Here is a 57,671-nt window from a genome sequence, read left to right as displayed (position 1 = left end):
CAAAATTCCATTTTCACCGACCATGGTGTCAAGGCCATCCGGCAATTGCTCAATAAATTCCATAGCATGCGCAGCTTTCGCTGCAGCAATAATGTCTTCACGCGGCGCACCAGACAAACGTCCGTAAGCAATATTGTTAGCGACGGTGTCATGAAACAAAGTAACGTTTTGCCCCACAAAAGAAATTTGATCGCGTAAATCCGCTAGGCGATACTCTTTAATGCTACGGCCATCAAGCAAAATATCGCCGCGCGAAAAATCATATAAGCGAGGAATCAATTTAACCAATGTTGATTTACCACTGCCCGATCGGCCCACCAATGCGATGGTTTTACCGGCGTCAGCTTTTAAGCTAATATTTTTTAAAACATCGACTTTATCAGTGCCATAGGAAAAATTAATATTCCGAAATTCAATTTGGCCACTAGCGCGCACCAACACCTGCTTACCTTCATCAACTTCTTCTTCGCCATCTAGCAAATCAAAAATAGATTGCGCGGCCGCAATTGCTTTTTGCAATTGCGCATTAATACTTGAGACGTGTTTCAAGGCCGGATAAATGCGCACCATCGACGTTAAAAAAGTTGAAAATATGCCCGCAGTCACCACGCCGACAGTACCTGATGCCGCAACATAAACAATCGCAGCTAATACTGCACCGCCAGACAATTGAATAAGAAAAGTTGATAGTTGACGCGTAAACACCAAACGCATGTTTTCACGGAAATTACTTTGATTAACCGACTCAAATACGCGTTGCTCACCATCTTGGCCGCCGAAAATTTTGACGACCTGATTGCCATCAACGGCCTCACCCACAATATGCGTCACGCCGCCGACCGATTTTTGAATTCGTTTGCTCGCTTTGCGCAATCGTGAACTAACTGAAACAATAATCAACGCAGCTAATGGCCCTGCAATCAAAAATACACTGGCTAACGGTGGATGCAGATAAAACATCATGCCAATCAAACCTAACACCACGGCCGTATCTTTAATTGAGGTCGTAATAACGGTGGTACACGATTCCGCAAGTTGCTCAACATTATAAGTAAATATAGCAATCAACTCGCCGGAAGTACTGGTATCGTATAGTTTAGTAGGCATGCGCAATACTTTCGTAAACATTTCATAACGCAAATGTTTAATAACCGCACGCCCAATCCAATTCATAAAATAATCAGAAATGAAGTTGCCTAAACCACGAGCCAAACCCACACCTAATAAAAGCCACGGCATGATGGCAATAAAAGAAGCATCTTTTTCAATGAAGCCTTTATCAACTAAATCTTTTACTAACCAAGCCGTACTAACTTCGCCTGCTACTGCCAAGGTCATGCCTAACAATACTAATAATGCTTGCACACGAAAAGGTCGGAGATAAGTTAATAAACGGCGATAGATACTAAATCCGCTAGCGCTGTGTTCGGTTATTACGCTCATGGAGCATCACTTGCTTGCATAGTGGCGATTGATAAGCGGCGTAAACCTAATTGTGCTGCAGCATCCATCGCTGTTACTACATATTGATGCGCGACTAAACCATCAGCGCGAATAATTAGAGGTTGTTCTTTGTTGTTAGCAGTATATTTCGCGAGTGCTTGTTTTACGGTGTCTAAGCGATTATTGACTAACTCTTGGCCGCCGATATAAAACTGACCACGGGCATTAATGACTATTTCTAATGGAGGGGTGATAACGGGTTTAGCTTCTTTAGACGATTTAGGCAAACTAATCGACAATGTGGTTTCTTTTTGAAACGTGGTTGTCACCATAAAAAAAATCAGCAAAATAAATACCACGTCAATTAAAGGCGTAATATCTATTTCTTGTTCTTCGTGTCGCGGCTTACTAAATTTCATACTGGTATCTCTTAAGCAGCAATTTCGCGCTCGCCATGCAGTGCTTCAACTAACATACGCGCTTGATCTTCCATCAGAATAATCAGCGTGTGTACTTTGCCGCGAAAATAACGATGCATCACCATACTAGGAATCGCAACTAACAAACCTGCGGCGGTCGTAATCAAGGCCACCGAGATACCGCTCGCCAATTTACTAGGATCGCCTACGCCCACTTGAGTAATTGCGGTAAACGTAGTGATCATGCCTAATACAGTACCCAGCAATCCAAGCAGCGGTGAAATTGCCGCAACCGTACCCAGTGCGGGCAGAAAACGTTCTAATTCATGCGCCACCTGGCGACCTTCGTCTTCTAAGCTTTCTTTGAGAATGTCACGAGCATGTTGTCGATTAGCCAAACCCGCCGCTAACACACGACCTAAAGGCGAACTATCTCGAATCGCCAATAAACGCGCTTCATCTAATTCATCTTGTTTAACCCATTGCCATATTTGTGCTAATAATTTTGGAGGTAAAACTTTGTCGCTGCGTAAAGTTACGAGCCGTTCAACACTAATCGCTAATGCCAAAATAGACGCTGCAATGATCGGAATCATCATTACGCCACCCGCTATCACAATCTCTATCACCGTCTAACCTTCCGTATGAGAAACCACAAGGCCGCCATGATACTGAAATTTGTCAGTTATTTCCTGACTTTGGCCTTTGTATCGAAGCCGACCGATGGGCCTACTTATTCCGCAATCGCCGGATGCTGCCAATAATGCGGATGATTGAGCCGCCAACGATACTGTAACTGCCAATGCGCAGCATCCAGTAATATGCCAACCGCGCCCACCGTTGCGGTGTTTAACCAAACGGCGCCGTTATCACTATAACGCTGCATCACCTCCTCGCGCGGAAATCGGTAACGATTGCGGTAACCCGTCGTCGCTACAGCCAGTTCGGCTTGCACTGCTTTTACAAATTCCGGCGTTGAAGAACTGCGACTACCATGATGGGGCACTACTATTATCGTGGCGCGCACATCAGTAGCCGCGCTCAATAAAGCCTCTTCGGCCGGCGCTTCAATATCGCCCGTTAGCAATATCGCCTGCGTGCCTACAGAGACTTTCAAAACGCAGGATTGATTATTACCGACATATTGCTCACCTTCTGGCCATAAAATTTCGAAGCTCACCTCATCCCATTGCCACTGCTGGCCAACCTGACAAAAAGTCATATTGGTCTTGGTGGCTAGCGGAGTTTTTAACCATTCTCCTAACCACACATCCGTTACGGGTAAATTACTCAGAATAGACTGCACGCCACCCGCGTGATCATCATCCGCATGCGACACCACTAAACGATCTAAATGAGTCACGCCTTGTGTTTGTAAAAACGGCAAAATAACAACCTGCGCAGCATCCGAGTTTTCACCAAAATGCGCACCCGTGTCATATAACAAGTTATGTTTAGCCGTTTGCAAAAACACCGCAGTGCCTTGACCCACATCTAATACATGCACCATTAGCTGTCCGGGTTGCAAACGCGGTGCTGGCCACAGCAATAAAGTCACATACAACAATAAACCTGGTAAACGCCAACCCCAACCTGCCGGCATCATTATTAAAATCGTCGCGAACACTAATCCCGGCCACACCATGGCGAAAGGCAAAGTCAGTGGCCAGACCGCCCACGGCAACTGACTTACCCATGACAAACCCCACCACAGAAGCTCTAACAAAATATTCGCCACATATAATAAAGCATGCGCCGCTTCCGCACTGATCGGCATTATCAACAAGGCCAATAAAATATTCGGCACTACCACCAAGCCCACTAATGGAATAGCAAAAAAATTCGCAATGCCGCCAATGAACGATGCCTTACCAAATACAAATAATGTTAATGGCAACAATACCAGCAACAAAAAAATTTGTAGGCGCGAAAATGTCCACAAGGATTGCGCAAATGATTGCGCGCGCAGTCGCCATAACGATGTTGATTGCGCTGCTACTAATGAAGTAGACGCAACACGTTGCCGCATGGCTAGCCACAATAAAACCGCTACGGCTATAAATGACAACCAAAAACCAATTTGCAAAGGCGTAAAAGGATCCCATAACAACACCACGAGCAACGCGACTGCATAACAATGCGTTGCGGCTAATTGTTTGCGCCACATAATATAAATACAGGGTAGTAATAACATCAGCAAAGAACGCTGCGTAGGAACGCTAAACGCTGCCAATTCAACATACAAAAATGCTGCTAACAAGCCACCGCACATGGCTACTTGTTGCGCAGTCCAAAAAGTTGCTGGTGGCCAAATCCGTCTAAACAACCATTGCAAGGCGTGATAAACCAATAGTAATAATAAGCCTACATGCAAACCAGAAATCGATATTAAATGCGTCGTGCCGGTATCGCGTAATAATTGCCATTGCTGATCATCTAAATCACCACTTTCGCCTAATGCTAGCGCAGTGATAACAGCGGCTTGCGGTATATCGTGCAACAACGTTTGTAATTGCTGATATACCGCAAAACGCAAACGTAATAACTGATAATGATTGTCGAACGATGCGGCATGTTGTTCTCGCACATAACCCGTCGCACGTAAATTATGCGCGAACAACCATTGCTCATAATCAAAACCACCCTGATTCATAAAACCATGGGGTTGTTTTAAACGTACCGTCAAGATTAAACGCTGACCAGGCAACCAGGTTGATTGCGCACGTAAGGGATCATAAACATTTAACCGCACGCGCATCGGCGGCAATAAGATGGGCGAAGATACTTCTGAACCCGGCGAGAAATACTGATCAGACCACTTAACAATATCAAACTCGAACCGTATACTGCGCGCCTGCACGCTGGGAATTGAAGTGATATAACCTTCAACGACCACGTTCTTGCCTTCTAAATCATCAGGCAAGGCTACTGCAAGACGTGCTTGCGCACTTAATAAGGCATACAACGCCCCTAGGCCAAAAGCCATAACGAGCCAAAATAAGCGGCGCTGCCACAATGAACACAATGCTAAGATCAACACCCATACACCAAAGTAACGCAAGTCTGGTAACGTTGCGCAGGCAAAGTGAATCAGCAAAGTGCCTAAAAAAAATGCTAGTACGTTTTTTAACATGACATCCTGTCACTTCATGTATTGTTTACATATGCTCTGTATGCTTAACAATATAGCCTTCACGAGATAGATGGTTTAACCCGATAAATTGATTATGCCGAAAAACTGGTTCAAACGATATTTACCCACACCCGAACAAGTTCGTAACCATGCCTCGTTGCAATGGTTAGGCACGCTTTTGCATGATCCTAATTTATGGCACATCAATCGGCGTTCGCTTCCTGGTGGTGTTGCCGTCGGTTTATTTTTTGCTTTTGTGCCTATTCCGTTTCAAATGTTGCCCGCTGCATTATTTGCTATTTTATTGCGGGTTAATTTACCCATTGCCATCGCAGGCGTGTGGTTAACCAATCCGCTTACCACCGCGCCACTTTTTTATTTGGCTTATAAAGTGGGAGCGTCACTTTTATCAATCCCGGCACAAGCTTTTAATTTTCAACTGAGTCCCGATTGGTTATTTTTAGAATTACGTCACCGCTGGCGACCATTTTTATTAGGTTGTTTTGTAATGGCGTGTGGCAGTGCCTTCCTCGGGTTTTTCACCGTTCGAGCCTTATGGCATCTGCATATTCTGCAACGATTAAAAGATCGTAAATTATTACAACGCATTCGGATTCGCTTACGCGCGAATCGCAAAAAAGCGAATCTCAAACAGCCTTAATTACTAACTAAACTACCTTCTTTTAACTCTAAGACGCGCTGCATACGATTGGCGAGTTCCATATCGTGCGTCACTACAATCAATGCAACATTGTATTCTTGATTTAAACGCAGCAATTCATCATACACTTGTTGTGCATGTCGACGATCTAAATTGCCCGTAGGTTCATCCGCTAAGACACAACTTGGTTTTGTTACTAACGCACGCGCAATTGCCGCGCGCTGACGTTCACCACCGGAAAGCTCTGCTGGTTTATGCTCTAAACGTTGACCCAAACCCACTTGTTGCAATATTTGCACGGCTTGTTGACGCGCTTGCTCAACATTATCACCGCGAATTAACAAAGGCATTGCCACGTTTTCTACAGCAGTAAACTCTGGCAACAAATGATGAAATTGATAAACAAAGCCCAAGCGTTGATTGCGCAAACGACTGCGCGTGACTTCATTTGTTTTTGCTAAATCCACGCCATCTAAATAAACAGCGCCAGCCGTCGGCGTATCTAAACCACCTAACAAATGTAATAAGGTACTTTTCCCAGAACCTGATGCACCCACAATCGCAACTTGTTCTCCGGCTTGAATACTCAGATCAAAATTTTTCAGTACTTCAACCGGCTGCGCTAATTCAAAATAGGTTTTTTGCAAACCTACACATTGCAAAATAACGTTACTCATAACGCAACGCCTCAGCAGGCTGAATGCGACTGGCGCGCCACGCAGGATATAAAGTAGCAATCACGGATAACACAAACGCCACACAACCAATTAAAGCAACATCGCCCCAATATAATTGCGAGGGTAATTTACTGATGTAATATACGTCCGGTGATAAAAACTGTACCTGCAATAGATGTTCTAAAAAAGCCACTATGCGTTCCACGTTCAACGCCAGAATAACACCGCCGATAACACCGGCAACAGCGCCTACTAAACCAATCAATACACCTTGCACCATAAACACTTTCATAATACCCATCGGGGTCATGCCTAATGTGCGCAATACGGCGATATCACTTTGTTTGTCTGTCACTACCATCACTAAAGTAGAAACCAGATTAAAAGCAGCTACTGTTAAAATCAGCGTTAAAATAATAAACATCACGCGCCGTTCGGTTTGAATCGCGCTAAAAAAATTCGCATGTTGTCGCGTCCAATCACTAACCCAATAATTATCACCAAAACGTTCGTTAAGATCCGCCACCACTTGGCGAGCTTTAAACATATCATTCAGCTTTAAACGCACGCCCGTCACGCCATCACCCATACGTAATAAACGTGATGCATCATCAATATGTATAAATGCCAGCGAGCGATCATATTCATACATACCAATTTCAAAAATACCGCTCACCGTAAAACGTTTTAAACGCGGCAACACGCCCACCGGCGTGGCGGTAGCTTGCGGGGTAATCACCGTCACGGTATCGCCCACTTTGACATCCATTAGCGCCGCTAACTCAGAACCCAGCGCGATATCAAACTCACCGGGCGCTAAATCACTTAAACGACCTGCCAACATTTTATCCGCGATATCGGCTACTTTTTCTTCGCGCGCAGGCACTACGCCGCGCAAAATAGCACCGCTGACACGTCGACCATTGCTTAACATCACTTCGCCTTCGATATAAGGCGCAGCCGCGACCACATCGGGATGTTCTTCTGCAGTGCCGGCTACCATCTGCCAGTTATCAAGTGAATCCGCGTAACGTGCGATAGTGGCATGTGATGCCATACTGAGAATGCGCGTGCGTAATTCCAATTCAAAACCATTCATGACTGAAATCACGGTAATCAAGGTCATTACACCCAGCGCGATACCCAGAATAGAAATAACTGAAATGAAAGAAATAAAGTGATTACGCCGCTTAGCGCGGGTGTAGCGTAGACCAATGAAACATTCAAGAGGGCGAAACATGGGGCGCATTAGAGCATAAAGCCCTGCCCCAATCTAGACGCGAATCTGCACGCGCTTCGCTATCCTATTACGTACCTATATATAGATAACTATTTTCACGCAAACTATGCTGCTATAGTTTGTCTAACTTACTTATTAGAATCAGGAATTGCCCTTATGTGGAAACCAAGCTGCTATGCCCTTGCACTCAGCATACTCAGTGTTTGCGCCTTCACTCCTTTAGCCTTCGCCGCTAAATTACCCACACGCGGTATCGAAAAAATGGCGGTGGAGCAACAATTTGGCGGGCCTTTATCGGTTGAAGGGCCGGTAGGACAACCCCCTATCACTCGCTGGATTTACAACGAATTTGAAGTGGTTTTTGAATACGACCACGTCGTGCATTCCTTTATTAGGGTTCTTGATAATCGTAACGTGTCATTACCGGTTAATAACACATCAAGTGGCTTGGCTTTACCGCCCGCCCAACCCGCTAATTCATCTACATCGGCGCCTGCTGTTGCCGCACCGGTTGATAACGCAGTGCCCGTGCCTTTTGATGAAAGCACTAATGCACTATCCAACGAAGGCAGCATGAACGACACGGCGACTGAAAACCCTGCGCCCGCTAACAGTGATGCAATGCAAGAAGACATGCCCAGCGGTTTTGAATCTTTCGAAAACACACCTTCGTTACGTCGTTAATATAATTGAGTTTGGTATTTAAACTAAAAGGCTAAGGTTCAATGTCTGCTATCCCTCCTACCGCTGTGCTGCCTGCCGAATGGCATCCACAGGATGGTGTATTATTAATTTGGCCACATCCTAATTCTGATTGGGCGCCATTATTAGATCGCGTTGAACCTGTATTCGAGCAAATGATTAGCGCTATTGCTGCTGAAGAAATTGCTTTAGTGGTTGCTTATGATCAAGAACATCTGAACTATCTAACGAAGCGACTAGCGCGTTTAAACTTACCACCGAATCGCTTATGGTTAAGCATTGCACCTAGCAACGACACGTGGGCACGAGACTCAGGGCCATTAACCATCTTCAATGCGCAGGCAACGCAATTAATCAATTATCAATTTAACGGTTGGGGCGGCAAATATCCGCATCAAGATGATTCATTATTAGTGCAGCGTTTAGCAGAACAAAGCATCTTTAAAGCGCCTTTATTAGCGCAAGATCGCATTCTTGAAGGCGGCGGCATTGATAGCAATGGTCAAGGCAGTTTATTAACGACCACCACGTGCCTACTCACTGCTACGCGCGGCGGTTTTAAGCGCGAAGATTGGGAACAAACATTTCAGCAAACTTTAGGCATTCAACAAACACATTGGATTGAAAATGCGTGGTTAGAAGGCGACGATACCGATGGTCATATTGATAATCTCGCGCGCTTTACTAACAGCCAACAAATTTTATACGCCAGCTGCGAAGATACTGCTGATAGTCATTTTGCATCTATGCAAGCACTAGAAACCGAATTAAAAGCGTTACGTAATATTCAAGATCAAGCGTATGAGTGCATCCCTTTACCATTACCATCACGCATTGGCAGTAGCGAAGATGATCGCCGTTTACCGGCAAGTTACGCCAATTTTTTAATTATTAATAATGCAGTGTTAGTGCCGAGTTTTGGTGATCCTAACGACGCAGTCGCGATGCAACGTTTACAAAGCGCGTTTCCAAATCGGAAAATGATTCCTATCGATAGCCGGCCTTTAGTAGAACAAAACGGCGGCATTCATTGTTTAACCATGCAATTGCCGCGTGGCACACTTGTTACGAAATCACTGTCATAAATAACCATACACGAGATATCTCATGAATACCGCAAACTTACGAGTAGCCGCTATTCAACACGCGTGCAGCGATGATGCCGCTGAAAATCTTGCGGTAAGTATAAAAGGCATTCGCGCAGCTGCCGCGCAAGGCGCGCAATTAATCGTGTTGCCTGAATTACATCGCAGCCGCTATTTTTGTCATTATCAAACGACTGATTATTTTAATTTGGCCGAAAGTATCGACGGCGAAACCGTGCAAACACTTGCACAACTTGCGCGCGAAACCAAAACCGTTATCGTCACTTCTATTTTTGAAAAACGCGCGATCGGTTTATATCACAACACGGCGGTTGTATTAGAACAAGACGGCAGCATCGCCGGCATTTATCGCAAAATGCATATTCCTGATGATCCAGGTTACAACGAAAAATTTTATTTCACGCCGGGCGATTTAGGTTTCACGCCGATTAAAACGTCACTCGGCCGTTTAGGCGTATTAGTTTGCTGGGATCAATGGTATCCAGAAGCGGCGCGTTTAATGGCGTTAGCCGGTGCCGAATTATTAATTTATCCCACCGCGATTGGTTGGGATCCTAGTGATATCAATCTGGAACATGATCGCCAATTAGAAGCATGGACGATTGTGCAACGGGGTCACGCAGTAGCGAATAATTTACCCGTCATCGCCTGCAATCGCGTTGGCTTAGAACCCGATCCTACTGGCCGCACCGAGGGCAATCAATTTTGGGGACATAGTTTTATTTGCGGGCCACAAGGTGAAATGCTGGCGCGTGCCGATGCACAAGCCAACGTCTTAATCGCCGATATCGACACCGCGCGCTGCGAAAATCTGCGCCGCATCTGGCCGTATTTCCGTGATCGCCGCATTGATGCTTATCAAGGTTTATTATCCCGTTATCTCGATTAAGTCCTTATTTATTCATCAAATCTGACATCAAATCTGCCAAAGCGCGATGTTATACTGCGCTCCCATAACTTTTAACTCGCTGAATTAAAGCATGTCCGCATTATTTCGTTTACCGGATCTACCACGCGCACCTGGTAAACAGATCGTGCTGGGGCAGCTTTATGGCGATGCTTATAGCCTTGCGATTGCAGATATCGCCAAACAAGCGCAACGATTATGCGTCGTGATTGCCGACGATGTGCAACATGCACATAAACTCGAATTAAGTTTGCGATTTTTCCTACAAGACAGCGACATTCCTTTATTACATTTTCCCGATTGGGAAACTTTACCTTACGATCATTTCTCACCTCATCAAGATATTGTTTCCGAACGTTTGCGCAGTCTTTATCAATTACCACAGATGCAACACGGCATTTTAGTGGTATCGGCTGCAAGTTTAATGCAACGTTTAGCACCGGCCTCTTTTATTCAAGGTCATGTATTTTCATTACAACAAAACCAACACATCAAACCAGAAATTTTACGCGCACAATTAATTGCAGCAGGCTATCAAGCCGTTTCGCAAGTATTAGAACACGGTGAATTTAGCGTGCGTGGTTCATTGATCGATTTATTTCCAATGGGCAGTCACACGCCGTTTCGCATCGATTTTTTAGATGATGATATCGACAGTATTCGCACCTTTGATCCCAATACGCAGCGTTCAGAAACCACTTGCGACAGCATTCAATTATTACCCGCACATGAATTTCCACTTAACGACAGTGGCATCAGCGAGTTTCGCCAAACTTACCGCAATCGCTTCGAAGGTAATCCACAAGCCAATCCCATTTATCGCGACATTAGCGATGGCCACGCCGCGGCGGGCAGCGAATATTATTTACCCCTTTTCTTTAAATCATTAGCCACGCTCTTCGATTATTTTCCGGCCAATACTTTATTAATTACCGAATCGCAAATTGAACATAATGCAGCGCAATTTTGGCAAGAAATTGCTGAACGTTATGATCAATATGGTCATGACATCGAACGACCATTATTAAAACCTGATGAATTATATATAGACCCCAGCAGCATCGAGGCGCATTTACAAAACTACCCTCGTATTCATATTCAAACTTTTGAACCCATTGATCGCGGTGCCACAAGTTTTGCTTTGCAAAGTCAGCATCCACCGGCGGTGTTATTCGATCGCCGTGCAGAACGCCCTAGTGAAAAACTTCAAACATTTTTGCAGCAATTTAAGGGTCGGTGTTTATTCGTTTGCGAATCAGCCGGTAGACGAGAATCACTTTTAGAGTGGTTGCACAGCCTGCAATTATTTCCAAAACGCGCAGACAACTGGCAAGACTTTTTACACAGCGACGCTCGCATTGCGATCACGTTAGGGCCGTTGGAAGAAGGCTTATTATTAAATGATTGCGCCATTATTACTGAACCGCAGTTATACGGCGAACGCGCTCAACAACGGCGACGACGTTTAGCGCGACAACGGCGTGACGCTGATGCGATTATTACCAATCTTACTGATTTAAGTATTGGTGCGCCCGTTGTTCACGAAGAACATGGTGTCGGTCGTTATTTAGGTTTACAAAGTTTTCCGATCGCAGGCATCACCACCGAATTTTTAACATTAGAGTATGCCGACGGAGATCGCATTTATGTACCCGTTGCCTCGCTGTACTTAATTAGTCGCTACACCGGTGCATCACCGGAAAATGCACCATTGCATCGCTTAGGCAGCGATCAATGGCAAAAAATAAAACGTAAAGCAGCAAAACGCATTCGTGATATCGCGGCAGAATTATTAGACTTGCACGCACGCCGCGCCGCGCGTCAAGGTTTTGCCTTCCAACCGCGCGAAGATGAAATGAGCGCATTTGCGGCGCAATTTCCGTTTGAAGAAACACCCGACCAACAAACCGCTATTGACGCGGTGATTGGCGATATGATTTCTGGAAAACCGATGGATCGCGTCATTTGTGGCGATGTTGGTTTTGGTAAAACGGAAGTAGCAATGCGCGCCACTTTCACCGCATTACAAGATCAAAAACAAGTGGCAATCTTGGTACCCACTACGCTGCTGGCGCAACAACACTTCCAAAATTTCCGCGATCGTTTCGCTGACTGGCCAGTACGCATTGAATGTTTATCGCGTTTTGGCACAGCTAAAGAAGAAGCTGAGGTTTTAAAATCCTTAGCAGCAGGAACAGTTGATGTCGTTATCGGTACGCATAAACTCATTCAAAATGGTATTGCTTTTAAAGACTTAGGACTTGTCATTATTGACGAAGAACATCGTTTTGGTGTGCAACACAAAGAACGTTTAAAAGCGTTGCGCGCTGAAGTCGACGTATTAACGTTAACCGCAACACCCATTCCACGTACTTTAAATATGGCAATGGCCGGTTTACGTGACTTATCGATTATTGCTACGCCACCCCAAAAACGTCTCGCGATTAAAACATTTGTCAGTGAATGGCAAGACAGCCTAATCAGCGAAGCGTGTCAACGCGAACTAAAACGCGGCGGTCAAATTTATTTTGTGCATAACGAAGTTAAAAGTATTGAACGTGAAGCGGTAAAGCTCAATGAGTTATTGCCCGAAGCCCGCATTGGTATCGCGCACGGCCAGATGTCAGAACGCGAACTTGAAAAAGTAATGCTAGATTTTTATCATCAGCGATGCAATTTATTGTTATGCACCACCATTATCGAAAGCGGTATCGATGTGCCTAGTGCCAATACCATCATTATTAATCGCGCCGATAAATTTGGCCTTGCGCAATTACACCAAATGCGCGGGCGCGTCGGGCGTTCTCATCATCGTGCGTATGCTTACTTACTCACGCCTCCTGCTAATGTGATGACTGCAGATGCCAAAAAACGTCTAGAAGCTATCGAATCATTAGAAGATTTAGGTGCAGGCTTTACGTTAGCCGCGCATGATTTAGAAATTCGTGGCGCAGGCGAACTATTAGGCCAAGAACAAAGCGGTCAAATTGAAGAAATCGGTTACACGTTATATATCGACATGTTAGAACGCGCCGTCGCATCTTTAAAAAGCGGCAAAGAACCTAACTTAGAGGGTCCCGCGCGCATTCATAGCGAAATTGATTTAGGCGTGACAGCGCTAATTCCCGACACCTATGTGCCTGACGTCCATTTACGTTTAGTTATTTACAAACGTATTGCCAGCGCGGATTCGAACGAAATGTTACGCGAGCTAAAAATTGAAATGATAGATCGATTTGGCTTGCTGCCGGAAGCTACGCAAAATCTATTTGCTATTACAGAATTGCGCTTGAAACTGAGCGTCATCGGCGTACGCGAAATTAAAGCAAACGCAGAAGCGGGTTATATCTTATTCGATGAAAAGCCGAATATTCACCCCGACAGACTCATTAAGCTAATTCAGCTACAATCCAAAATATTCAAATTTAATGGCAAGACTAAATTAAATTTCCAAAAGACCACCAACGACATTCATAGTCGTATTGAATTTATAGAAACCACCCTTTTGCCTTTACACAATCAGGAAGCCGCCTAATGTCTATTCGATTATTATTTATTGTTAGCGGATTATTATTCAATTTATGCGGGACAGCATTCGCACAAACTAACGAGCCAGCAACAACGCGTTGGTATGAAGTAGAAGTTGTCGTGTTTCGTCAAAATCTTATGGATGGCATTAAAGCTGAACACTGGACGCCAAACTGGACTACGCCCGATTTAAAGAATGCCGTCGATTTAGACAATATAACCGGCAATAAACGCGATTTAATTCGCAAAGTAAGCGCCGGCAGAAAATTGGGCGGTGTCGCCGCAAGACTAAATAAATCTGGTCGTTATGTAGTGCTTAATCACAGCGCCTGGCAACAAAAAGGCTTGTCTAAAGATCAAACGTTTCCGATTATGATTAATGGCGGCGGCGTACGTAATGGTAATTATTTTAATGCCGCAACAAGCAATAATGGTAACGGACAAGAACCTATTAAAACCGCCGAACTGCTCGGTACCGTCACCGTCGTATTAAGTCGTTATCTGCATGTGTATACGAATTTTTTATTAACCGAAGCGGTGAACATACAACAAATAAATTCACAAACTGGTAGTCAGATGTTAAGCATAGAACCCGCTGCACAAAGTACAACCCTATTTGGATTCAATAACCAACAACATCGGCGTATGCGCAGCAGTGAAATCCATCATATCGACCACCCTTTGATCGGTGTGACGATTATTATTACGCCTTTATAAATATTGCTAAAATTCGAATTCAACAAAGGCGCTGACAAAATCTGATTCTAGCGATGTGGTCGTATGATAATATTCATAAAAATCATCTACAGGATCAAGAGTATCGTCCTTTACACCAATTGCAAAGTAAGTCTCTGTACCATTGCCATATTTGCTGTAGTCTATTCTGGTGTATCTTGCACCAAACGATACGTGCGGAATTAAATTTAAGCGGACTTCAGCCAAACTACCGCTTGCATTATCAAATTCGTCATCATCGCCTGTCTCTATAGAATAATAAAAGTCAGTATATGGCTTCAAATGATAAGTAAAGCCAGCACCGAATTCCACAATTTTCCATTTATAACTTAATACAAAATCTAAAGGAATCGCCTTAAATTCATAATCGAAAGATTGCCCAGACTCCGTTATTGAGAATGTATTGTACTTATAACCCGCTGCCATTCGAAAAACCCATGGGCTGCGATTGGTAAACTTCATCCCTACCATTGCAAATTGACCATCACCAAAATTGATTTCATCAGAAAACTCAGGGAATATATTATTGCTTTCTTTACCTTGCGCTGTGCCGCCTTGAATAAAAAAGTGCTGTTCTTCGCCTGCAGCATAAACACCAGGCGATAAAAAACTACCGATGCTTAGTAAAGTAACAATGATATGTTTTTGAAAATTGGTCATATTGGTTCTCCCACCCTATTAATTCGATGATTCGCGAGCCTATTCTTTATTTCAAGTCTTAATGTTAAACCGTTTTTAGCACGGTCGGCAAAACCTGCACTATCGCCAAAGCATCAGTTTGTACTTTAGCAATATACTCATGTGCTTGATCCAAAATATTGCCCTGCATTTTTCCTGCCGCCCAATTGACGACTAAAGCCAAGCAAGCATACGGCAAACCCATTTCACGGGCTAGACCTGCTTCGGGCATACCAGTCATGCCGACCAAATCACAACCATCGCGTTCTAGTCTACGAATTTCAGCGGCAGTTTCTAATCGTGGGCCTTGCGTCACACCATACACGCCACCATCAACTACCGTCACACCGACACTTTTGCAGGCATCTAATAATAATTTTCGCGCAGAACCTGCATAAGGTTCGGTGAATTCAATGTGTTTATCCATCGTGAAATCGCGGTAATACAAACTGTGATCACGCCCATAACTGTAATCAATTAACTGGTCTGGCACTACAATCGCGCCGGGCATCATCGATGAGGTAATACCACCTACGGATGCCACGCCGATCACGACATCGACTTCCAGCATTTTTAACGCAGCGACATTCGCTTGATAATTAATTAAATGCGGTGGAATATTATGTTCTTGGCCGTGTCGATTTAAAAAGACTAATTCCACACCGTTTAACTCACCAATGATTAAAGGCGCAGAAGGAATGCCGTAATGCGTTTCAAATAAATCTTCACGGCGGTTTTTTAAGCCGCTGATTTTTTCGAGCGCACTGCCGCCAATAATTCCAATTCGTTTCATAAATGCTTAAACCTTTTAATTATTCAGCAGCGGCATATACCGCATTAAGATTGCGGTGATAACCTTTGTAATCCATACCGCAACCAAACACATAACGGTCGGGTAATTCCAAACCGATATAATCAACATCCAAACCCGCAACACGGCGCGCATGATTTTTCCATGTCAATGTTGCCACGCGCAAACTGGCAGGTTGCTCAGCTCGACAATCAGTCAAAATTGATTTCAAGGTGTAGCCTTCGTCTAAAATATCATCAACAATTAAAACATGTCGATGATGTAAAGAGGTATGCGGCCGCTGGATCCACTGCACTTCTTTGCCGCTAGTTTCACCGCGATACCGGGTGGCGTGCAAGTAATCAAACTCTACGGGTAAGGTAAAACGCTTCATCAGTTCTGCGCTAAAATAAACGCCACCGCTCATAACACAAATCAATAACAAGCTGGTATCCGCCGGCGTTTCTGCCGCAATGAGTTGCGCAGCTTTGCTAATAGAAGCTTGAATTTCAGCTTCGGTATAAATAACTTCAGCTTGTTTTAATATGTGACTGGCTTCACGTGGTGTAATCATAGTTAATCTCGCTTCCAAAAAATTACACAGCTAATTCAAAATTAGGATCATTTAATAATTGTTGCGCCCACTTGGTGGCTGCTTGCCAACGCGTAGACTTGTGAAGCGCGGTATTATTTAACGCTTTGGGTCTGCCATGTAAACGAATCAAACGCCACTGCGCGACAGGATTTTCATAATCCTTTAAGGCGCGCAATACTTGCATAGCTGCTTCAGGATGATTGCAGACCAACACCATGTCGCAACCGGCATCTAAAGCCAGATGCGCACGTTCACCATAGCTATTGCCTAAATCTGCGCCATCCATACTTAAGTCATCACTAAAAATGACACCGTCAAATCCTAATTCACGACGCAATATATCTTGCAACCAAAATTTAGAATAACCCGCGGGTAATGGATCAATCGATTCATACACTACATGCGCAGGCATAATACCTGCTAAACCATAATGGACTAAGCGCTCAAACGGAATCATATCGCTTAAACGTAAATCATTTAAATCACGCTTATCAACCGGCTTAGCAACATGCGAATCTTCTTTAACGCCACCATGGCCTGGGAAATGTTTACCGGTCGCGGCCATACCTGCTTCACGCATACCCATAATAAAACGATGTGCTATCGTCGCAACAATTTCTGGATGTTTATGAAATGAACGATCACCAATTACGCCAGACATCCCGTGATGCAAATCTAACACCGGTGCAAAACTAATATCCACACCCACTGCACGCAATTCTGCCGCCATTAACCAACCTAATTCTTGCGCTACATCTAAAGCTAGTTTTTTATCACGATCGTATAAAGCGCCCAACTCCGCCATGGCTGGAATTTCCGTAAAGCCATCACGAAAACGTTGCACACGCCCACCTTCATGATCCACCGCTACAATTAAACGCGGATTGCGCAAAGCATGCAATTCATCCAACAACGCTTGCAACTGGGCTAGCGATTCATAATTACGTGAAAATAAAATTACGCCACCCGTTTGCGGATGCAATAACATTTCACGTTCTGCTGGTGTAATAGTTGTACCAACCAAATCCAGCATTACAGGACCTAAAGACATATTTCCACCTTTCACTAAATGAATTAATTAATAATTAGCCTGCCAACAACACCACAGCATGCACAGCGATGCCTTCTTCACGACCGGCAAAACCCAAACCTTCAGTAGTCGTCGCTTTGACATTTATTTGCTCAATAGCAACCGACAAAACATCTGCAATATTTTTGCGCATAAGATCAATATGTGGCGCCATTTTTGGTTGTTGCGCAATAATGGTAATGTCTGCATTATTCAAATAAAAACCTACGTGCGTGACTTTTTTATAAACATTTTGTAACAATATTTTACTATCGGCGTTTTTATATTGTGGATCACTATCAGGAAAATGTCGGCCGATATCACCCAAAGCCAGGGCCCCTAACAATGCGTCACATAAGGCATGCAACACTACATCGCCATCAGAATGTGCTATTAACGTTTTTTTATGCGGAATGTATACACCACCTAAAACAATCTGCGCACCTTCACCAAAAGCGTGTACGTCATAACCATGACCAATGCGCAATTTCATAGCGATAACACCTGCTGTTGTAAAATAAATGCAGCCAAAGAACGGTCTTGCGGATGCGTAACTTTAATATTATCCACGGCACCGGCAACCAATAATGGCTTGCTGCCCTGCCATTCAATCGCCTGCGCTTCATCAGTGGGCATGCGTTGTGCGTTGATTGCATTGGTTAATGCATCTAATAAGAATTTTGCTGGAAAATATTGCGGCGTTAGCGCGCGCCATAAATGACTGCGATCGGTTGTACCCATACTATACCCATCAGCATCACTGGCTTTAACGGTATCACTCATAGGACTAGCCAATAAACCACCCACTGCTTTTTTAGCATGCACTTGTTCACGCAAATTAACGATGTCACTCACTCGCACGCAAGGTCGCGCAGCATCATGCACTAATACCCACGCAGTCGGCTCAAGCGCAACAACTGCGCGCACTGCATTATAAACCGACACGCAACGCTCATGACCGCCGACCGTAGTTTCAATACGTGAATGTGTTGGTTTTGAAATTGCAGACCAATAATCATCAGCCGCGGCTAACGCGATCATCATGCCTTGAACGTGCGGCACCGATGCCATGCGTGTCAAGGTTAAACTTAATAAAGTGTCATCGCCTATAGTGAGATATTGTTTAGGTTTTTCTGCACCCATACGACTGCCACTACCTGCCGCAGGAATTACTATCCAACAAGCAGGCATTAAAGACGGCATTAAGGCGTAGCCTCTTGCGAATTTTCTGGTAAATTTTCAACTGCGTCTTTGGCAGCCTCTTGCGCCCGCATAATATTTTGCGTCTCTGTATCTTTCGGTTCAGGCTGCGGTCTATCGTCAATGATTTGAATGAAGGTTTCGTTATCTTTAATCATGCCCAAATCTTCGCGCGCACGTTCTTCCGCTGCGCCTAAACCTTTTTTTAAATCATTTACTTCTGCTTGCAATGATTGATTACGCTCTTCAGCTTTGGTGATTCCAGATTTTTTTATATCGATCTCGTTATGCAAACGATGCACATCACGAATCCCGCCATCTGCTATCCATAAGCGATACTGCAAAGCGAGCAAGATCACAATTAATAAACCAACAATCCAACGCATAAACTCAAAGCGGGTATCTTTCGATACCCGCCCCGTGTCAGTTAAATTTTCTGCCGAAAAGCAGAGCGCCCGGCGTAGCGCGCATTACTGCCCAACGCTTCTTCGATGCGCAATAGTTGATTGTATTTAGCAATTCGATCGGAACGCGACATCGAGCCCGTTTTAATTTGTCCCGTACTTGCTGCCACTGCTAAATCTGCAATCGTCGTATCTTCTGTTTCACCGGAGCGATGCGATGCTACCGAGGTATAACCGGCTTTATGCGCTAAACGAATGGCGTCTAAGGTTTCGGTCAAAGTACCAATTTGATTTACTTTAATTAAAATGGAATTAGCGACACCTTGGTCAATGCCTTGTTGCAAAATTTTGCTATTAGTCACGAATAAATCATCGCCTACCAATTGCACGGTGGCGCCTATTTTTTGGGTAAGCAATTTCCAACCGGCCCAATCATTTTGATCCATGCCGTCTTCAATGCTAATGATCGGATATTGTTTTGCCCACGCTGCCAAGTAATCGACAAAACCTTCGGAGCTAAATGATTTACCTTCTGATTCCAAATGATATTGGCCATTTTTATAAAACTCAGAACTCGCCACATCTAAACCCAGCGCAACATCTTTACCGGCTTTATAACCGGCTTGTTCGATTGCTTTGAGAATGACTTCGACAGCTTCTTCATTCGACGATAAATCAGGCGCGAAACCACCTTCATCACCCACCGCAGTAGAATAACCTTTAGCTTTTAATACTGATTTTAAGGCGTGAAAAATTTCACCACCGCAACGTAAAGCTTCACTAAAACTACTCACGCCAATCGGCAAAACCATAAACTCTTGCATGTCGACGCTATTATCAGCATGTGCACCACCGTTGATAATATTCATCATCGGCACTGGCAATAAATTACTGTTCTTGTCGCCTAAGTATTGATACAAAGGCAAACCTTTTTCACGCGCTGCTGCATGTGCAACTGCCATTGATACCGCTAAAATGGCATTCGCACCTAAACGACTTTTATTTTCGGTGCCGTCCAACGCAATCATAATGCCATCGATGTCTGCTTGCGCAGTGACATCTTTACCAATCAACGCTTTTTGAATTTCGGTGTTAATATTATTTACTGCTTTGCTTACACCTTTGCCTAACCAACGCGATTTATCACCATCTCGTAATTCGACGGCTTCGCGTTCACCCGTTGATGCGCCTGATGGCACTGCTGCACGGCCTACGACACCGTTACTTAAAATAACATCGGCTTCAACAGTGGGATTACCGCGTGAATCAATAATCTGGCGGGCTTTAATGGATTTGATCTCAGACATGAGCGCATGTACTCCTAAACGATCGTAAAAATATTATTTAATTTAAATGGGGGTTGAATTGAATTAACTACAAAGAATTTTCAGAAAAGGCTTGTTGCTTAACGGCATCATCTAATTGCTTTAAGACCGTTAATAATTCACGCATTAAATGTAAGGGCCACGCATTCGGTCCATCACTAAATGCATTTGCAGGATCAGGATGCGTTTCCATAAACAAACCAGCAACACCGACGGCAATAGCAGCGCGCGCTAACACGGGTACAAACTCACGCTGACCACCCGATGCGCCGCCTTGCCCACCCGGTAATTGCACAGAATGTGTCGCATCGAACACCACCGGACACTGCGTATCACGCATCACTGCAAGTGAACGCATATCAGATACTAAGTTGTTATAACCAAATGAAGCGCCACGTTCACAGACCATGATTTTATCATTGCCGACTGCACGCGCTTTTTCTACTACGTGTTTCATATCCCACGGCGACAAAAACTGACCTTTTTTAATATTAACTGGAATGCCAGCAGCGGCTACCCGTTGAATGTAATTTGTTTGTCTACACAAAAACGCAGGCGTTTGCAAAACATCAACTACTGCCGCCACTTCATTGATCGGCGTGTCTTCATGCACATCCGTTAATACCGGCACACCGACGGTTTTTTTTACTTTTTCTAAAATTGCTAAACCTTTTTCTAAACCAACACCGCGTGGTGTGTTATGCGAAGAGCGATTCGCTTTATCAAAAGAGGATTTATAAATAAACGGGATGCCTAATTCACTGGTTAAAGCTTTTAATTCAGTGGCAGTACGCAACGCCAATTCTTCAGACTCAATCGCGCAAGGTCCCGCGATTAAAAAAAAGGGTTGACGTAAGCCAACCTTAAATCCGCATAAATCCATGATCGCTGTTTCGGATATTTTATTAGACATTAACCAGGTCCTCTGCGTTTTTGGCGTGTATTTTGATAGGCCAAAGCGGCGGCCACAAATCCGGTAAATAACGGATGACCATCACGCGGCGTAGAGGTAAATTCCGGATGAAACTGACAACCAATAAACCATGGGTGATTTGGCAGCTCTACTACTTCTACCAAATTTTCATCGGCCGAAGCACCCGAAAATTGCATCCCGGCTTTTTCTAATATTTCGCGATAGTTATTATTAAATTCATAACGATGACGATGACGCTCACTAATTTTATCGGCGCCATAAATAGCACGAATTTTTGAATTAGCTTTTAACACACAGGTTTGTGCACCTAAGCGCATACTGCCGCCTAAATCCGAATTAGTACTGCGCTGTTCTTTACGACCATCCCCCGTTTGCCATTCCGTAATTAAACCAATAACAGGATGCGGAGTTTCATAATTAAACTCCGTAGAATGTGCATTAGCTAAATTCGCACAATGACGTGCATATTCAATCACCGCTACTTGCATACCTAAACAAATACCTAAATAAGGAATTTGATTTTCGCGCGCGTATTTAACGGCCAGAATTTTACCTTCCGTGCCACGTTCACCAAAACCGCCAGGCACTAAAATTGCGTCGGCATTTACAAACTCACTCGCATCACCAGCCACTAAGCTTTCCGCATCTACATAGCGAATATGGACTTGGCAACGATTATGAATGCCCGCATGAATTAATGATTCATTTAATGATTTATAAGAATCCGTAAAATCAACGTACTTACCTACCATCACTACAGTGACTTCACCTTGTGGATTACGCAGCGCATCTACCACGGCATCCCATTCGTGCAAGTCGGCCGGTTTCGCCGTTAAGCGCAAACGATTGATCACGATGTCATCTAAATGTTGTTCGTGTAAACGACGTGGCAATTGATAAATATGCGCGACGTTTTCGCAAGAAATTACCGCACGTTCTTCAACATTGGTAAACAACGCGATTTTGCGGCGTTCGTCGTCTGGCAACGGAGCATCAGAACGACATAACAAAACATCAGGTTGAATACCAATAGAACGTAATTCTTTTACGGAATGCTGCGTAGGTTTGGTTTTAATTTCACCGGCCGCCGCAATATAAGGCACTAAGGTCAGATGGATATAAAGAACATTATCACGACCTAATTCAAAACCCATTTGGCGAATAGCTTCAAGAAACGGTAACGATTCAATATCGCCAACCGTACCACCGACTTCCACCAACGCAATGTCTGCACCGACTGCGCCTTCGCGCATTAAGCGTTTGATTTCATCGGTGATATGCGGAATGACTTGCACAGTACTGCCTAGATAATCACCGCGGCGTTCTTTTTGCAGCACATTGGCGTAAACCCGGCCGGTGGTGAAGTTACTTTTTTTGCTGGTTTTGCGGCGAATGAAGCGTTCGTAATGACCTAAGTCCATGTCGGTCTCAGCGCCATCTTCTGTTACATACACTTCGCCGTGTTGGAATGGGCTCATAGTGCCCGGATCGACGTTGATATAAGGATCCAACTTGATCATGGAAATGGTTAAACCGCGCGCTTCCAAAATAGCGGCCAGCGACGCAGAAGCGATGCCTTTCCCTAAGGAAGACACTACGCCACCGGTAACAAATACATATTGAGTCATAAGCTGAGGGGTCACATTAGGCCATGCCGTGCACGGCATAATGTGCCGGAATACTACCGAAATGTGACGCTTCCCTCAATCGCTAATTAGGCCATTCGCCAATTAAAGGCGGACTCATTCCCCAAACAGCCACTAAAGTTTGTTGATGGAACAACAACAGGAGTTGATCGCGTTGCCAAGGTGGAATTTGCCGGGTTTGCAGCAGTTTTTTCAAACTATGACGATGAGCATGCCCCTGCAAGTGAATTCGCTCACCGCCTTGGCGTTGCGCGACTTGCAGCTGCTGAATCTCCGGCGGAATACGTAAACCTGCTGCCAATAAATCTTCGCGACGCAGCACGCGACCCTCACCGAGCGGCCAATTTTCTTGTAACTGCCAAATGCCAAACGGTGCTTCGCTCATCGCCGCATTCGCATCGGCGACTAAATGTTGTTGGTAACGTCGAATGCGGCCGCCACGCCAGTTAATTTCAATTTGTCGATCGCTAGCGGCATCCAGTTGTTGTAATAAGCTCGCTAACTGCGCATGTCCGGGTACCGCGAGCTGCGCTTGCTGCAACCAATAACGCAACACATTGCGTTGCCGCGGCTCATTCAACTGCTGCAAAGGCGCTATCGCCAACCCTTGTTCGCTTAATAAGGTCGATAAATCCTGCGCGGCTAACTCATTTAACAAACTATCAGCCTCCGCCATCCATTGCGCACTACGCGCTACGCTCGTCGCGGCGCTAGGCCAACGCGCGGTGAATAACGGCCAAACTTGATGGCGTACATAATTACGATCAAAGCGCAGCGCGCTATTGCTGTCATCTTCAACCCACGACACATTCAACTGTTGCGCATAACGCTGCAAGTCCGCACGCGCTTGCGTCAGCAAAGGTCGCAGCAAATACCCTTTGGCAAACTGACTCTGCGCCGCCATCGCGGCTAAACCCGCAGGTCCACTGCCGCGCAACAATTGCAGCAACACCGTTTCCGCCTGATCTTCTAAATGATGCGCGGTTAATAAGGCTTCATGGGTTTGGAGTAAATGTGCAAATGCCGCGTAACGCGCCTCTCGTGCTTGCGCTTCTACGCTTTCACCGCTGAGCAGATTCAAATTCACCCGCTGCACAACACACTCAATCCCTAACAACTGCGCTTGTTGCTGACAATGCTGCGCCCAATCATCCGCATGTTGCGATAAACCATGATGAATATGGATAGCGCGCAACGGCGTTAAGCCCAATTGCACGCAAGCATGCAGTAACACAGTGGAATCCAAGCCACCGCTATAGGCGACGCAATACGCTTGCGCAGGCGTGTTTTGCAAAAAGACGCGTAAATGATCGACGCTAAAGGTCATAAGAAATATCGCTGAGAATTATCACTGCGGCACGCGAGTTTAAGGTGCTCAAACTCGCGTAACGTAAGCATTAGCGGAATGCTAAGTGCTTAACTGAGATTAATAATTTAATTTTGAGTAAAGGCGCCATTACCCATTAATTTTTTATAACGCTGCGCCAGTAGTTCTTCCGTGCTCAAAGCCTGCAATTTTTTCAAACTGCGCAGCAAACTGGTTTTTACACTTTCAGCAATCGCATCCATATCACGGTGTGCGCCGCCTAATGGTTCATCAATCACTTCATCAATCAATTTCAATTCGCGTAAACGCATGGAGGTAATACCCATCGCCGCCGCTGCATCCGGTGCTTTGCTCGCACTTTTCCATAAAATAGATGCGCAACCTTCGGGCGAAATCACTGAATACGTCGCGTATTGCAACATCGCGACATGATCGCCAACCCCAATCGCTAAAGCACCGCCCGAACCACCTTCACCAATTACCGTGCAAATGATGGGGACTTTTAATTCAGCCATAATAAATAAATTGCGCGCAATCGCTTCACTTTGTCCACGCTCTTCTGCATCAATGCCCGGATACGCACCTGGCGTATCAATAAACGTAATCAGGGGCAAACCAAAACGCTCAGCGGTTTTCATCAAACGCATGGCTTTGCGATAACCTTCAGGACGTGGCATACCAAAATTGCGGCGCAGTTTTTCTTTGGTATCACGGCCTTTTTGCTGGCCAATCAACATGACGGGCTGACCGTCTAAACGCGCCAAGCCGCCGACGATAGCAATATCATCCGCAAACATACGATCGCCATGCAATTCCTGAAAATCCGTAAAAATACGACTTAAATAGTCCAAGGTGTAAGGTCGCAGCGGATGGCGCGACACTTGTGAAATTTGATACGGGCCTAAATTTGCATAAATAGACTTAGTTAAGGTCTCACATTTAGTCTGCAATTCACCCACTTGGCTTTTAATATCGATTTTTGCGTCGGTGCCCATGTCACGCAGTTCTGAGATTTTCGCCTCTAATTCGGCAATAGGCTGTTCGAATTCTAGATAATTGGGGTTTATAGCCATTTCAATACTCCTAAGCGGGGCAATCTTAACCCAAGCATGCCCACAGAATCCATTCCCTAATGTTTAATAAACCAACTGGACATATTCATCGCCCAACCACTGTTTTAAACGCATGACTAACTGCTCACGCGGCTGCACCCGCCATTGCTCATCCAAAACCAAGCGTCCACTGGCGCGCGCATTACGATATTCGATCCACACTAAACAACCGGCGACTCGTTGACCGGGTTTAACGCCCGTTGTAGCCGCAGCAGGTGTCACGCGAAACGGTTGCAACGCTTCATTTAATTCTCGAATAAAACCATTACCGCCTTTGGTTTCATCAATCGTTAACGTAATCGCTTTTACTAATGTTTCGCGCGCGCTATCCATATCGTATAACTTACGCACACGCACCCGAAAACCGCCATTAAAATCATCAGGTGATAAAGCACCTTCAATGACTAAAACTTTATCTTTAACAATAACATTTGCATAACGCTGAAAATCATCTGCACTAATCACCGCTTCAACGCGATCACTGCGATCATCAATCGTTAGGAAACCCATTTTGCCGCTGCGCGTATTTTTTGCGCGTATCGCAGTGACTAAACCTGCGATGACAACATCCGCGCTATTAAAACTGCGCTCGCCATAAGACATCCGACTTTCTAATGATTCAATATGTTCGCGTATGCGTTTACCGGCAATATGTTTTAACTCCGCTTGATATTGCTCAATCGGATGTCCCGTTAAATACAAACCCAACACTTCTTTTTCTGCGGCTAAGCGTTGCAACTCTTCCCATTCATCGGCAACTTGCCATTCCAATTTACGCGCAGCGGCTTGCGGCGCTAACATTTCACCAAAAATATCCGTTTGACCCGTATCTTGATTGCGTTGATCTTGTTCGGCTAATTTTAACGCATGCGGCAAATTCAACATTAAGCTCGCGCGACTTTTGCCTAATGAATCCAACGCGCCGCCTTTGATCAAAGCTTCAAAGCTACGCTTATTTAATTTTTGCGTATCAATGCGTGCACAAAAATCATACAAATCATTAAACACACCGCGCTGCTCACGTTCATAGACAATATTATCCGTCGCGCCTTCACCCAAACCTTTAATCGCACCTAAGCCATAAATAATTTGATTATCTTTATCGGTGGTAAAACGATAATAAGAACGATTGATATCAGGCGGCACTACTTTTAATTTCATCTGCTGACATTCATCAATCAAGCGCACAACTTTATCTGTGTTATCCATATCGGCCGATAACACCGAGGCCATAAATTCGGCAGGATAATGCGCTTTTAACCACGCGGTTTGATACGACACTAAAGCATACGCAGCAGAGTGCGATTTGTTAAAACCGTAACCCGCGAATTTTTCCATTAAGTCAAAAATATAATTCGCGGTTTGCTCATTTACATTATTGGCGCGCGCACCGTTCAAAAACATTTCGCGCTGCTGCGCCATTTCTTCGGGTTTCTTTTTACCCATGGCGCGCCGTAATAAATCGGCATCACCTAAACTGTAGCCTGACAAAATTTGCGCAATCTGCATCACTTGTTCTTGATACAGAATGACGCCATAAGTGGGTCGCAAAATAGGTTCTAATAAAGGATGCGGATAATTACTTTTAGCGCGGCCATGTTTGCAATCAACAAAATCATCCACCATGCCCGACTGCAAAGGGCCGGGGCGAAACAAGGCCACTAAGGCAATAATTTCTTCAAATATATCTGGCTGCAAGCGGCCAATTAAATCTTTCATACCGCGTGATTCAAGCTGAAACACCGCGGTAGTCGATTGGCGTTTTAATAACTCAAAAGTGGCACTGTCTTCGAGCGGAATTTGCGTAATATCAATAATCGCCTGGCCGGCTTGCGCCAATTCACGATTAATGGCTTTTACCGCCCAATCAATAATCGTTAAGGTGCGTAAACCTAAAAAGTCGAACTTGACTAAGCCGATGCTTTCAACATCATCTTTATCTAACTGCGTAACTAAACTTTGACCATCAGCTTCACAATACAGCGGTGTAAAATCCGTTAGCTTAGACGGAGCAATCACTACACCACCCGCGTGTTTACCCGCGTTACGCACTAAACCTTCTAATGATCTAGCGGTATCTAATAATTCACGCACATCCTCTTCTGTCTCATAGAGCTTGCGTAAATCGTCTGAATCTTCCATCGCTTTTTCAAGCGTCATACCAATTTCAAAAGGAATTAATTTAGCGATGTTATCTACAAAACCATACGGATAACCCAGCACTCGGCCTACATCGCGCACCACCGCTTTAGCCGCCATGGTACCGAAAGTAATAATTTGCGAAACTTTATCGCGGCCATATTTTTGTGCGACATAATCAATTACGCGGTCGCGACCTTCCATACAAAAGTCGACGTCAAAGTCGGGTAGCGATACACGTTCTGGATTTAAGAAACGCTCAAACAACAAATCATATTGCAGCGGATCTAAATCAGTAATGCCTAAAGCATACGCAACCAACGAACCCGCACCGGAACCACGACCTGGGCCTACCGGTACATCATTATGTTTTGCCCATTGAATAAAATCGGCAACGATTAAAAAATAACTAGGAAAACCCATTTGAATAATAACGCCGATTTCACGTTCTAAACGCGCTTGATAAATAGCAAGACGTTCATCGTTCCAAATGCCTTTCTTTTGTAGTTGCGCTAATCGTTGCGCAAGTCCTATTTGTGATTGCGTCGCAAAATAACTATCAATCGTATCGCCCGCAGGCACCGGAAAATTCGGCAAAAACGATTCGCCCAAACGTAAAGTCACGTTGCAACGCTTAGCAATCTCCCACGTGTTTTCTATCGCTTCGGGAATATCGGCAAACAATGCGTACATCTCTTCACTGCTACGCAAATATTGCTGGTCGCTGTAACGTTTAGGACGACGCGGATCATCCAGTGTGCGTCCATCATTAATACAAACGCGCACTTCATGTGCTTCAAAATCATCTTTCTGTAAAAACCGTACATCATTAGTTGCCACTACAGGTACGTATAACTCTTCAGCCAAACTCACGGCTAAGGTGTTATACACGTCTTCGTATTCGCGGCCGGTACGCTGTAACTCTAAATAAAAACGTCCGGGGAAAATGCCTAACCAATGATGTAAACGCTCGCGCGCTAATTCAGGTTTGTTATTTAAAATAGCGCGACCAACATCACCTTCGCGGCCACCCGATAAAGCAATTAAACCGCTGTTATAAGTATTCAACCATTCTTTATTAATGAATACGCGCCCGGCTTGTTGATTTTCTAAATAACTGCGTGAAACTAATTCCGTTAAGTTGCGATAGCCTTCCGCGTTCTGACATAACAATAATAAACGGGTAGGTTCTTCGCTTGCTTGTTCGCGTACCAATACATCCACGCCTAAAATCGGTTTCACGCCCGCCGCTTGTGCGGCTTTATAAAATCTCACCAACGCAAACCAATTACCTTGATCCGTCAGCGCTACCGCGGGCATGCCCGCTGCTGCGGCCGCTTTCATTAGCGGTTTGATGCGCACGACGCCGTCCACCAACGAAAATTCAGTGTGCAGGCTTAAATGAATAAAAGGACTTTTCATAGTTTGCTAGTGTCCAGGCTCAAGCGCCGTCTTTCAAGCTTGACCAGTTTAAAAACCGGTCGGCTGGTTCAACAATAATTCACGTACGGGTCGAAAACTCCGTCGATGCACGCTACTGGGTCCATGTTCGCGCAAGCGTTGCATATGCGCGGCAGTGGGATAACCCTTGTGCTGATTAAAAGCGTATTGGGGAAATTGTTCATGCAAACCCAACATATACGCGTCACGTACCGTTTTTGCCAAAATCGACGCCGCGCTGATCGCGGCTACTTTACTATCACCTTTAACAATCGCTTCTACCGAGTACGGCAAAATCGGCGCGCGATTACCATCTACTTGCACATGGGTAGGCTGAATCTTCAACGCCAATACCGCACGCTGCATCGCCAATAAACTGGCTTGCAAAATATTAATCTGGTCAATTTCTTCCACTTCCGCAAACGCCACCGCATAAGCAAGCGCACGCTCCCGAATCAGCGGCGCCAACACGTCGCGCTGAGCTTCGGTGAGTTTTTTGGAATCCGCCAAACCAACAATGCCGTGATTCAGAGGCAAAATCACCGCCGCCGCGACCACCGGCCCCGCCAGCGGGCCACGCCCGGCTTCATCTACGCCAGCAATGAGCTGCTGAGTAGAATTTTCTAATAGATTCACTGAGTTAAGTCCCGCTGTGCGATAAAAATCCGTATACTTGCGCGCTGTTATTCTACGCTGTTTGCATGAAATGAAGCGACCCATTCGAACTGCCGTGATTGGTGTGGGCTACCTCGGTAAATTCCACGCCCAAAAATATGCCGCGCTGGCTAGCAGTGAACTCATTGCTGTGGTGGATCACAATTTAAGCCTCGCACAAGAAATTGCTGCGCCATTAAAAACGCGCGCAGTCCAAGACTATCGGGATATTCTCGAGCAAATTGATGCGGTCTCTATTGCGGTGCCCACACGATTGCATTATCAAATTGCAGCGGATTTATTACGCGCAGGCAAACACGTATTACTCGAAAAACCCATGACCGTTACGGTCGCCGAAGCCGATGAATTGATCGCGCTGGCGCAACAACATCACTGTGTATTGCAGATTGGTCATTTAGAACGTTTTAATCCTGCCATAGTAGGTCTGGATAAATTACTCACCAACCCTTTATTCATTGAAAGCCACCGACTGGCGCCGTTTAAATTACGCGCAACTGACGTCAATGTAATTTTAGATTTAATGATTCATGATATTGATATCATTTTAGATTTAGTGCGTTCTGATGTTATCGAGATCGCAGCCAGTGGCGCCAAAGTATTATCAAACTCAGTCGACATCGCAAACGCGCGTTTAACCTTTGCGAATGGTTGTGTGGCGAATGTCACCGCCAGTCGGGTTAGTTTAAAAACCGAACGCAAAATGCGCATCTTTCAAGACAACACCTATATTTCAGTAGACTTTCAAAATCGCGTACTCAGTCATCATTATCGTGGCACCGAAGAAACCAGCGAAGGCGTGCCTAAAATTGAAAGTGCAGAAACCGTGCATGAATCGGGTGATGCTTTATTAGCCGAAATAGAATCTTTTTTACATTGCATACAACATCAACAAGCGCCTTTAGTCAGCGGCAGCGATGGGCGCCGCGCGCTCGCCACTGCTATTCGTATCACTGAACTTATGAAAGCAAATTTACAACTATGAACATTCCAATGGTCGATTTAAAAGGTCAATATCTCAGCTTGAAACAAGAAATTGATCAAGCCGTACTCGATGTGCTCGCCAATTGTCATTATATTCTCGGCCCAAATGTACAAGCATTAGAAAAAGAAACCGCACATTATTTAAACGCGAAACATACTGTCACCTGCGCGAATGGTACCGACGCATTACATCTTGCATTACTGGCCGCCGGCATTGGCGCTGGCGATGAAGTCATCACTACTCCGTTTACTTTTATTGCAACCGCTGAAGCCATTTGTTATGTCGGCGCAACACCGGTATTTGTCGATATTGAAGCAGATACTTTTAATATCTCGGTGAACGCAATTGCAAAAGCCATTACTAAAAAAACCAAAGCCATTTTGCCCGTGCATTTATTTGGCCAACCGGCAAATTTAGCCGAAATTCAAAAACTAGCAGATGCACATAAATTATTAGTAATAGAAGATTGCGCACAATCATTTGGTGCCAGCATTAATAAACAACAAACCGGCTCTTTTGGCGCATTAGGCTGTTTTAGTTTTTTCCCGAGTAAAAATCTCGGCGGCTTTGGTGATGGCGGTTTAATCAGCACCAATGACGATCATTACGCGGAACGTTTATTACAACTGCGCAATCATGGTTCAAAAGTCCGTTATTACCACGACATTATTGGTTACAACAGTCGTTTAGATGAAATTCAAGCTGCCATCTTACGCGTCAAGCTCAAGCACATTGACAGTTACAATCAAAATCGTCGTCGCGTTGCACAACAATACACGCAACAACTGAATGACCTACCCCTGCGCGCACCGATTGAAGATGGTATTGGCGTACACATTTATCATCAATATACGACCTTATTAAACGATGCGAATAAACGCGCCGACGTTATGCAACATCTAACGCAACAAGGCATTGCTTGTGCCGTTTATTATCCAGTGCCATTGCATCAACAAAAAGCGTTTGCACAGGCGGGTTATGGCGCATTGCCTATCACGGAAGATGTAACATCCCGTTGCTTGTCATTACCCATTTTTCCCGAAATGACAGACGCACAAATTCAAATAGTTTGCCAAGCATTAAAAGATGCGCTTGCCTGAGGATATTCGTATGACTACCTCTGTCATGCTGGTTGCAGGTGAAACCTCAGGCGATCATCATGGCGCCGCACTCGCACAACGTTTACGGCAAACACGCCCTGACTTAAAAATATTTGGCATGGGCAGCCAACACATGCGCAGTGCTGATGTTGAGTTACTTGTGGATTGCAAAAACATTGCAGTGGTTGGTATTGTCGAAGTATTAGCGCACTGGAGTGAAATTCAAGCGGCCCTCAAAACCTTACGCAGCGCCTTAGCGAATCGCAAACCGGATTTATTAATCCTCATTGATTATCCCGAATTCAATTTGAAACTAGCCGAAGCAGCCAAAGCACTGGGCATAAAAGTTTTATTTTATATCAGCCCACAAATTTGGGCGTGGCGCTCTTATCGCGTTAAACGCATCGGCAAACTTGTCGACATGATGGCGGTAGTGTTTCCATTCGAAGTGAGTTTTTACCAACAAGCCGGCATACCCGTGCGCTTTGTTGGTCACCCTCTCGCACAAAGCGTAAAACCCAAACGCGCCATAGAAGATGCAAAAAAATATTTCGGTTTAAATTTAACATCTAAAACCGTGGCCTTAATGCCTGGCAGTCGTCGCGGCGAAATTAAACGCTTATTGCCGGTAATGCTTGATGCTGCCGCTATCCTGCAACAAGACATTCAAAATGTGCAATTCATTTTACCGATCGCACCGAACCTGGATCGTCACGCGATCCAACAACAAATAGACAGTCGCAAACTTACCATTACGCTTGTGGACAGCCACGAATTTTATGACGTCATTAATATTGCTGATGCCGCCATTACCGCTTCCGGTACCGCCACATTAGAAACTGCATTACTCGGCACGCCCATGGTTATTATTTATAAAGTTGCGCCATTGAGCTATAGCATTTTGCGTCACTTAATAAAAATCAAAAACATCGGTCTCGCCAATATCGTTGCCGAACGCACCGTAGTGCCCGAATTAATTCAAGACAACGCTAGCAGTGAAAATATTGCGCGCGAAATTCAATTAATGTTAATCGATGATCTTTATAACAAAAAATTACGTGACGACTTAGCTATCGTCAAAGAAAAACTCGGGCAAATTGATGGCACCGAAGGCATTAGTCAGCTGGCCTTAGAAATGCTGGAGCAATAATACTCCAGCAATAAACGCTATTTTAATAATATTTTATGTAGTGCTGCGGGGAAAACGGTTTTTTTGCCACTCGTCTTATCTACCCATTTCACTAAAGCCTCACCTTCTGCGGCAATTTTATTGGCTTTTTTACTATATACAGCATACTGCATAATCAATGCATCGTGCTGTTGTTCGCCGATACGCGCACCGATCAATAATTCGTCGGGGAAAATTAACGGGATTTTAAAGCGACATTGGGTTTCCGCTAAGACCGGCCAGATGTTTTCTTGATCAAATAATTCAAACGCGTTAATTTGCATAAAATAAGCGATGCGTGCATTTTCAAAATAACGAAAATAAACGGCGTTGTTAACGTGTTTAAATGCATCCATTTCTGACCAGTCCACGGTATGCGCAACCACGACAGGATATTCTTTTAAAAGATCCGGTTTGTTATTTGAATCAGTCATTATCCATATCTCTTATAGTCAATTATTATTTATCAGGAAATTTTACTTCTAATATCACTGGCCAGTATTTTCCCGTTATTAACCAGTGTTTGGATTTGCCAGCATAAGTAATTCCGTTAGCAATATCAATCTCGCTGCTTTTAGTGAGTTGGTTTATTAAATTCGCTAAGGAATAACGCTGCACCACCTCACCATTACGCGGATCAATTTTAACGATCCACGGTGTATTCCAGATATTGACGTAGATAAAGCCATCATGGCATTCTAGTTCGTTTAAATGATCAACGCTTTGAGCGTGTTCGGTAATTTTTCGACTATGCAAAAATTTGAAGCTTTCGGGCTGATACCAGCTTAAGGTATCGCTGCCGTTGCTCATTACCAGTGTGCCTCCATCAAAACACAGTCCCCAGCCTTCACCGGTATATTTAAACTGTTTCTTTAGACGCAGCGTATGTTTATCAAAAATAAAACCTTGTTGTTCTTTGTAACTAATGACGTATACATCATCGCCAACAAGGCTTAAACCTTCAGCAAAAATAGAATCAGGAAATTGATAACGCGCTAATGGCGCTATGTTGTTTATGTGTCGTTTAGTTAGCGAAGATGCGCCATACAAGCCACTGCTTTCATATAAATAATCACCTTCACGTTCGAAGCCTTGTGTAAAAAGTGCGGCATCGTGTGAATATTGTTTATTTGAGGTTAATTCAATAATGCGAGGGCTTAAAGCAGCCTGACAATAAGCAGGATTTAAAAAAAACATGAGACAAACAACGCCTAATAATAAAGGCGTTGTAAGAAAAAAATGTTTATTCGCGACCGTGGCGAACAACGGCACGCGTGCTGTTTTGAATAAATTCAACAAACTTTTTTACTTCTGGGTGCTGCTGAATAAAAGGAGCGAGCTCTTCAATTGCGGCTTCGCGTTTACCACGCGCGCGGATTAATAACATATAGGCTTTATGTAAACCACGTAATGCTTCCGGCGAAAAACCACGACGCTTTAAACCTTCTTTATTAATACCAAACGCTGACGCATGATTACCCGCAACGGTTACATAAGGTGGTACGTCACAATTAATAGCGCTGCCCATGCCCGAAAAAGCATGCTCACCTATTCTTACAAATTGATGCACTAAGGTGAAACCACCCAAAATAGCATGATCTTCTACAGTGGCATGTCCGGCTAAGGATGCCGCATTCGACATGATGATGTGATTACCTAAATGACAATCATGTGCTACGTGGGTATAGGCCATGAGTAAATTATCATTGCCAATTTTTGTCACACCACCGTGCGCAGTATTGCCACGATTTAACGTGGTAAATTCACGGATGATATTGCGATCACCTATTTCTAATACGCCGCGATCATCATCAGGTGTTAATGCTTGAGTGCGTTCACCGACCGAGGAGAATTGAAAAATCTGATTGTCGCGGCCGATACGCGTGGGGCCTTTAATAACCGCATGCGGACCTATTTTAGTACCATCACCAATTTCAACTTCTGCACCTATAACTGTATAAGCGCCCACTTCAACATGGCTGCCCAATTTTACGGAAGGATCGATAATAGCGGTCGAATGAATCACATTTTATCTCGTGGTGCCAAAGCACCAATAATTTGTGCAGAACAAGCTAGTTCTTCGTTCACTCTGGCTTCCGTAGCAAATTTCCAAATATGCCGCGCTTTTTTAATAATAGTTACTTTAATAGTTAAAGTATCGCCCGGCGTTACGGGACGTTTAAAACGTGCTTCATCAATCGCCGCTAATACAAAAATATTATCGCGACGCATTTCTTCCGGCATGCTACCAAAGGTTAATACGCCTGTCGCTTGCGCCATTGCTTCAATAATTAACACACCAGGAAATACGGGCAGCTCTGGGAAATGACCAGTGAAACAAGGTTCGTTCACCGATACATTTTTAATGGCGATCACATGTTGATTTGGCACAAAATCTAAAACCCGATCGATTAATAAAAACGGATAACGATGCGGCAAAAATTTCATGATGTCGCGTATGCTTAACTCGTTCAAACTATTCCCCTTAATTACTTACAATAAATTAATTGATATTAAACTTAATCGTCTGGGTTAATCATCTTGGGCTATTTTTTTTTCTAAAATACTCAAGCGTTTCGCCATTTCATCTAACTGTTTCATGCGCACCCAATTACGGCGCGAGGAAGCAATAGGTTCCAAGGGTGTACCTGATGCGTATTGCCCGGCTTCTTCAATAGCATGCGTAACCTGTGAAAAAGCATTCAGTTGTACATTATCGGCAATTTTTAAGTGGCCAACAATGCCTGTCATGCCACCAATCATACAATGCTCACCAATTTCTACACTACCCGCAATTGCAGAATTCGCCGCCATGGCGGTATTTGCGCGGATTTTTACGTTATGGGCAATTTGAATCTGGTTATCAAACTTTACACCCGATTCAATAATAGTGTCTCGCAAAGCACCACGATCAATAGTCGTGCATGCCCCTATTTCAACATCATCGCCGATTAACACGCGACCTAATTGTGGAATTTTTTGCCAACGCTGGCCATCAGGTGCAAATCCAAAACCATCCGCACCAATCACTGCGCTAGGATGCACTAAAACGCGCTGCCCCAAAATACAGTCAGTGCCAATACTCACATTCGACACTAATTTACTGGATGCGCCCACTATTGCGCGCGCGCGCACCACGCAGCAAGGTCCAATATAGGCATGCGCATGTATTTGCGCGCCAGCTTCTATCACAGCATTCGGCGCAATAATCGCCGTCGGATCAATCACCGCCGTTGGATCAATGCTGGCACTGGCTGCAATCGAAGGGGGTTTCTGTAAATCCTCATCAGGATGCAATAAAACAGCAATGCGTGCGAATAACAAATAAGGATTAGTCGTTAATAAAGCAGGACGATCAATAAACGTTTTTAATTTAGCAGATAAAATTACCGCGCCTGCTTTTGATGCGCTCAATTCTGGTAAATATTCTTTACCCGCCACAAATACTAAATTGTCCGCAGCAGCGGTTGCTAAATCTGCAACCGCTGATACTTGCAATTGACCATCGCCGACCAGCTCAGCATTAAAGCGCTGTGCTAGCTCTGCTAAAGTAAATCCCGCTGCGGACATTTTATGCGTCTCGTTTTTAAGCGGTTATTTTTTATCGGCGGGCTTATTTAATTCTGTTAAAACGCGCGCAGTAATATCAACACGCGGGCTAGACAATAAAACATTTTCATACAGTACTAAATCATATTGCTCGGCTTTTGAGATTTCCATAATTTTCTTGATGATTTGGTCACGCACTTTACGGGTTAATTCGCCCTGACGAATCTTAAAGTCTTCTTGATAAGTGCTCTTATCCCAACGTACTGCACGCTCTTTTTTGAGTAATTCATCTTCTGCTTCTTTGCGCTTGCCTTCAGTCATGGTAACGCCATCACGTTGAAATTTTTCACCTAAGGCGCGTAATTCAGTTTCCAAATCATTTATTTTTTTAGCACGTGCTTTGAACTCTGTTTCCAAATCACGATTGGCTTGCACGGCTTGTGGTGATTTTTGCATGACTTCTTGCAAATCAACATAAGCAATTTTCAATTCTTCTGCCTGTACTAACGGCATAGCCGCTAACAACACACTTGCCATCATTACTTTTGCTACATTCAACATAATCTATCCTTTGTGTTTTGTTAAAATTAGAAAGAACCACCGATCGTAAATTGAAACCGCTCTATATCATCATTATCTAAATATTGAAGCGGCACTGCGTAACTAAAAATCAACGCGCCCATCGGGGTTAACCAACGCGCTGTTACGCCCCAAGAAGTATGTAACTCCTCAGTCTCAAATTCTTTCGCGTCGGGATATACATAGCCGGTATCATAAAACAAACTGATGCGTGCTGCTGCTGATTCACCGGGTGGCGGCAATATATATTCAACTGTGCCTAAAGGTTTAAAGTCCCCGCCATAAGCATTCCCTCTGCTATCAACCGGCCCTAAGCTGCGTGATTCATAACCGCGTACGGAACGGATGCCACCGGCGGTATATTTTTCATAGAAAGGTAGTTCTTTTAAGTCATGCCGACCATCGCCATACGAAAAACTGTATTTCAACAATAAAACAGTTTTTGCAAACATGGGCCAATAATATTCCGCGCGGTAATCTAATTTGAAATATTCCAAATCCGAGATCGGAGTCGCTAACTCATAACTCAGCACTTGCAGTTTACCTTTATCAGGAAAAATGGTGCGGTTACGCGTGTCATACGACAAGCTCAAATTAATCAAATATTCATTATACAAATCACCATAACCCGTAACTGGATCAATAAAATCAAGCACTTCTTGGCTAGTAAGCGCCACTTGCGAATATTGAGTACAAACATTTGCACTATCATAACTACTGCACTGATCAACATAGGTTGGTGTTATTTTAGTTTTATTGTATGAAAAACCTGCACCAAAACGCATATATTCCGTTACCGGAAAACCAAACGTCACACCAAAACCTTGAGTATCAACTAGATATTCCGACAATGTGGTGCCGTCAGTATCAACCGCTCGATAAAATGCATTATAACTCGCAGATACACCGTCTTCGGTAAAATAAGGATTTGTATAATTGATACTATAATTATCAATTACATCGCTTACGTTTACGCTAATTCCAAACGAATTCCCGCGACCAAACCAATTGCCTTGCTGCAACCCCATATTAAAGGCGAGACCATCATCACCTGAAAAACCCGCGCCAATGGTGAAGCTACCCGCCAAACGTTCTTTAATATTGAGCTTTAAATCCATTTGATCATCGGTGCCGGCTACTGGCTCGCGCTCTATCTCAACTTCTTCTACATAACTTAAACGTTGTAAACGAATTTTTGAGCGCTCTACACTATCCGCCGCATACCAACTACTTTCTGTTTGACGTAATTCCCGCCGATAAACACCGTCCAAGGTTTTTGCATTGCCTTCAAAAGTAATGTGTCGCACATAGACACGCTTGCCAGGATCCACAATAAAGGTCAGATCTATTTCATGCGTTTTTTCATCTAAATCAGTTTTAATATTAACTTGTGAAAAGGCATAGCCATCATTGCCTAAGCGCCGGTTAATTTCTTCGTTAATCCGAGTGACTTGTTTACGCGAAAAGGGATCGCCGGGTTTAAGATAAAAATCAATAATGGTTTTTAACTCTGACTCTGGAACAATGGTTTTTCCGGAAAGTTTTAATTCACGAATGCGATACAAATCACCTTCAACAATATTGACGGTCACATAAATATCTTTTCGGTCAGCCCCAATGGTGACTTGTGTAGAGTCGATGTCAAAATTAACATAACCTCTATCCATATAATAAGAACGCAATAATTCTAAATCGCCGCGTAATTTTGTTTTTGCATATTCATCTTTGCTAGAAAATACTGCCCACCAAGCCGGAATACCTGACTCGAAATGATCCAGCAATTCCTCGTCATCAAATGCTTTATTGCCGACTATATTAATTTGGCGGATTTCTGCCGACAAACCTTCGCGGATTTTGATATCAATTTTGACTCGATTGCGCGGCAAATTAGTGACCGTGGTTTCCATTTTTACGCTATAACGACCAATGCTATAATAAAGACGCTGTAATTCTTGCTGCACTGCATCCAATATTTGCTCATTAAACATCTGTCCACGAGACAGGCCTACATTGTCAAAAGCCTTAGTAATGTCTTCATCTTTTACTTTGCTGTTACCATCAATATTTACTTCGGCAATCGCCGAACGTTCTACTACCGAAATAACCAAAACATTATCGCGAACGGCCAAGCTTACATCTTTAAAAAAACCGGTTTTATATAACGCACGTAAGATTTCTCGCGTTTCTACATCATCTAAACGTTCGCCGACTTTAACGGGCAAATAACTAATGACAGTGGCTAGCGTTACTCGCTGCGCGCCCACTAATTCAATATCTTTGATAACAAACGCAGCATATGCTTCTATTGAAGCCAACCACAAAACCAACAACACACTACAACGCATTAATATTTTCATTTAAAAAATAACCGAGTAATATCATTATGTAACGCGACGATCATCAGAATCGCCAACAAAAAAACACCGATGTTTTGACCAACGATTAAAACTTTCTCCGGAACGGGTGAACCTTTCACTGCTTCAATCGCATAAAGTAATAAATGACCACCGTCTAACACAGGGATCGGTAACAAATTTAATACACCTAAACCAATCGTCACTACTGCAAGAAAGTTTAAAAAATATACCAAACCCATTTTTGCAGATTGCCCAGCGTAATCGGCAATACTCACTGGCCCACTAATATGTTTAATGGACGCTTGTCCCGTGACTAAACGACCCATCATGCGCAACGTTAGCAAACTATAATCGTACGTGCGCTGCACACTTTTAAGCGCAGATTCTCCGAAACCATACTGCACTAGCGTAAAAGCATTATCGTAATCTTTAGGCATCGCCGGCCGAGTACCGGAATAACCTTTATCTTTTTGTTCTGGATGTTGGCCTAAATGTAATTTAGTAATTTGTTGTACGCCATTTCGTTCATACGTCACGACAACCGTTTGATTCGGTCGCTCCGCCACATAACGCTGCCAATCTTGCCAATCTTTGATGGCAACATCATCAACCAATAACAAACGATCACCTGCTTGCAATCCTGCCTTATGCGCCGGTTGATCTTGAGGAACTTCTTCTAATACTGCGGGTACAGGTGGCACGCGTACTTTAATGCCGAGTATTTTGAGTACGTCAATATCTTCTTGTGCTAATAAATTATCAGTAATCGTTAGATGATGCGTTATTAACTCACCTTGAGCCGTTTTAACTTGTATGTTTAATTGATCACTGTCTAAATTTTCTTCTAAGATCGCCATATTAATATCGGGCCAACTAGGTGTGGTTTTATCATTGATTGCAATGATTTCATCACCCGTTATAAACCCTGCTCTGGCAGCAGGCGAATCAACAATAACGTCTCCGACAATTGGTCTTAAGGTATCGGTACCGAGCATAAACATAACAACGAATAAAGGAATCGCTAGCGTTAAACTAAACACGGGGCCAGCTAAAACAATTAAGCTGCGCACCCATAATGGTTTATGATTAAACGCACGATGCTTTTCTTCTGCGGGTATTGGCTCTGCACTGTCATCGTTAGCCGCGCCTTCGCCTAACATGCGCACATAACCACCTAAAGGCAACGCTGCAATCACGTATTCGGTTTCACTGCCCTGCGGTTGCCAACGATACAAAGGTTTACCAAAACCAATTGCAAAACGCAGCACTTTCACGCCTAAACTACGCGCAACCCAAAAATGTCCAAACTCGTGCACGACTACTAAAATGCTAATAGCCAATAAAAACCATAATATAGTGATGACAATACCCATTACGATGCGCACACCTGTGTGAAAGAGGGTTTAATCATTTGCCGTGCAAATGCACGAGCTTCTTCATCAACGGCTAATACCGTCGGAATATCGCTTACTATTTGGCTCGGCAGCTTATTTAATACGCTATCAACAATAGTGGCGATGTCTGTATAACGAATCTGTTTATTCAAAAAAGCTTCCACCGCGATTTCATTCGCTGCATTTAAAATTGTGCTGGCCGTACCACCTTGTTTAGCGGCGTCTGTTGCTAATTGTAAGCACGGGAAACGTGTAATATCCGGACGCTTAAAATCCAATACTGCGACCTTAAAAAGATCAAGAGGTTCAACGCTTACGCGCATTCGTTCCGGCCAAGCCAATGCATGCGCAATCGGCGTGCGCATATCGGGATTACCCATTTGCGCCAACACCGAACCATCACTATAAGAAACCAAAGAATGCACAATGCTTTGCGGATGAATCACGACTTCCACAAAATCCGGCGCAATATCAAACAACCAACAAGCTTCGATTAATTCCAAACCTTTATTCATCATCGTTGCTGAATCAACGGAAATTTTTTGTCCCATCCGCCAATTAGGATGTTTACACGCTTGCTCAGGCGTAACGTTTGCCAATTGTTCTATCGGCGTTTCACGAAACGGACCACCCGATGCGGTTAACCAAATTCGTTGCACGCCCCGCTCTATTAAGGAACGGCTATCATTAATCGGCAAACATTGAAAAATAGCATTATGCTCTGAATCAATCGGCAATAAAGTCGCGCCATGTTTTTGCACGGCTTGCATAAATAACGCACCCGACATCACCAAGGCTTCTTTATTCGCCAATAAAATTTTCTTACCGGCATTGGCTGCGGCTAAGGTCGGCAATAAACCCGCTGCCCCGACAATGGCGGCCATCACATCATCAGTTTGCGCGTCTGCTGCTACGTCAATTAAACCTTGTGCGCCCGCTAACACTTGAATATTTGGCAAATTCGCCGTTTGCAATAAAGTGCTGAGTTTTTCGGCAGCGACGACATCAACCATCACCGCATAACGAGGTTGATAACGCTGACATTGCGCGAATAATTTTTCGACGTCTTTATGCGCGGTTAAAGCATGAACTATAAATTTGTCTGGATGCTGTGCTAAAACATCTAAAGTATTTGCGCCGATGGTACCGGTGGAACCTAAAATCGTAACGCGCCGTTTTGACGAGGCATCTTTCATATTAAAGGCGCCCATAGACAATACAAACATGCAAACACCGGCGCTGCGGCCGTGATGCTATCAATGCGATCCAAAATACCGCCATGACCTGGCAATAAAGTGCCGCTATCTTTAACACCTGCTTCACGCTTTAATAAACTTTCTAATAAATCTCCAGGAATGGAAATAAGCGTGGCGACCGCACCGCTGATTACAAATAAAATTAACAATCTTGAGTTTAATTGCAAACTATAAGCGGCTATTAGCAAAACAATAATGGATGTTAAGACGCCACCCAACAAACCTTCCCAGGTTTTGCCTGGACTGACTTTACTGGCTAATTTATGTTTACCAAATGCGCGGCCCGCGAAATAAGCGCCAACATCCGCCAACGCTACCGCCAGCAAAATAATAAATAATAAAACGCCCCGGGCTTCATTATTTAAAGACTGACTATGCAAAAACACTAAAGCAAACCAAGCAGGAATTAATACGAACAAACCCATTAGCAGTTTAAATACAGCATTTAATCTAATAACCCTAACTTGAGTTTGATACGTGACGATCCAAATCAGCGCGAATAGCCAAAACATACTGGCAATAATAAAAATAGGTTGCAAACCATATGCAGGTACAAAAACCGAATAACTAAAGTACATACAAATAAACATAAGAACGCTATAAGCAATTCGAATAGGTCTGCGCGAAAATCCTGCTAAACGCGCCCATTCATAAGCACCTAACACGACTACCAACGCAAACACCCAGCGTACTTGCGCAGTATATAAACCAAAAATCACACCGAGAAATAAGGCAGCCAAAATTAATCCGGTAATCACACGTTGCTTAAGCATGTTTTACCTGTTCTGGTTGTAACTGTTCGGAGGTTTTACCAAAGCGTCGTTCCCGTTGCGCATACCATTGCAACGCAGTACTAAATGCGGCTTCATCAAAGTCTGGCCACAAAGTATCCGTAAAATAAATCTCTGTATACGCGCATTGCCAAATAAGAAAATTACTGGTTCGTGATTCGCCACTGGTACGAATCAATAAATCCGGTTCTGGTTGATCGGCCAAACTCATGTAAGACGCGAGTGTTTGTTCCGATATTTCATCAATGGATAATTTACCGGCTTGCACTTGCTTAATAACGGTTTGCACCGCTTGTGTAATATCCCAACGACCGCCGTAGTTAACGGCGATATTAAGTTTTAAACCGGTATTGTTTTGGGTGGAGAGACTTGCATCTTGCATTTGTTTTTGTAACTTGGCGTCAAATGCGGCGCAATCACCAATAAAGCGTATGCATACATTATTTTCTTGCAGGCCTTTGAGTTCACGCGACAAAGTCACTAAAAATAACTCCATCAATAACGTGACTTCCGTTATAGGTCGGCGCCAGTTTTCACTGCTGAAAGCAAATAAGGTGAGATATTCGACTTGATGTTTGCCACACGCTTGCATCACGTGTTTAACAGCATCAACACCATATTTATGGCCCGCATTACGCGGCAAACCTTTGCGCTTAGCCCAGCGTCCATTACCGTCCATGATGATTGCAACATGTCGGGGAGAAGCTATTACAGAATGATCGGTATCGCCTGTCATTGATGCGGCCGCAATCGCTCTTAAACTTCCATGAGCTCTTGTTCTTTTTTCGCTAACACCGCATCAACTTCACCGATGAGTTTATCCGTCAGTTTTTGAATATCATCTTGACCACGGCGATCATCGTCTTCAGTGATTGATTTAGCTTTTAATGCTTCTTTTAAATCATTGTTAGCATCACGACGAATATTACGAATAGCGACTTTGGCATTTTCACCTTCATGCTTCACCATCTTCACCATTTCTTTACGGCGTGATTCCGTTAATGGTGGCATCGGAATACGCATAACCAGACCCGCTGTAACCGGATTCAAACCTAAGTCAGCTACCAAAATTGCTTTTTCAATTGCGCCGATCATGGATTTATCCCACGGCGTTACTAATAAAGTCCGCGCATCTTCAACGGTAACATTAGCAACTTGTTTTAACGGCGTTTTGTTGCCGTAATAATCAACTTCAATAGGTTCTAATAAACTGGGATGCGCACGACCCGTACGCAAACGGGATAATTCTTGCGCTAATGCTTCTACACTTTTGCGCATTCTTTGTTCAGCATTTTTTTTAAGATCTGCAATCACAAAATATACCTCTACAATAATAACTAATCACTTACCAGCGTACCCACGTCTTCACCGCGCACTACGCGCAATAAATCACCGGGGCGGCCCATATTAAACACCCGAATAGGCATGCGATAGTCGCGACACATTACCACCGCAGTCGCATCCATTACACCGAGTTTCGCATTCAAAGCTTCATCATACGTTAAACGTGAATAACGCTTAGCATTCGGATTTTTCATTGGATCAGAATCGTACACGCCATCCACTTTAGTGGCTTTCAACATTAAGTCAGCGGTGATTTCTACTGCGCGCAAACTTGCAGCCGAGTCAGTCGTAAAAAAGGGATTGCCCGTGCCGGCCGCAAATACTACCACGCGACCTTTTTCTAAATGCCGAATGGCACGACGGCGAATATAGTCTTCGCACACTTGATTGATTTTAATCGCTGACATAACACGACAATAAATGTCGACGCGTTCTAAAGCATCTTGTAACGCCAAACTGTTAATGACGGTAGCCAACATACCCATATGATCGCCCGTCACGCGATCCATACCGGCTTCGGCTAAACCTGCGCCGCGAAAAATATTACCACCGCCAATCACCACGGCCACTTGCACACCATCTTCAATCAGTTGACGAATATCTAATGCAATACGACCAATCACTTTCGGATCAATACCGTAGCTGTATTCACCCATCAAGGCTTCGCCGCTAAGTTTAAGAAGGATGCGCGGATACGCCAATTTTTTATTTGTCATTCGTGCTACTCCGACGGCTGTGTTGTCGCAAAAAACCAAACTCAGATACAAAGACGCGGCATAAATGCCGCGTCTTGTTGAGTATCGCCAGCAGGTTAACTGGCTTTAACCTGTGCCATGACTTCTTGCACAAAGTTATCTTCTTGCTTTTCGATACCTTCGCCTACTTCTAAACGATAGAACGATAATACTTCTGCATTCGCCGTTTTTAATAACTTGCTGACAATTTGATCAGGATCTTTAACAAACGGCTGACCCACTAACGTAATTTCAGCAAGATATTTTTTCAAACGACCTTCGACCATTTTTTCAATAATGTCGTGAGCTTTGCCACTGTCTTGTGCTTGCGCGATTAAAATTTCACGTTCTTTATCCAATGCTTCTTTCGGCACACCGGTTTCAGATACACAAACAGGACGACTCGCTGCAACATGCATGGCTAAGTCTTTAGCTAAACCTTGATCGCCACCTTTTAAGTCCACTAATACACCGATGCGGCCGCCGTGTGAATATTGACCAATCAAAGTGCCTTGGCTTTGTAAACAAACAAAACGTCGCACTTGGATATTCTCACCAATCTTAGCAATCAGTGCACGACGTACATCTTCAATCGTGGCGCCATCTAAGGTTAACGCTAATAACGCATCTAAATCCGCCGGCTTTTTACTGCAAATCAATTGTGCTACTTTATTTGCAAACGCGATGAAATCATCACCTTTACCAACAAAGTCAGTTTCACAATTCACTTCAACTAATACTGCTGTTTTACCAGAAGCATCCATCGCAGTAGCAATAATACCTTCGGCTGCAATACGACCTGCTTTTTTATCGGCTTTAGCCATACCTTGTTTGCGCATCCATTCAATCGCTACTTCCATATCGCCATTGTTTTCGGTCAACGCTTTTTTGCATTCCATCATGCCTGCGCCAGTGCGTTCGCGCAGTTCTTTCACCATTGTGGCTGAAATTTGCATCACATTACCTCGTTAATCAAACCTGTGAATCTGTTGCGCTTATTGGGGCTTCCGCCGCGTCATCGCTTACAGTCTCTGCATCTTCACCCGCTTTACGGCCCGTGACTTTCTTTTTCACTGTGGCTTGTTTAGCAGGTGCTTTCTTTTTCGGTGCGTGGTTGCGCGGCTTCGCTTCAGCGGCTTCAACGACTACACGTTTTGCCGGTAATTGTGCGCTGCTACGACCGTCTAATACACCATCGGCAATTGCGGTGCTGTATAACTGAATAGCACGAATGGCGTCGTCATTACCCGGAATAACATAATCAACACCTTCAACAGAGTTGTTAGTATCAACAATCGCTACGACTGGAATACCTAAGGTAGTTGCTTCACGTACTGCAATTTTTTCAAAACCCACGTCAATAATGAACAGGACGTCGGGCAGACGTTCCATATTTTTAATGCCACCTAAGCTGCGCTCAAGTTTTTCCGCTTCGCGGCGCATTACTAAACCTTCTTTTTTATTCACGCGGTCAATAGAACCATCTTCAAACATGACTTCTAATTCTTTCAAACGCTTAATTGATTGGCGAATAGTGTTGAAGTTAGTCAACATGCCACCTAACCAACGATGATTAACGTAAGGCATGCCACAACGTTCAGCATGTTCTTTAACGGCATCGCGCGCGGCGCGCTTCGTGCCGACGAATAAAACAGTGCCATTTTTAGCTGCCATACGCGAAATAAAATTCAGCGCGTCGCTAAATAAAGGAACGGTTTTTTCAAGATTGATGATGTGGATTTTGTTACGAGCCCCGAAGATATAAGGACCCATCTTTGGATTCCAATAACGGGTTTGGTGACCAAAATGGACGCCCGCTTCTAACATTTCGCGCATACTGACATTTGCCATTGCGATTTACTCCTGCTACTGAGACATATTAATGTGTAATGTCCCATGGGTTAGGCCTCCGCACATCCCAACTAATCACTCACTGGCTTTACGGCCAACAAGCACCCGATTAACTGTGTCGATGCGCGTGCGAATTTGCTAAGTGGCCTGCTCAACAGCGTAAAACCGGTCTTAGCGGCGCGCTTTATATCACATCTGCCCAACCTCCGCCACCGCACCGCCATGCAGACGCTAGGTCAACCTGTCTTTGTCGGCCGAATCGGCAGAGAGTCGGATTAAAAACATTTCTGGTATAGTGCCTGCCTGTTTTTTTGCCCCTTCCTGAAATGACGACCCTGCTTATGACCATTACCATCAAAAATGCCGACGATATAGAAAAAATGCGGGTTGCTGGCCGTCTGGCGGGTGAAGTCTTAGAAATGATCGGCCCCTATGTGCAGGCCGGGACTAGCACGGAAGAATTGGATAGGATTTGTCACCAATATATAGTGGAGGTGCAAAACGCTATTCCCGCACCTTTAAACTATCGCCACGCTAGCGGCGGCCCAGCGTTTCCAAAATCCATTTGCACGTCGGTCAATCATCAAATTTGTCACGGTATTCCCGGGCCTAAGCAGTTGAAAAACGGCGATATTATTAATATCGACATCACCGTCATCAAAGACGGTTTTCATGGCGACACCAGTAAAATGTTTTTTGTGGGTAAACCGTCTGTGCAAGCGGAACGTTTAGCTCGCGTGACGCGCGAAGCATTGTTATTGGGAATTGCTCAAGTCAAACCGGGGGCAACCTTAGGTGATATTGGTTTTGCCATTCAAACGCACGCAGAACAGCAACATTTTTCCATCGTTCGAGAATTTTGTGGTCACGGCATTGGCCGCATATTCCACGAAGAGCCTCAGGTTTTACATTACGGCAAACCCGGTACGGGACTCGCCTTGCAAGCTGGCATGACCTTCACCATTGAACCGATGGTGAATGCCGGTAAACGCCATATCAAATTGCTCGCAGATGAATGGACGGTGGTCACTAAAGATCACAGCCTTTCCGCGCAATGGGAACATACTATTTTAGTGACTGAAACTGGCGCAGAAATCCTCACTCGCCGCAGCGAAGAAACCGATCTGCAATGAAGACCGCCAAAGAATATCAACCGCTATTAAACGCGCAACTCGAACAATTAACGACGGCGCTCAGCAATGGCGAACCTATCGAAGCATTAGTCCACCTGCGCGCACAACAGCTCGATGAGGTATTAATTGCGCTCTGGCACAGCATTATCGGCAACACCGACAAACTGGCACTGATTGCAGTCGGTGGTTACGGCCGCAGCGAATTACATCCGCATTCTGATATTGATATTGCGATTTTGGTAGAACCCGATGAATTAATAAATTGGCAAACCGCGATCGAACAATATGTTACTCAATTATGGAATTTAGGTTTAGACATTGGCCACAGTGTGCGCACGCCCCAACAGTGCAGCGAAGAAGCCTCACGCGATGTGACGGTGTTAACTAATTTATTAGAGTCGCGTTTATTAATTGGCAATCAAACGCTCTACCAAAACATGCAACAGGCCACGAGCGAAAGTCATATTTGGTCGAAAGAAGAATTTTTTTTCGCTAAATTAAATGAACAGCAACAGCGCCATCAAAAATTCGGCGATACCGCTTACAAACTCGAACCCAATATCAAAGAAGGCCCGGGTGGTCTGCGCGACATTCAAACCATTGCGTGGGTAGCTAAACGCTATTTTGACGCCAACTCTTTACAAGCATTAACTGCTTTAGGCTTTTTAACTCAAACAGAACTGAATTCGCTATTACAAGGTCGTGAATTATTATGGCGTATTCGTTTTTTGTTGCACCGTCTTAGCAAACGTCGTGAAGATCGTTTATTAATGGATATGCAACGTCAGCTTGCCAATCAATTAGGCTATAGCGACAACAATAATAATCTGGCTGTTGAACAATTCATGCAGCACTACTTTCGAACCGTCACCGAATTAGCGCGTCTCAATGAAATGTTACTGCAGCTCTTGCAAGAAAAAATTGAATTTACTGATAAAAATAACAGCGTAATTCCTATTAACGAACGTTTTCAAACAGTCAACGGCTACTTAGAAGTCAGTAGCGCCGCCGTGTTTCGCGAAACACCGTCAGCTTTGCTCGAATTATTTTTATTGATGGAACAAAACCGGCAACTAAAAGGTGTCCGTGCCGCCAGTATTCGTTTGGTGCGAGAACATTTATATTTAATCGACGATGCTTTTCGCGAACAAGCGGAACATTGCGCATTATTCATGGCCATTTTAAAAGAGCCGCATGGCGTCAGCCACGAATTAAGTCGAATGAATCGTTACGGCGTGCTGGCTGCGTATCTGCCGGCCTTCTCACATATCACAGGCCGCATGCAATTCGATTTGTTTCACATTTACACCGTCGATGAACATACGCTCAATGTATTAAAAAATGCTCGCAGCTTTGCAATACCGCCTTCGCCAGAACATCATCCACAATTACAAACTATTTTCAAAACCTTGGATGCTCCTGAAGTTTTATATGTAGCCGCACTCTTTCATGATATTGCTAAAGGTCGTGGCGGTGATCATTCTGAATTAGGCGCAGATGACGCCAAAGAATTTTGCTTAAGACATGGCATTAGCAAAGACAATTCACGAATTGTGCAGTGGTTAGTTCGCAATCATTTATTAATGTCGATGACCGCGCAACGCAAAGACATTAGCGACCCTGATATCATTTTAGAATTTGCCGAAAAAGTGGGCGATCAACGTACCTTGAATTATCTGTATTTACTTACCGTTGCCGACATCACCGCAACCAACCCAGAACTTTGGACTAGCTGGCGTGATCGTTTATTAATGGAACTCTATTTACGCTCAAAGTATGTATTCCGACACGGCCAAGCCAAACCCATTGATATCGCCGAACGTGTGACTGAACGCCAAGATGGCGCAGCTGAGCTACTCGAAGCAATAGAAATACCCCGCTCAGCCTGCTTACGTGTGTGGAAAGAATTTGGCGATGATTATTTTCTACGTCACAATGCCGAAGAAATTGCTTGGCATACACGGGCTATTTTAGAAGCCAACCACGATCAATTACCTTTAGTACTCATCAATCCTCACGCGACCCGTGGCACTACGCCTATCTTTATTTACGCACAAGAAAATGATGGTTTTTTTGCTATCAGCACTTTAGTGTTGAGTCGCTTAGGTTTAAATATTGTTGATGCCCGCATTATTAGCTCGCGTAATGGTTACACCTTAGACACTTATATGGTTCTCGATAATGATAACCAACCGGTCAGAGATCAACATCGCATTCAAGAAATACAAAAAGCATTAAGTGCATCAATTAAAGATCCGCGCCAAACACCTAAAGCCATTCGCAAACCCTTATCGCGCCAATTACGTCAGTTTAATACCCCCACACGCATAACAACAGAACCCGCGCCAGAATTAGCGTATAGCTTGTTGGAAATTATTACCTTAGATCGCCCTGGTTTATTGGCATTAATCGGTCAAGCATTTTTGGATTGTAATATTCGCGTGCATAATGCCAAAATCAGTACCGTCGGTGAACGCGCAGAAAATATTTTTATTTTGAGCGATGCCACCAATCGCGCTATCCATGACACACCGGTATCAGCTCAACTGATTCAAACACTCCATCATCATATTGACGATATTCCAAAAACAGGTACCGCATGAGCGACGTTTTAAAATTAACTCAAACCCTTATGGAAATTGCTTCTGTGACGCCTATGGATCACGGCTGTCAAAACATTATGATCCAGCGTTTACGCGCACTCGGTTTTAACATTGAGTCACTGCGCTTTGGCAATGTAGAAAATTTTTGGGCGCGTTTAGGTAACAGCGGGCCACTGTTTGCATTTGCTGGACATACTGATGTGGTGCCCACCGGGCCTGAACAAGCATGGCAATCTGCACCTTTTAAACCTGAAGTCCGTGATGGCTATTTATATGGTCGTGGCGCTGCTGATATGAAAGGTAGTTTAGCCGCCATGATTGTTGCAACCGAACAATTTTTAAAAACAAAACCGCTTCTTAAAGGCTCGATTGGTTTTTTAATCACTGGCGATGAAGAAGGTGACGCCACTAATGGCACTGTCAAAGTAATTGAAACATTAAGTCAGCGCGGCGAAAAAATTGATTGGTGCTTAGTAGGCGAACCTTCTAGCAGTCAACAATTAGGCGACACCATTAAAAATGGCAGACGCGGTTCATTATCTGGCACGTTGCGCATCATTGGTCAACAAGGTCATATTGCATATCCACAATTAGCGGACAATCCTATTCATCGCGCGAGTGAGTTTTTACGCGTCATTTGCGTTCAAGAATGGGACAAAGGTAATCAATATTTTCCAGCCACCAGTTTTCAGATTTCTAATATCAATGCAGGTACTGGCGCTAACAATGTAATACCCGGGGAATTAACGCTATTATTTAATTTTCGTTTTTCTACCGAGACCACCGCAGAAAAATTAAAACAAACCGTTGTGGATTTATTAACTGAACAAGGTTTGCAATATAATTTGCAGTGGCATTTGTCTGGCCACCCTTTTTTAACGCCTGAAAAAGAATTAGTGGCCGCTACGCGTGCTGCGATTCAAGATATCCTCGGCATCGACACATTATTATCAACATCTGGCGGCACCTCAGATGGTCGCTTCATTGCACCCACGGGCGCACAAGTTATTGAATTAGGTCCAGTCAACGATACCATTCATAAAATTGATGAACGCACTTCAATTGCTGAACTCGAACAATTAACGCTGATTTATCAAAATATTTTGCAGCGCTTATTAAGCTAATATTTATTTAGAATCAACATTCGACTGACGATACAAAGCGGGCACGGCTTTTAATAATGCTTGCGTATATCCGCTACGAGGCTGTTCCAGCACTTGTTTTACTTCACCCTGCTCAATCAATTTACCTTGACGCATAACAACCACTCGATGCGCCATATACGACACTACCGACATATTGTGCGTAATTAATAAATAACTTAAACCATACTCGACTTGTAATTGTTGCAATAACACCAAGATTTGCGCTTGCACTGAAACATCTAGGGCGCTGGTAGGCTCATCTAAAATCAATAGCTCCGGCTTTACAATTAATGCACGCGCAATGGCAATACGTTGACGCTGTCCGCCTGAGAACTCATGAGGGTAACGATAAGCCGCATCTTGTGGTAATCCTACTTGATCTAAGACTGCGCGTACTTGCTGTTGCCATTGCGCCGGACGCTTAATGCGTAAAGCGGCACATTTCGCCAACAGCGTTTCAGCTACAATATCTTCTACTTGCAAACGCGGATTCATCGCTGAATAAGGATCTTGAAATACTATTTGCATCACATGCCGAGACTGTTGACGCTGTGCCCGCGACATAGTCTGTAAATTTTGACCCTTTAAAAATATCTCACCGCTACTAATCGGATATAACTGCAATAGCGCTTTCGCTAATGTAGTTTTACCACTGCCTGACTCACCCACTAGGGCCAAGGTTTCTTGTTTGTGTAACACCAAATCGACACCATCGACCGCTTTGACTACATCAACAACTTTTTTAAATAAACCTCGTCGAATCGGGAAATGCACTTTTATATCTTGCAGTCGCAATAATTCTGATGATTTATCAGAATTATTTTTGTGGCTATTTTGATTAAGTGGCAACAAGGAATGATCAACTAAAGAATAGCCTCGTTTATTAGCCGCAGGCAAAACTTCAAATAATCGCCGAGAATATTCATGCTGCGGCTGTGCAAAAAATGTTTTGCAATCCGCTTGCTCAACGATGCGCCCTGCTTTCATTACGGCAACATGATCCGCCATTTCGCCAACCAAACCTAAATCATGCGTAACAAACAACATGGCGGTGCCGGTTTGGCTTTGCAAATTTTTCAACAACGCTAAAATTTGTGCTTGCACAGTCACATCTAACGCGGTAGTAGGCTCATCGGCAATAATCAGAGCAGGCTTAGCGGCTAACACTAAAGCAATCATAACGCGCTGCCGCATACCACCGGATAATTGATGCGGATAACTTTCCCACACACGGGCAGGATCCGCTAATTCAACCGACGCTAAAATTGCTAAACCGGTAGCACGAATTGATTTTTTGGGGTGCGCCGACAAACTTAATACTTCATTGAATTGCTGCGCAACCGTCATGATCGGATTCAAAGCTGTCATGGGCTCTTGAAAGATCATACCGATTTTACGGCCACGAATTTTTTGCACATCTCGCGCGGGTGTGCGTAACAAATCATTACCTGACAATAAAATGCGGCCTTGCGAAATCGTTGCAGTGCGTGGCAGCAATTGCAAAATAGCCAGGGCAGTCACGGATTTTCCACTACCAGATTCGCCCACTAAGGCTAAGGTTTCACCTGGATTAATATTTAAACTGACTTCATCAACAACGACGCTGTTAGAAAAATGTACGCTTAACGCTTCAATACTTAATATCGACTGCGGCATATTACACTCGTCCACGACGCGTACGCGGATCTAAAGCGTCGCGTACTACATCAGCAAATAAATTCGCGCTGAGCACTAATCCCAGTATTGAAACAAAAGCCGCAGTTAATGACCACCAGACAACCGGCTCACGCGCCATTTCCAAGCGCGCACTATTAATCATATTGCCCCAACTGTAAGTACTAGGCTCAACGCCAATTTGAATATAAGACAACACCGCTTCTGCCAGCACTAAGCCACTAAAATCTAAAACTACCGCGATTAATACGATATGCATGACGTTCGGTAAAATATGTTTCAATAGAATTTTAAAATGAGCAACACCGCTAACACGTGCGGCAATCACATAATCCATTTCGCGCACTTTCAAGGTTTCAGCGCGCAACAATCGACACAAGCCCGTCCAGCTGGTTATACCTAAAATGAAACACAACGCCACTAAGCGCACATCAGCGCGTATTAATAAATTATCAAAACTCTCTGCATGGTTAGCCATATAGGTTTGCATGACTAATACCATTGAAGCAATCAACAGCACGCCAGGAATAGAATTCAATGTGGTATAAATAAACTGCACAAGATCATCTATCCATCCGCCAAAATAACCCGCCGCGATTCCGAACAGCAAAGAGATAGGCAGCATAATCAATGTAGTCACGGTGCCGATTACCAAACCCGTACGAATACTTTTAAGGCATTGGTATAATACATCTTCCCCTACTTGATCAGTGCCGAACACATGATATTGCGGAACGAAATTAACGACGACCGCAATCACTAAAAACAAAATTAACACTACATATAAAATTACATGCCAAGGAATATCGCTCTGGCTATTTAATATTTTTTTGATGTTATTATATTGCCAGCCACATAATTTATTAATACTCAAGATCGCAGCCAATAAAACACTCCAACATAACAATCCCCACAACACACCCAATACCGCCCGCTGCGTTATATCATTTTTATAGCGCGCGGGATCAGCAAGATGTTTACCTGCGTTCAATAAACGCGGGTAATCACGGATAACTTGACCCTTGTCATTTGACAGACTTTCTTTCGCAAAACTATAAATAGACAAAGGTGCTGAAAAGGTTTTTTCATCACTATGACGCAGCGGCGACAACACCACATCTAAGACACTGACAATATCTGCCGATGACTGAGTGTCGCTTTGGGTCGCACGGAAATGAATACAATCCAAGGTACCAATTAATAAATAGGCTAACAACAAAGTACCGCTGGCTAACGCGGTTTTACTTTGTAATACACGGCGAAACGATTCACGTAAATGACGTTTACCGCTGACGTAGACAGCCAGCACCGCCGTTACGCTTAATAAGAAAAACACTAACGCATCTGTTATTAAAATAACCATGTTTACACTCGTTTACTGCAAACGCACACGAGGATCAACCAAGGTGTAAGAAATATCGGTTAACAATAAGCCCATGACATATAAAACAGCGCCTAGAAATACCATGGAACGAACAATCGCAAAATCCTGCATTTGAATAGCGTCGATCGTATAACTGCCTAAACCTGGAATACCAAAAAATGATTCGATTAATAAACTACCCATAAACAATGTTGGCAAAATTACGACTACGCCTGTCAATATAGGAATCATGCCATTGGGCAAAATATGCGAAAACATGACTCGCCACGCAGGCAAACCTTTTGCAAACGCAGTGCGCACATAATCTTTGTCCATTTCTTCAATAAATAAAGTTCGGTACCACCGCACGCCGCCGCCAATGCCGCCAATCACACCCACTACCACCGGCAAAATAACAAAATTCCACGCTTGCAAACCGTCACCAAAACCCGAGACTGGCACTAGATGCAATACTTTAGCGAATATAAACTGACCGGCAATAATATAAAACAAACTCGAAATAGACATCAGCAACACACAAATAACCATGCCCCAATAATCTACATAACTTTGTCTAAAAAACACAAACAACAATGCCAAGGTTATGGTTACTGCCAAACCTAACAATAAAGTCGGGAGTGCGATTGCTAAACTAGGCCACATGCGCTGTCGAATATCATAAGCGATATCACGACCACTATCCGATCGACCAAAATCAAATACGAATAAAGGCAAGGCTTTTTGCGCGAAAATCGTTTGGCTTATTTTATTAAAACCAATCGCTTCAGTATTTAAAAACAATGGCAAATCATAACCCCGTTCGTGTTTCCAATTACTGATTTGTTCGGCAGTAATGCGCTTATCGCCTAAAAACACACGCGCCATATCATCCGGCGTGTTAACTACAAAAAACAATAAAAACGTCAGTAAATTCACTGTAATCAAAATAGGAATAGCGTAAAGTAAACGACGCAAAATGTAAGTCATCATAAAATCGCGCTCCGTTGCTGACGTTTATATAACCACACTACTGGTAATATAAATAAAATCAACGCTGCTAACAATAAACTTAAAGGCCAAATTCGTGCGCCGTTCCATTGCGTTCTTTTCTCTAGTCTCCGAGCTGCATCAATACGTTTATATTTGAGTGTGTTATTTGCCATGAGATTGGGTTTCACATTAGATAACCAATCATGATAAAGCACAAAACTTTTAGGATATAAACCAAAAACCCAGGGCGCGTCGCGCTGCACTAATGAATTCATCTGCGAAATAACGACGGCTCTTGCCGTATTGTCCGGCATAGATTTCATCTGTTCAAACAAACGATCAAACTGTGGGTTTTGATAATTCGCGGCATTTTCACCTTTGTGTAAGACTTTTGAGTGCGGCCCGTATAATAAAAAGAAAAAATTCTCTGGGTCAGGATAATCTGCATTCCAACCCCACATAAAAAACTGCGCGCTGCCTTTGTGCATTTTATCTTGGAAGCGATTGTAATCGGTATTACGAATAACCAAATCAATACCAATTTTTGCATATTGTTTACGTAGCCAACCCAGAAAAGCTTTTGCGTCAGGCCCAGATTGCAGCGTATCAAAATACAACAATAAAGCTTGTCCTGTTTTTGGATCTACGCCTTGCGCATATCCCGCTTTTTTCATTAATGTTTTTGCATACTCAATGGATTTTCGTTGCGGCACTAGCTCAGTTTTTTCGAAAGATGCGTTATCACTAGGCGCATCATAAACATACGGATTAATCCCCGCGATGCCTTCCTGATAACCAAACACACCGGGAGGAAGTGGGCTTTGGGCGGCGACGCCTCGGCCATTACGAAAAATGGAAATATATTCTTCCACATCAATCGCAATTGAAATAGCTTGGCGTAATAAACGTGCGCGTTCGCTGTAACCGCCGACAACTGGATCTAACATATTAAATCCAAAATAAATAATACTGCTTTCAACTGAAGTTGATAATTGAATATCTTGAGCACGCATTTCATCCGACAAGCCTGCTTCACCATTTTGAAAACTAATGGCTTGATCAAAACTATCGGACTTGATTCCCGAAGAATCAAAGTACCCTTGTAAAAATTTACTCCAGTACGGAATATTTTCTTTTTCCAAGGTAAAAATAGCTTGTTCAATAAAAGGCATAGGTTTACCCGCATCGGCTAACAAACCCAACGCTAGATCTTGTGCTTCACCTGCCGCTGGATAAATCTCTGCATGAAAGTGCGGATTTTTAACCAAACGCATCCGTTTATTGGGATTATTTTCCGCCAACATAAATGCGCCCGTTCCTACTGGATACCAGTCCAAATTAATATTGCGCTCATTCATGCCGGCTTGCGCGTATAACTTTTCCGCTTCCCACGGCATAGGCGCAAAAAAGCTCATCGCCAACCAATATTTAAATTGCGCGTAGACTCCTTTTATTCGAATCCGATAACGATACTTATCTAAGATCTCCACCCCCGCCATCGCCAATTGATGACGTTCAACCGTATCGTTAATTTGCAGAGCATGTTTTGCATATTCATCAAAGCCAACAATGTATTCACTCATTAGACCCGCAATCGGCGATTGCAAAGCAGGATCGGCTAAACGTTTAATTTGGTAAACATAATCTTCAGCCGTTAATTCGCGGGTTCCGTGTTGCGCAAAGTCATCTAAGGTATAAATATTCTTAATGGTTGCTGCATCTAATGCGTGATATAAAAAATTGCCTTGCGCATCACGCGCAAATGCGGGATGC

Annotated in this window: 51 protein-coding genes (2 of these 51 running past the window's edge); 12 read left to right on the top strand and 39 right to left on the bottom strand. The window is 43.9% G+C overall.

Going from position 1 to position 57,671, the window contains the following annotated elements; genetic code table 11:
* The 4 genes from msbA to H0W44_08015 all read right to left on the bottom strand — a co-directional run.
* A protein-coding gene (gene msbA, locus H0W44_08030) for a lipid A export permease/ATP-binding protein MsbA (GenBank protein MBA3582379.1) crosses the window boundary here: on the bottom strand, positions 1–1,443 show its 5' end (the start). Its footprint begins 1,446 nt before the window's first position; the window shows 1,443 of its 2,889 coding nt (coding positions 1–1,443); the start codon lies at positions 1,441–1,443; the stop codon falls past the left edge of the window.
* Positions 1,440–1,862 (bottom strand): biopolymer transporter ExbD, encoded by a 423-nt coding sequence (locus tag H0W44_08025; GenBank protein ID MBA3582378.1) that lies wholly within the window; start codon positions 1,860–1,862, stop codon positions 1,440–1,442. Before H0W44_08025 ends, msbA begins: the two co-directional genes overlap by 4 nt.
* An 11-nt stretch (positions 1,863–1,873) precedes the next feature.
* A complete protein-coding gene (locus H0W44_08020; GenBank protein MBA3582377.1) occupies positions 1,874–2,491 on the bottom strand; it encodes a MotA/TolQ/ExbB proton channel family protein in 618 nt (205 codons plus the stop codon).
* Positions 2,492–2,595: 104 nt separating this feature from the next.
* Positions 2,596–4,995, bottom strand: a complete 2,400-nt coding sequence (locus H0W44_08015) for a DNA internalization-related competence protein ComEC/Rec2 (protein ID MBA3582376.1) — start codon at positions 4,993–4,995, stop codon at positions 2,596–2,598.
* A gap of 94 nt (positions 4,996–5,089) precedes the next feature.
* Here H0W44_08015 and H0W44_08010 point away from each other — a divergent pair, with 94 nt between their 5' ends.
* The gene (locus H0W44_08010) at positions 5,090–5,656 is read left to right on the top strand and encodes a DUF2062 domain-containing protein (GenBank protein ID MBA3582375.1); all 567 of its coding nucleotides are present in this window, start codon (positions 5,090–5,092) and stop codon (positions 5,654–5,656) included.
* On the opposite strand, the gene lolD is transcribed toward H0W44_08010, so the two are convergent.
* Complete coding sequence (gene lolD / locus H0W44_08005) at positions 5,653–6,333, bottom strand: lipoprotein-releasing ABC transporter ATP-binding protein LolD (protein ID MBA3582374.1); 681 nt, start codon at positions 6,331–6,333, stop codon at positions 5,653–5,655. The two genes, H0W44_08010 and lolD, sit on opposite strands and share 4 nt — an antisense overlap.
* Complete coding sequence (locus H0W44_08000) at positions 6,326–7,573, bottom strand: lipoprotein-releasing ABC transporter permease subunit (protein MBA3582373.1); 1,248 nt, start codon at positions 7,571–7,573, stop codon at positions 6,326–6,328. Before H0W44_08000 ends, lolD begins: the two co-directional genes overlap by 8 nt.
* A 156-nt stretch (positions 7,574–7,729) precedes the next feature.
* Between H0W44_08000 and H0W44_07995 the strand changes: the two genes are divergently transcribed.
* The 5 genes from H0W44_07995 to H0W44_07975 all read left to right on the top strand — a co-directional run bounded on the left by H0W44_07995 (position 7,730) and on the right by H0W44_07975 (position 14,533).
* The gene (locus H0W44_07995) at positions 7,730–8,257 is read left to right on the top strand and encodes a hypothetical protein (protein MBA3582372.1); all 528 of its coding nucleotides are present in this window, start codon (positions 7,730–7,732) and stop codon (positions 8,255–8,257) included.
* A gap of 41 nt (positions 8,258–8,298) precedes the next feature.
* Entirely contained in the window at positions 8,299–9,360 is a 1,062-nt protein-coding gene (locus tag H0W44_07990) for an agmatine deiminase family protein (GenBank protein ID MBA3582371.1), read from the top strand.
* 22 nt (positions 9,361–9,382) lie between these two features.
* Positions 9,383–10,270 (top strand): carbon-nitrogen hydrolase, encoded by an 888-nt coding sequence (locus H0W44_07985; protein ID MBA3582370.1) that lies wholly within the window; start codon positions 9,383–9,385, stop codon positions 10,268–10,270.
* 91 nt (positions 10,271–10,361) lie between these two features.
* Positions 10,362–13,823 carry a transcription-repair coupling factor gene (gene mfd / locus H0W44_07980; protein MBA3582369.1) on the top strand — a complete coding sequence of 1,154 codons (3,462 nt, stop codon included), beginning with the start codon at positions 10,362–10,364 and terminating at the stop codon, positions 13,821–13,823.
* Positions 13,823–14,533: a peptidoglycan binding protein CsiV gene (locus H0W44_07975; protein MBA3582368.1), complete on the top strand. Its 711-nt coding sequence runs from the start codon at positions 13,823–13,825 to the stop codon at positions 14,531–14,533. The genes mfd and H0W44_07975 overlap by 1 nt, the downstream gene beginning before the upstream one ends.
* A gap of 6 nt (positions 14,534–14,539) precedes the next feature.
* Here the strand turns inward: H0W44_07975 and H0W44_07970 are convergent, their stop codons facing one another.
* The 14 genes from H0W44_07970 to rnhB all read right to left on the bottom strand — a co-directional run bounded on the left by H0W44_07970 (position 14,540) and on the right by rnhB (position 29,930).
* Positions 14,540–15,211 (bottom strand): hypothetical protein, encoded by a 672-nt coding sequence (locus H0W44_07970; protein ID MBA3582367.1) that lies wholly within the window; start codon positions 15,209–15,211, stop codon positions 14,540–14,542.
* A gap of 64 nt (positions 15,212–15,275) precedes the next feature.
* Positions 15,276–16,022, bottom strand: coding sequence for an S-methyl-5'-thioinosine phosphorylase (locus H0W44_07965; GenBank protein ID MBA3582366.1), 747 nt, complete (start codon positions 16,020–16,022; stop codon positions 15,276–15,278).
* A gap of 19 nt (positions 16,023–16,041) precedes the next feature.
* Entirely contained in the window at positions 16,042–16,593 is a 552-nt protein-coding gene (locus tag H0W44_07960) for a hypoxanthine-guanine phosphoribosyltransferase (protein ID MBA3582365.1), read from the bottom strand.
* Positions 16,594–16,615: 22 nt separating this feature from the next.
* Positions 16,616–17,665: a beta-N-acetylhexosaminidase gene (gene nagZ / locus H0W44_07955; protein MBA3582364.1), complete on the bottom strand. Its 1,050-nt coding sequence runs from the start codon at positions 17,663–17,665 to the stop codon at positions 16,616–16,618.
* A gap of 34 nt (positions 17,666–17,699) precedes the next feature.
* Entirely contained in the window at positions 17,700–18,176 is a 477-nt protein-coding gene (gene ispF, locus H0W44_07950) for a 2-C-methyl-D-erythritol 2,4-cyclodiphosphate synthase (protein ID MBA3582363.1), read from the bottom strand.
* Entirely contained in the window at positions 18,173–18,874 is a 702-nt protein-coding gene (ispD, locus tag H0W44_07945; GenBank protein ID MBA3582362.1) for a 2-C-methyl-D-erythritol 4-phosphate cytidylyltransferase, read from the bottom strand. Before ispD ends, ispF begins: the two co-directional genes overlap by 4 nt.
* A gap of 11 nt (positions 18,875–18,885) precedes the next feature.
* Entirely contained in the window at positions 18,886–19,269 is a 384-nt protein-coding gene (gene ftsB / locus H0W44_07940; GenBank protein MBA3582361.1) for a cell division protein FtsB, read from the bottom strand.
* A 41-nt stretch (positions 19,270–19,310) separates the two neighbouring features.
* The gene (gene eno / locus H0W44_07935) at positions 19,311–20,594 is read right to left on the bottom strand and encodes a phosphopyruvate hydratase (GenBank protein ID MBA3582360.1); all 1,284 of its coding nucleotides are present in this window, start codon (positions 20,592–20,594) and stop codon (positions 19,311–19,313) included.
* A 67-nt stretch (positions 20,595–20,661) separates the two neighbouring features.
* Entirely contained in the window at positions 20,662–21,495 is an 834-nt protein-coding gene (gene kdsA, locus H0W44_07930) for a 3-deoxy-8-phosphooctulonate synthase (GenBank protein MBA3582359.1), read from the bottom strand.
* Between the two features lie 29 nt (positions 21,496–21,524).
* The gene (locus tag H0W44_07925; protein MBA3582358.1) at positions 21,525–23,174 is read right to left on the bottom strand and encodes a CTP synthase; all 1,650 of its coding nucleotides are present in this window, start codon (positions 23,172–23,174) and stop codon (positions 21,525–21,527) included.
* A gap of 82 nt (positions 23,175–23,256) precedes the next feature.
* Complete coding sequence (tilS, locus tag H0W44_07920) at positions 23,257–24,519, bottom strand: tRNA lysidine(34) synthetase TilS (protein MBA3582357.1); 1,263 nt, start codon at positions 24,517–24,519, stop codon at positions 23,257–23,259.
* A 107-nt stretch (positions 24,520–24,626) separates the two neighbouring features.
* Positions 24,627–25,586, bottom strand: coding sequence for an acetyl-CoA carboxylase carboxyl transferase subunit alpha (gene accA / locus H0W44_07915; GenBank protein MBA3582356.1), 960 nt, complete (start codon positions 25,584–25,586; stop codon positions 24,627–24,629).
* Between the two features lie 69 nt (positions 25,587–25,655).
* On the bottom strand, positions 25,656–29,192 hold the full coding sequence (gene dnaE / locus H0W44_07910; GenBank protein MBA3582355.1) for a DNA polymerase III subunit alpha: 3,537 nt from the start codon (positions 29,190–29,192) through the stop codon (positions 25,656–25,658).
* Positions 29,193–29,240: 48 nt separating this feature from the next.
* Positions 29,241–29,930, bottom strand: a complete 690-nt coding sequence (gene rnhB / locus H0W44_07905; GenBank protein ID MBA3582354.1) for a ribonuclease HII — start codon at positions 29,928–29,930, stop codon at positions 29,241–29,243.
* Between rnhB and H0W44_07900 the strand changes: the two genes are divergently transcribed.
* The 3 genes from H0W44_07900 to lpxB are packed head-to-tail and all read left to right on the top strand — an operon-like array spanning position 29,917 to position 33,117.
* Positions 29,917–30,867: a Gfo/Idh/MocA family oxidoreductase gene (locus tag H0W44_07900; GenBank protein ID MBA3582353.1), complete on the top strand. Its 951-nt coding sequence runs from the start codon at positions 29,917–29,919 to the stop codon at positions 30,865–30,867. The two genes, rnhB and H0W44_07900, sit on opposite strands and share 14 nt — an antisense overlap.
* 8 nt (positions 30,868–30,875) lie before the next feature.
* Positions 30,876–31,967, top strand: a complete 1,092-nt coding sequence (locus tag H0W44_07895; protein ID MBA3582352.1) for a DegT/DnrJ/EryC1/StrS family aminotransferase — start codon at positions 30,876–30,878, stop codon at positions 31,965–31,967.
* A gap of 10 nt (positions 31,968–31,977) precedes the next feature.
* Positions 31,978–33,117 (top strand): lipid-A-disaccharide synthase, encoded by a 1,140-nt coding sequence (gene lpxB / locus H0W44_07890; GenBank protein MBA3582351.1) that lies wholly within the window; start codon positions 31,978–31,980, stop codon positions 33,115–33,117.
* Between the two features lie 17 nt (positions 33,118–33,134).
* Here the strand turns inward: lpxB and H0W44_07885 are convergent, their stop codons facing one another.
* The 15 genes from H0W44_07885 to rpsB all read right to left on the bottom strand — a co-directional run bounded on the left by H0W44_07885 (position 33,135) and on the right by rpsB (position 46,990).
* The gene (locus H0W44_07885) at positions 33,135–33,569 is read right to left on the bottom strand and encodes an acyl-CoA thioesterase (protein MBA3582350.1); all 435 of its coding nucleotides are present in this window, start codon (positions 33,567–33,569) and stop codon (positions 33,135–33,137) included.
* 25 nt (positions 33,570–33,594) lie between these two features.
* Positions 33,595–34,332, bottom strand: coding sequence for a glutaminyl-peptide cyclotransferase (locus H0W44_07880; protein MBA3582349.1), 738 nt, complete (start codon positions 34,330–34,332; stop codon positions 33,595–33,597).
* A gap of 46 nt (positions 34,333–34,378) precedes the next feature.
* On the bottom strand, positions 34,379–35,161 hold the full coding sequence (lpxA, locus tag H0W44_07875) for an acyl-ACP--UDP-N-acetylglucosamine O-acyltransferase (GenBank protein ID MBA3582348.1): 783 nt from the start codon (positions 35,159–35,161) through the stop codon (positions 34,379–34,381).
* Positions 35,158–35,583: a 3-hydroxyacyl-ACP dehydratase FabZ gene (fabZ, locus tag H0W44_07870; protein ID MBA3582347.1), complete on the bottom strand. Its 426-nt coding sequence runs from the start codon at positions 35,581–35,583 to the stop codon at positions 35,158–35,160. Before fabZ ends, lpxA begins: the two co-directional genes overlap by 4 nt.
* Positions 35,584–35,667: 84 nt before the next feature.
* Positions 35,668–36,705, bottom strand: coding sequence for a UDP-3-O-(3-hydroxymyristoyl)glucosamine N-acyltransferase (lpxD, locus tag H0W44_07865; protein MBA3582346.1), 1,038 nt, complete (start codon positions 36,703–36,705; stop codon positions 35,668–35,670).
* Positions 36,706–36,729: 24 nt separating this feature from the next.
* Complete coding sequence (locus H0W44_07860; protein ID MBA3582345.1) at positions 36,730–37,245, bottom strand: OmpH family outer membrane protein; 516 nt, start codon at positions 37,243–37,245, stop codon at positions 36,730–36,732.
* A 26-nt stretch (positions 37,246–37,271) separates the two neighbouring features.
* A complete protein-coding gene (gene bamA / locus H0W44_07855) occupies positions 37,272–39,620 on the bottom strand; it encodes an outer membrane protein assembly factor BamA (GenBank protein MBA3582344.1) in 2,349 nt (782 codons plus the stop codon).
* Positions 39,617–40,993 (bottom strand): RIP metalloprotease RseP, encoded by a 1,377-nt coding sequence (rseP, locus tag H0W44_07850; protein ID MBA3582343.1) that lies wholly within the window; start codon positions 40,991–40,993, stop codon positions 39,617–39,619. Before rseP ends, bamA begins: the two co-directional genes overlap by 4 nt.
* Positions 40,993–42,210, bottom strand: coding sequence for a 1-deoxy-D-xylulose-5-phosphate reductoisomerase (locus H0W44_07845; GenBank protein ID MBA3582342.1), 1,218 nt, complete (start codon positions 42,208–42,210; stop codon positions 40,993–40,995). The genes rseP and H0W44_07845 overlap by 1 nt, the downstream gene beginning before the upstream one ends.
* Entirely contained in the window at positions 42,207–43,043 is an 837-nt protein-coding gene (locus H0W44_07840; GenBank protein ID MBA3582341.1) for a phosphatidate cytidylyltransferase, read from the bottom strand. Before H0W44_07840 ends, H0W44_07845 begins: the two co-directional genes overlap by 4 nt.
* Positions 43,036–43,797 carry an isoprenyl transferase gene (locus H0W44_07835; protein MBA3582340.1) on the bottom strand — a complete coding sequence of 254 codons (762 nt, stop codon included), beginning with the start codon at positions 43,795–43,797 and terminating at the stop codon, positions 43,036–43,038. Before H0W44_07835 ends, H0W44_07840 begins: the two co-directional genes overlap by 8 nt.
* 20 nt (positions 43,798–43,817) lie before the next feature.
* Positions 43,818–44,375 carry a ribosome recycling factor gene (gene frr, locus H0W44_07830; protein ID MBA3582339.1) on the bottom strand — a complete coding sequence of 186 codons (558 nt, stop codon included), beginning with the start codon at positions 44,373–44,375 and terminating at the stop codon, positions 43,818–43,820.
* A 23-nt stretch (positions 44,376–44,398) separates the two neighbouring features.
* Entirely contained in the window at positions 44,399–45,121 is a 723-nt protein-coding gene (gene pyrH, locus H0W44_07825; protein ID MBA3582338.1) for a UMP kinase, read from the bottom strand.
* Between the two features lie 95 nt (positions 45,122–45,216).
* Positions 45,217–46,095, bottom strand: coding sequence for an elongation factor Ts (locus H0W44_07820; GenBank protein ID MBA3582337.1), 879 nt, complete (start codon positions 46,093–46,095; stop codon positions 45,217–45,219).
* 16 nt (positions 46,096–46,111) lie between these two features.
* Positions 46,112–46,990, bottom strand: a complete 879-nt coding sequence (gene rpsB / locus H0W44_07815; protein ID MBA3582336.1) for a 30S ribosomal protein S2 — start codon at positions 46,988–46,990, stop codon at positions 46,112–46,114.
* 341 nt (positions 46,991–47,331) lie between these two features.
* On the opposite strand from rpsB, the gene map reads away from it, so the two are divergent.
* Genes map through dapE form a run of 3 tightly spaced genes read left to right on the top strand, consistent with a single transcriptional unit; the run spans position 47,332 to position 51,850 of the window.
* Positions 47,332–48,123 (top strand): type I methionyl aminopeptidase, encoded by a 792-nt coding sequence (map, locus tag H0W44_07810; protein ID MBA3582335.1) that lies wholly within the window; start codon positions 47,332–47,334, stop codon positions 48,121–48,123.
* Complete coding sequence (glnD, locus tag H0W44_07805) at positions 48,120–50,726, top strand: [protein-PII] uridylyltransferase (GenBank protein ID MBA3582334.1); 2,607 nt, start codon at positions 48,120–48,122, stop codon at positions 50,724–50,726. Before map ends, glnD begins: the two co-directional genes overlap by 4 nt.
* Positions 50,723–51,850, top strand: coding sequence for a succinyl-diaminopimelate desuccinylase (gene dapE / locus H0W44_07800; GenBank protein ID MBA3582333.1), 1,128 nt, complete (start codon positions 50,723–50,725; stop codon positions 51,848–51,850). Before glnD ends, dapE begins: the two co-directional genes overlap by 4 nt.
* Positions 51,851–51,853: 3 nt before the next feature.
* Here dapE and H0W44_07795 read toward each other — a convergent pair whose 3' ends face one another.
* The 4 genes in view from H0W44_07795 to H0W44_07780 are tightly spaced (at most 12 nt apart) and all read right to left on the bottom strand, a layout consistent with a single transcriptional unit that may run on beyond the window.
* Positions 51,854–53,527 carry an ABC transporter ATP-binding protein gene (locus H0W44_07795; GenBank protein MBA3582332.1) on the bottom strand — a complete coding sequence of 558 codons (1,674 nt, stop codon included), beginning with the start codon at positions 53,525–53,527 and terminating at the stop codon, positions 51,854–51,856.
* A gap of 1 nt (position 53,528) precedes the next feature.
* Positions 53,529–54,908: an ABC transporter permease gene (locus H0W44_07790; GenBank protein MBA3582331.1), complete on the bottom strand. Its 1,380-nt coding sequence runs from the start codon at positions 54,906–54,908 to the stop codon at positions 53,529–53,531.
* A 12-nt stretch (positions 54,909–54,920) separates the two neighbouring features.
* Complete coding sequence (locus H0W44_07785; protein ID MBA3582330.1) at positions 54,921–55,898, bottom strand: ABC transporter permease; 978 nt, start codon at positions 55,896–55,898, stop codon at positions 54,921–54,923.
* Positions 55,895–57,671 carry the 3' portion of an ABC transporter substrate-binding protein gene (locus tag H0W44_07780; GenBank protein ID MBA3582329.1) on the bottom strand. 401 nt of this gene lie beyond the right edge of the window, so the window shows 1,777 of its 2,178 coding nt (coding positions 402–2,178); the start codon falls outside the window, past its right edge; the stop codon is at positions 55,895–55,897. The genes H0W44_07785 and H0W44_07780 overlap by 4 nt, the downstream gene beginning before the upstream one ends.

The organism is Gammaproteobacteria bacterium, assembly GCA_013817245.1.
Classification (GTDB): Bacteria; Pseudomonadota; Gammaproteobacteria; order HTCC5015; family HTCC5015; genus JACDDA01.
This window is presented reverse-complemented; position numbering and strand designations above follow the sequence as displayed.

Excerpts from the sequence above, each read along its gene's own strand:
- H0W44_08025 (MBA3582378.1), bottom strand. The coding sequence starts at position 1,862 with ATGAAATTTAGTAAGCCGCGACACGAAGAACAAGAAATAGATATTACG.
- H0W44_08015 (MBA3582376.1), bottom strand. The coding sequence starts at position 4,995 with ATGTTAAAAAACGTACTAGCATTTTTTTTAGGCACTTTGCTGATTCAC.
- H0W44_08010 (MBA3582375.1), top strand. The coding sequence starts at position 5,090 with ATGCCGAAAAACTGGTTCAAACGATATTTACCCACACCCGAACAAGTT.
- lolD (MBA3582374.1), bottom strand. The coding sequence starts at position 6,333 with ATGAGTAACGTTATTTTGCAATGTGTAGGTTTGCAAAAAACCTATTTT.
- H0W44_08000 (MBA3582373.1), bottom strand. The coding sequence starts at position 7,573 with ATGTTTCGCCCTCTTGAATGTTTCATTGGTCTACGCTACACCCGCGCT.
- H0W44_07995 (MBA3582372.1), top strand. The coding sequence starts at position 7,730 with ATGTGGAAACCAAGCTGCTATGCCCTTGCACTCAGCATACTCAGTGTT.
- H0W44_07990 (MBA3582371.1), top strand. The coding sequence starts at position 8,299 with ATGTCTGCTATCCCTCCTACCGCTGTGCTGCCTGCCGAATGGCATCCA.
- H0W44_07985 (MBA3582370.1), top strand. The coding sequence starts at position 9,383 with ATGAATACCGCAAACTTACGAGTAGCCGCTATTCAACACGCGTGCAGC.
- mfd (MBA3582369.1), top strand. The coding sequence starts at position 10,362 with ATGTCCGCATTATTTCGTTTACCGGATCTACCACGCGCACCTGGTAAA.
- H0W44_07975 (MBA3582368.1), top strand. The coding sequence starts at position 13,823 with ATGTCTATTCGATTATTATTTATTGTTAGCGGATTATTATTCAATTTA.
- H0W44_07970 (MBA3582367.1), bottom strand. The coding sequence starts at position 15,211 with ATGACCAATTTTCAAAAACATATCATTGTTACTTTACTAAGCATCGGT.
- H0W44_07965 (MBA3582366.1), bottom strand. The coding sequence starts at position 16,022 with ATGAAACGAATTGGAATTATTGGCGGCAGTGCGCTCGAAAAAATCAGC.
- H0W44_07960 (MBA3582365.1), bottom strand. The coding sequence starts at position 16,593 with ATGATTACACCACGTGAAGCCAGTCACATATTAAAACAAGCTGAAGTT.
- nagZ (MBA3582364.1), bottom strand. The coding sequence starts at position 17,665 with ATGTCTTTAGGTCCTGTAATGCTGGATTTGGTTGGTACAACTATTACA.
- ispF (MBA3582363.1), bottom strand. The coding sequence starts at position 18,176 with ATGAAATTGCGCATTGGTCATGGTTATGACGTACACGCTTTTGGTGAA.
- ispD (MBA3582362.1), bottom strand. The coding sequence starts at position 18,874 with ATGCCTGCTTGTTGGATAGTAATTCCTGCGGCAGGTAGTGGCAGTCGT.
- ftsB (MBA3582361.1), bottom strand. The coding sequence starts at position 19,269 with ATGCGTTGGATTGTTGGTTTATTAATTGTGATCTTGCTCGCTTTGCAG.
- eno (MBA3582360.1), bottom strand. The coding sequence starts at position 20,594 with ATGTCTGAGATCAAATCCATTAAAGCCCGCCAGATTATTGATTCACGC.
- kdsA (MBA3582359.1), bottom strand. The coding sequence starts at position 21,495 with ATGGATTTATGCGGATTTAAGGTTGGCTTACGTCAACCCTTTTTTTTA.
- H0W44_07925 (MBA3582358.1), bottom strand. The coding sequence starts at position 23,174 with ATGACTCAATATGTATTTGTTACCGGTGGCGTAGTGTCTTCCTTAGGG.
- tilS (MBA3582357.1), bottom strand. The coding sequence starts at position 24,519 with ATGACCTTTAGCGTCGATCATTTACGCGTCTTTTTGCAAAACACGCCT.
- dnaE (MBA3582355.1), bottom strand. The coding sequence starts at position 29,192 with ATGAAAAGTCCTTTTATTCATTTAAGCCTGCACACTGAATTTTCGTTG.
- H0W44_07900 (MBA3582353.1), top strand. The coding sequence starts at position 29,917 with ATGAAGCGACCCATTCGAACTGCCGTGATTGGTGTGGGCTACCTCGGT.
- rnhB (MBA3582354.1), bottom strand. The coding sequence starts at position 29,930 with ATGGGTCGCTTCATTTCATGCAAACAGCGTAGAATAACAGCGCGCAAG.
- H0W44_07895 (MBA3582352.1), top strand. The coding sequence starts at position 30,876 with ATGGTCGATTTAAAAGGTCAATATCTCAGCTTGAAACAAGAAATTGAT.
- lpxB (MBA3582351.1), top strand. The coding sequence starts at position 31,978 with ATGACTACCTCTGTCATGCTGGTTGCAGGTGAAACCTCAGGCGATCAT.
- H0W44_07885 (MBA3582350.1), bottom strand. The coding sequence starts at position 33,569 with ATGACTGATTCAAATAACAAACCGGATCTTTTAAAAGAATATCCTGTC.
- H0W44_07880 (MBA3582349.1), bottom strand. The coding sequence starts at position 34,332 with ATGTTTTTTTTAAATCCTGCTTATTGTCAGGCTGCTTTAAGCCCTCGC.
- fabZ (MBA3582347.1), bottom strand. The coding sequence starts at position 35,583 with ATGAAATTTTTGCCGCATCGTTATCCGTTTTTATTAATCGATCGGGTT.
- lpxD (MBA3582346.1), bottom strand. The coding sequence starts at position 36,705 with ATGTCCGCAGCGGGATTTACTTTAGCAGAGCTAGCACAGCGCTTTAAT.
- H0W44_07860 (MBA3582345.1), bottom strand. The coding sequence starts at position 37,245 with ATGTTGAATGTAGCAAAAGTAATGATGGCAAGTGTGTTGTTAGCGGCT.
- bamA (MBA3582344.1), bottom strand. The coding sequence starts at position 39,620 with ATGAAAATATTAATGCGTTGTAGTGTGTTGTTGGTTTTGTGGTTGGCT.
- rseP (MBA3582343.1), bottom strand. The coding sequence starts at position 40,993 with ATGGGTATTGTCATCACTATATTATGGTTTTTATTGGCTATTAGCATT.
- H0W44_07845 (MBA3582342.1), bottom strand. The coding sequence starts at position 42,210 with ATGAAAGATGCCTCGTCAAAACGGCGCGTTACGATTTTAGGTTCCACC.
- H0W44_07840 (MBA3582341.1), bottom strand. The coding sequence starts at position 43,043 with ATGCTTAAGCAACGTGTGATTACCGGATTAATTTTGGCTGCCTTATTT.
- H0W44_07835 (MBA3582340.1), bottom strand. The coding sequence starts at position 43,797 with ATGACAGGCGATACCGATCATTCTGTAATAGCTTCTCCCCGACATGTT.
- pyrH (MBA3582338.1), bottom strand. The coding sequence starts at position 45,121 with ATGACAAATAAAAAATTGGCGTATCCGCGCATCCTTCTTAAACTTAGC.
- H0W44_07820 (MBA3582337.1), bottom strand. The coding sequence starts at position 46,095 with ATGCAAATTTCAGCCACAATGGTGAAAGAACTGCGCGAACGCACTGGC.
- rpsB (MBA3582336.1), bottom strand. The coding sequence starts at position 46,990 with ATGGCAAATGTCAGTATGCGCGAAATGTTAGAAGCGGGCGTCCATTTT.
- map (MBA3582335.1), top strand. The coding sequence starts at position 47,332 with ATGACCATTACCATCAAAAATGCCGACGATATAGAAAAAATGCGGGTT.
- glnD (MBA3582334.1), top strand. The coding sequence starts at position 48,120 with ATGAAGACCGCCAAAGAATATCAACCGCTATTAAACGCGCAACTCGAA.
- dapE (MBA3582333.1), top strand. The coding sequence starts at position 50,723 with ATGAGCGACGTTTTAAAATTAACTCAAACCCTTATGGAAATTGCTTCT.
- H0W44_07795 (MBA3582332.1), bottom strand. The coding sequence starts at position 53,527 with ATGCCGCAGTCGATATTAAGTATTGAAGCGTTAAGCGTACATTTTTCT.
- H0W44_07790 (MBA3582331.1), bottom strand. The coding sequence starts at position 54,908 with ATGGTTATTTTAATAACAGATGCGTTAGTGTTTTTCTTATTAAGCGTA.
- H0W44_07785 (MBA3582330.1), bottom strand. The coding sequence starts at position 55,898 with ATGATGACTTACATTTTGCGTCGTTTACTTTACGCTATTCCTATTTTG.